63 protein-coding genes and 4 pseudogenes (1 of these 67 running past the window's edge) are annotated in these 49,033 nt (G+C 50.1%); 64 read left to right on the forward strand and 3 right to left on the reverse strand.

From position 1 onward, the window contains the following. From GCWU000341_RS11990 to GCWU000341_RS12290, 62 genes and pseudogenes are all read left to right on the forward strand, one after another. Positions 1 to 627, forward strand: partial view of an acyltransferase family protein gene (locus tag GCWU000341_RS11990; protein ID WP_009216329.1) — the 3' portion only. The gene continues 408 nt to the left of window position 1, outside the view; 627 of the gene's 1,035 nt are visible here — the last part of the coding sequence; its start codon lies off the left edge, out of view; its stop codon occupies positions 625 to 627. Positions 628 to 893: 266 nt separating this feature from the next. After that, positions 894 to 1,856, forward strand: coding sequence for a class I SAM-dependent methyltransferase (locus GCWU000341_RS11995; protein WP_040654450.1), 963 nt, complete (start codon positions 894 to 896; stop codon positions 1,854 to 1,856). Positions 1,857 to 2,023: 167 nt separating this feature from the next. Next, positions 2,024 to 3,229 (forward strand): N-acetylmuramoyl-L-alanine amidase family protein, encoded by a 1,206-nt coding sequence (locus tag GCWU000341_RS12000; RefSeq protein ID WP_009216331.1) that lies wholly within the window; start codon positions 2,024 to 2,026, stop codon positions 3,227 to 3,229. Positions 3,230 to 3,845: 616 nt separating this feature from the next. Continuing rightward, positions 3,846 to 4,163, forward strand: coding sequence for a 30S ribosomal protein S10 (gene rpsJ / locus GCWU000341_RS12005; protein ID WP_009216332.1), 318 nt, complete (start codon positions 3,846 to 3,848; stop codon positions 4,161 to 4,163). A 45-nt stretch (positions 4,164 to 4,208) separates the two neighbouring features. Next, a complete protein-coding gene (gene rplC / locus GCWU000341_RS12010; protein ID WP_009216333.1) occupies positions 4,209 to 4,838 on the forward strand; it encodes a 50S ribosomal protein L3 in 630 nt (209 codons plus the stop codon). Positions 4,839 to 4,859: 21 nt separating this feature from the next. After that, positions 4,860 to 5,480 carry a 50S ribosomal protein L4 gene (gene rplD, locus GCWU000341_RS12015; RefSeq protein ID WP_009216334.1) on the forward strand — a complete coding sequence of 207 codons (621 nt, stop codon included), beginning with the start codon at positions 4,860 to 4,862 and terminating at the stop codon, positions 5,478 to 5,480. Next, positions 5,480 to 5,779 (forward strand): 50S ribosomal protein L23, encoded by a 300-nt coding sequence (gene rplW, locus GCWU000341_RS12020; protein ID WP_009216335.1) that lies wholly within the window; start codon positions 5,480 to 5,482, stop codon positions 5,777 to 5,779. Before rplD ends, rplW begins: the two co-directional genes overlap by 1 nt. A 94-nt stretch (positions 5,780 to 5,873) precedes the next feature. Beyond that, a complete protein-coding gene (rplB, locus tag GCWU000341_RS12025) occupies positions 5,874 to 6,719 on the forward strand; it encodes a 50S ribosomal protein L2 (protein WP_009216336.1) in 846 nt (281 codons plus the stop codon). A gap of 20 nt (positions 6,720 to 6,739) precedes the next feature. After that, the gene (gene rpsS / locus GCWU000341_RS12030) at positions 6,740 to 7,018 is read left to right on the forward strand and encodes a 30S ribosomal protein S19 (RefSeq protein WP_009216337.1); all 279 of its coding nucleotides are present in this window, start codon (positions 6,740 to 6,742) and stop codon (positions 7,016 to 7,018) included. A gap of 24 nt (positions 7,019 to 7,042) precedes the next feature. Further along, on the forward strand, positions 7,043 to 7,432 hold the full coding sequence (gene rplV, locus GCWU000341_RS12035; protein ID WP_009216338.1) for a 50S ribosomal protein L22: 390 nt from the start codon (positions 7,043 to 7,045) through the stop codon (positions 7,430 to 7,432). Positions 7,433 to 7,443: 11 nt separating this feature from the next. After that, the gene (gene rpsC / locus GCWU000341_RS12040; protein WP_009216339.1) at positions 7,444 to 8,106 is read left to right on the forward strand and encodes a 30S ribosomal protein S3; all 663 of its coding nucleotides are present in this window, start codon (positions 7,444 to 7,446) and stop codon (positions 8,104 to 8,106) included. Between the two features lie 2 nt (positions 8,107 to 8,108). Continuing rightward, on the forward strand, positions 8,109 to 8,540 hold the full coding sequence (gene rplP, locus GCWU000341_RS12045; RefSeq protein ID WP_009216340.1) for a 50S ribosomal protein L16: 432 nt from the start codon (positions 8,109 to 8,111) through the stop codon (positions 8,538 to 8,540). Then, positions 8,537 to 8,740, forward strand: coding sequence for a 50S ribosomal protein L29 (rpmC, locus tag GCWU000341_RS12050; RefSeq protein WP_009216341.1), 204 nt, complete (start codon positions 8,537 to 8,539; stop codon positions 8,738 to 8,740). The genes rplP and rpmC overlap by 4 nt, the downstream gene beginning before the upstream one ends. A 17-nt stretch (positions 8,741 to 8,757) precedes the next feature. After that, a complete protein-coding gene (gene rpsQ, locus GCWU000341_RS12055; RefSeq protein WP_009216342.1) occupies positions 8,758 to 9,012 on the forward strand; it encodes a 30S ribosomal protein S17 in 255 nt (84 codons plus the stop codon). Positions 9,013 to 9,032: 20 nt separating this feature from the next. Beyond that, entirely contained in the window at positions 9,033 to 9,401 is a 369-nt protein-coding gene (gene rplN, locus GCWU000341_RS12060; protein WP_009216343.1) for a 50S ribosomal protein L14, read from the forward strand. Between the two features lie 12 nt (positions 9,402 to 9,413). Then, a complete protein-coding gene (rplX, locus tag GCWU000341_RS12065) occupies positions 9,414 to 9,719 on the forward strand; it encodes a 50S ribosomal protein L24 (protein WP_009216344.1) in 306 nt (101 codons plus the stop codon). A 20-nt stretch (positions 9,720 to 9,739) separates the two neighbouring features. Then, positions 9,740 to 10,279 (forward strand): 50S ribosomal protein L5, encoded by a 540-nt coding sequence (gene rplE / locus GCWU000341_RS12070; protein ID WP_009216345.1) that lies wholly within the window; start codon positions 9,740 to 9,742, stop codon positions 10,277 to 10,279. Between the two features lie 12 nt (positions 10,280 to 10,291). Next, positions 10,292 to 10,477: a type Z 30S ribosomal protein S14 gene (locus GCWU000341_RS12075; RefSeq protein WP_009216346.1), complete on the forward strand. Its 186-nt coding sequence runs from the start codon at positions 10,292 to 10,294 to the stop codon at positions 10,475 to 10,477. 113 nt (positions 10,478 to 10,590) lie between these two features. Continuing rightward, entirely contained in the window at positions 10,591 to 10,992 is a 402-nt protein-coding gene (gene rpsH / locus GCWU000341_RS12080) for a 30S ribosomal protein S8 (protein WP_009216347.1), read from the forward strand. Positions 10,993 to 11,128: 136 nt separating this feature from the next. Next, entirely contained in the window at positions 11,129 to 11,668 is a 540-nt protein-coding gene (gene rplF / locus GCWU000341_RS12085; RefSeq protein ID WP_009216348.1) for a 50S ribosomal protein L6, read from the forward strand. A gap of 18 nt (positions 11,669 to 11,686) precedes the next feature. Next, complete coding sequence (gene rplR, locus GCWU000341_RS12090; RefSeq protein ID WP_009216349.1) at positions 11,687 to 12,049, forward strand: 50S ribosomal protein L18; 363 nt, start codon at positions 11,687 to 11,689, stop codon at positions 12,047 to 12,049. Positions 12,050 to 12,070: 21 nt separating this feature from the next. Continuing rightward, positions 12,071 to 12,580 (forward strand): 30S ribosomal protein S5, encoded by a 510-nt coding sequence (rpsE, locus tag GCWU000341_RS12095; protein WP_009216350.1) that lies wholly within the window; start codon positions 12,071 to 12,073, stop codon positions 12,578 to 12,580. Between the two features lie 14 nt (positions 12,581 to 12,594). Next, positions 12,595 to 12,777 (forward strand): 50S ribosomal protein L30, encoded by a 183-nt coding sequence (gene rpmD, locus GCWU000341_RS12100; protein WP_009216351.1) that lies wholly within the window; start codon positions 12,595 to 12,597, stop codon positions 12,775 to 12,777. Positions 12,778 to 12,788: 11 nt separating this feature from the next. Then, positions 12,789 to 13,232, forward strand: a complete 444-nt coding sequence (gene rplO / locus GCWU000341_RS12105; RefSeq protein ID WP_009216352.1) for a 50S ribosomal protein L15 — start codon at positions 12,789 to 12,791, stop codon at positions 13,230 to 13,232. Continuing rightward, positions 13,232 to 14,572, forward strand: a complete 1,341-nt coding sequence (gene secY, locus GCWU000341_RS12110) for a preprotein translocase subunit SecY (protein WP_009216353.1) — start codon at positions 13,232 to 13,234, stop codon at positions 14,570 to 14,572. Before rplO ends, secY begins: the two co-directional genes overlap by 1 nt. Before the next feature lie 54 nt (positions 14,573 to 14,626). After that, complete coding sequence (locus GCWU000341_RS12115; RefSeq protein WP_009216354.1) at positions 14,627 to 15,274, forward strand: adenylate kinase; 648 nt, start codon at positions 14,627 to 14,629, stop codon at positions 15,272 to 15,274. Positions 15,275 to 15,363: 89 nt separating this feature from the next. After that, positions 15,364 to 16,119, forward strand: a complete 756-nt coding sequence (gene map / locus GCWU000341_RS12120; protein ID WP_040654454.1) for a type I methionyl aminopeptidase — start codon at positions 15,364 to 15,366, stop codon at positions 16,117 to 16,119. A gap of 9 nt (positions 16,120 to 16,128) precedes the next feature. After that, entirely contained in the window at positions 16,129 to 16,347 is a 219-nt protein-coding gene (infA, locus tag GCWU000341_RS12125; RefSeq protein ID WP_009216356.1) for a translation initiation factor IF-1, read from the forward strand. A gap of 82 nt (positions 16,348 to 16,429) precedes the next feature. After that, positions 16,430 to 16,543, forward strand: a complete 114-nt coding sequence (gene rpmJ / locus GCWU000341_RS13295; protein WP_005339020.1) for a 50S ribosomal protein L36 — start codon at positions 16,430 to 16,432, stop codon at positions 16,541 to 16,543. An 18-nt stretch (positions 16,544 to 16,561) separates the two neighbouring features. Further along, the gene (gene rpsM, locus GCWU000341_RS12130; protein ID WP_009216357.1) at positions 16,562 to 16,930 is read left to right on the forward strand and encodes a 30S ribosomal protein S13; all 369 of its coding nucleotides are present in this window, start codon (positions 16,562 to 16,564) and stop codon (positions 16,928 to 16,930) included. 67 nt (positions 16,931 to 16,997) lie between these two features. Beyond that, positions 16,998 to 17,393, forward strand: a complete 396-nt coding sequence (rpsK, locus tag GCWU000341_RS12135; protein ID WP_009216358.1) for a 30S ribosomal protein S11 — start codon at positions 16,998 to 17,000, stop codon at positions 17,391 to 17,393. A 110-nt stretch (positions 17,394 to 17,503) separates the two neighbouring features. Next, the gene (gene rpsD / locus GCWU000341_RS12140) at positions 17,504 to 18,097 is read left to right on the forward strand and encodes a 30S ribosomal protein S4 (protein WP_036600477.1); all 594 of its coding nucleotides are present in this window, start codon (positions 17,504 to 17,506) and stop codon (positions 18,095 to 18,097) included. 126 nt (positions 18,098 to 18,223) lie between these two features. Further along, positions 18,224 to 19,186, forward strand: a complete 963-nt coding sequence (locus GCWU000341_RS12145; protein WP_009216360.1) for a DNA-directed RNA polymerase subunit alpha — start codon at positions 18,224 to 18,226, stop codon at positions 19,184 to 19,186. 39 nt (positions 19,187 to 19,225) lie between these two features. After that, positions 19,226 to 19,753: a bL17 family ribosomal protein gene (locus tag GCWU000341_RS14410; RefSeq protein WP_009216361.1), complete on the forward strand. Its 528-nt coding sequence runs from the start codon at positions 19,226 to 19,228 to the stop codon at positions 19,751 to 19,753. 555 nt (positions 19,754 to 20,308) lie between these two features. Then, positions 20,309 to 21,595, forward strand: a complete 1,287-nt coding sequence (locus tag GCWU000341_RS12160; protein ID WP_009216363.1) for an N-acetylmuramoyl-L-alanine amidase family protein — start codon at positions 20,309 to 20,311, stop codon at positions 21,593 to 21,595. Next, the gene (locus GCWU000341_RS12165) at positions 21,592 to 23,445 is read left to right on the forward strand and encodes an energy-coupling factor transporter ATPase (RefSeq protein WP_009216364.1); all 1,854 of its coding nucleotides are present in this window, start codon (positions 21,592 to 21,594) and stop codon (positions 23,443 to 23,445) included. The genes GCWU000341_RS12160 and GCWU000341_RS12165 overlap by 4 nt, the downstream gene beginning before the upstream one ends. After that, positions 23,438 to 24,244 carry an energy-coupling factor transporter transmembrane component T family protein gene (locus tag GCWU000341_RS12170; protein WP_009216365.1) on the forward strand — a complete coding sequence of 269 codons (807 nt, stop codon included), beginning with the start codon at positions 23,438 to 23,440 and terminating at the stop codon, positions 24,242 to 24,244. The genes GCWU000341_RS12165 and GCWU000341_RS12170 overlap by 8 nt, the downstream gene beginning before the upstream one ends. Positions 24,245 to 24,288: 44 nt before the next feature. After that, complete coding sequence (gene truA, locus GCWU000341_RS12175) at positions 24,289 to 25,089, forward strand: tRNA pseudouridine(38-40) synthase TruA (protein ID WP_009216366.1); 801 nt, start codon at positions 24,289 to 24,291, stop codon at positions 25,087 to 25,089. Positions 25,090 to 25,694: 605 nt separating this feature from the next. Next, positions 25,695 to 26,123: a 50S ribosomal protein L13 gene (gene rplM / locus GCWU000341_RS12180; RefSeq protein WP_009216368.1), complete on the forward strand. Its 429-nt coding sequence runs from the start codon at positions 25,695 to 25,697 to the stop codon at positions 26,121 to 26,123. Between the two features lie 14 nt (positions 26,124 to 26,137). Continuing rightward, entirely contained in the window at positions 26,138 to 26,530 is a 393-nt protein-coding gene (gene rpsI, locus GCWU000341_RS12185; protein WP_009216369.1) for a 30S ribosomal protein S9, read from the forward strand. Positions 26,531 to 26,960: 430 nt separating this feature from the next. Beyond that, positions 26,961 to 28,004, forward strand: coding sequence for a DUF5688 family protein (locus tag GCWU000341_RS12190; RefSeq protein ID WP_009216371.1), 1,044 nt, complete (start codon positions 26,961 to 26,963; stop codon positions 28,002 to 28,004). Positions 28,005 to 28,023: 19 nt separating this feature from the next. Continuing rightward, on the forward strand, positions 28,024 to 28,209 hold the full coding sequence (locus tag GCWU000341_RS12195) for a hypothetical protein (RefSeq protein ID WP_009216372.1): 186 nt from the start codon (positions 28,024 to 28,026) through the stop codon (positions 28,207 to 28,209). Continuing rightward, on the forward strand, positions 28,190 to 28,864 hold the full coding sequence (locus GCWU000341_RS12200) for a helix-turn-helix domain-containing protein (RefSeq protein WP_009216373.1): 675 nt from the start codon (positions 28,190 to 28,192) through the stop codon (positions 28,862 to 28,864). Before GCWU000341_RS12195 ends, GCWU000341_RS12200 begins: the two co-directional genes overlap by 20 nt. Next, entirely contained in the window at positions 28,861 to 29,706 is an 846-nt protein-coding gene (locus GCWU000341_RS12205) for an ATP-binding protein (protein WP_009216374.1), read from the forward strand. Before GCWU000341_RS12200 ends, GCWU000341_RS12205 begins: the two co-directional genes overlap by 4 nt. Before the next feature lie 81 nt (positions 29,707 to 29,787). Next, positions 29,788 to 30,702: a ParB/RepB/Spo0J family partition protein gene (locus GCWU000341_RS12210; protein WP_009216375.1), complete on the forward strand. Its 915-nt coding sequence runs from the start codon at positions 29,788 to 29,790 to the stop codon at positions 30,700 to 30,702. A gap of 17 nt (positions 30,703 to 30,719) precedes the next feature. Continuing rightward, positions 30,720 to 31,253: a hypothetical protein gene (locus GCWU000341_RS12215; RefSeq protein ID WP_207635074.1), complete on the forward strand. Its 534-nt coding sequence runs from the start codon at positions 30,720 to 30,722 to the stop codon at positions 31,251 to 31,253. A gap of 9 nt (positions 31,254 to 31,262) precedes the next feature. After that, complete coding sequence (locus GCWU000341_RS12220; RefSeq protein WP_009216377.1) at positions 31,263 to 31,970, forward strand: DUF3846 domain-containing protein; 708 nt, start codon at positions 31,263 to 31,265, stop codon at positions 31,968 to 31,970. Between the two features lie 12 nt (positions 31,971 to 31,982). Then, positions 31,983 to 32,276 (forward strand): annotated as a pseudogene (locus GCWU000341_RS13300) (DUF4313 domain-containing protein); the annotation flags it as partial. Positions 32,277 to 32,309: 33 nt separating this feature from the next. After that, complete coding sequence (locus GCWU000341_RS12230) at positions 32,310 to 32,801, forward strand: PcfB family protein (protein WP_009216379.1); 492 nt, start codon at positions 32,310 to 32,312, stop codon at positions 32,799 to 32,801. After that, a pseudogene (locus tag GCWU000341_RS12235) lies at positions 32,798 to 33,094 on the forward strand (conjugal transfer protein TraG); the annotation flags it as partial. The gene GCWU000341_RS12230 and the pseudogene GCWU000341_RS12235, both read left to right, overlap by 4 nt. Positions 33,095 to 33,153: 59 nt before the next feature. After that, positions 33,154 to 34,992: a recombinase family protein gene (locus GCWU000341_RS12240; protein WP_009216381.1), complete on the forward strand. Its 1,839-nt coding sequence runs from the start codon at positions 33,154 to 33,156 to the stop codon at positions 34,990 to 34,992. A gap of 80 nt (positions 34,993 to 35,072) precedes the next feature. Then, positions 35,073 to 35,270, forward strand: a complete 198-nt coding sequence (locus tag GCWU000341_RS14055; protein WP_009216382.1) for a transposon-encoded TnpW family protein — start codon at positions 35,073 to 35,075, stop codon at positions 35,268 to 35,270. A gap of 72 nt (positions 35,271 to 35,342) precedes the next feature. Beyond that, positions 35,343 to 35,663 carry a DUF3847 domain-containing protein gene (locus GCWU000341_RS12250; RefSeq protein ID WP_009216383.1) on the forward strand — a complete coding sequence of 107 codons (321 nt, stop codon included), beginning with the start codon at positions 35,343 to 35,345 and terminating at the stop codon, positions 35,661 to 35,663. Between the two features lie 241 nt (positions 35,664 to 35,904). Continuing rightward, positions 35,905 to 37,384, forward strand: a pseudogene (gene mobQ, locus GCWU000341_RS12255) (MobQ family relaxase). Between the two features lie 66 nt (positions 37,385 to 37,450). Then, positions 37,451 to 38,236: an alpha/beta fold hydrolase gene (locus tag GCWU000341_RS12260; RefSeq protein ID WP_009216385.1), complete on the forward strand. Its 786-nt coding sequence runs from the start codon at positions 37,451 to 37,453 to the stop codon at positions 38,234 to 38,236. 62 nt (positions 38,237 to 38,298) lie between these two features. Further along, a complete protein-coding gene (msrA, locus tag GCWU000341_RS14495; protein WP_009216386.1) occupies positions 38,299 to 39,732 on the forward strand; it encodes a peptide-methionine (S)-S-oxide reductase MsrA in 1,434 nt (477 codons plus the stop codon). Between the two features lie 2 nt (positions 39,733 to 39,734). Further along, positions 39,735 to 40,088, forward strand: coding sequence for a cupin domain-containing protein (locus GCWU000341_RS12270; protein ID WP_007593636.1), 354 nt, complete (start codon positions 39,735 to 39,737; stop codon positions 40,086 to 40,088). A 151-nt stretch (positions 40,089 to 40,239) separates the two neighbouring features. Next, a pseudogene (locus GCWU000341_RS13305) lies at positions 40,240 to 40,923 on the forward strand (type IV secretory system conjugative DNA transfer family protein); the annotation flags it as partial. A gap of 82 nt (positions 40,924 to 41,005) precedes the next feature. Then, on the forward strand, positions 41,006 to 42,925 hold the full coding sequence (locus GCWU000341_RS12275; RefSeq protein WP_050762011.1) for a recombinase family protein: 1,920 nt from the start codon (positions 41,006 to 41,008) through the stop codon (positions 42,923 to 42,925). Between the two features lie 119 nt (positions 42,926 to 43,044). Then, complete coding sequence (locus tag GCWU000341_RS12280) at positions 43,045 to 43,251, forward strand: helix-turn-helix domain-containing protein (RefSeq protein WP_009216389.1); 207 nt, start codon at positions 43,045 to 43,047, stop codon at positions 43,249 to 43,251. A gap of 23 nt (positions 43,252 to 43,274) precedes the next feature. Continuing rightward, entirely contained in the window at positions 43,275 to 44,000 is a 726-nt protein-coding gene (locus GCWU000341_RS12285) for a PaeR7I family type II restriction endonuclease (RefSeq protein ID WP_009216390.1), read from the forward strand. Between the two features lie 13 nt (positions 44,001 to 44,013). Then, on the forward strand, positions 44,014 to 44,892 hold the full coding sequence (locus GCWU000341_RS12290; protein ID WP_009216391.1) for a DNA-methyltransferase: 879 nt from the start codon (positions 44,014 to 44,016) through the stop codon (positions 44,890 to 44,892). A gap of 540 nt (positions 44,893 to 45,432) precedes the next feature. Here GCWU000341_RS12290 and GCWU000341_RS12295 read toward each other — a convergent pair. Both GCWU000341_RS12295 and GCWU000341_RS12300 read right to left on the reverse strand, forming a co-directional pair. Then, positions 45,433 to 46,320 (reverse strand): IS3 family transposase, encoded by an 888-nt coding sequence (locus tag GCWU000341_RS12295; RefSeq protein WP_009216393.1) that lies wholly within the window; start codon positions 46,318 to 46,320, stop codon positions 45,433 to 45,435. Between the two features lie 29 nt (positions 46,321 to 46,349). After that, positions 46,350 to 46,688: a transposase gene (locus tag GCWU000341_RS12300; RefSeq protein ID WP_040654424.1), complete on the reverse strand. Its 339-nt coding sequence runs from the start codon at positions 46,686 to 46,688 to the stop codon at positions 46,350 to 46,352. A gap of 132 nt (positions 46,689 to 46,820) precedes the next feature. Here GCWU000341_RS12300 and GCWU000341_RS12305 point away from each other — a divergent pair, with 132 nt between their 5' ends. Beyond that, a complete protein-coding gene (locus tag GCWU000341_RS12305) occupies positions 46,821 to 48,071 on the forward strand; it encodes a hypothetical protein (protein ID WP_009216395.1) in 1,251 nt (416 codons plus the stop codon). A 72-nt stretch (positions 48,072 to 48,143) separates the two neighbouring features. Beyond that, positions 48,144 to 48,755 (forward strand): CHC2 zinc finger domain-containing protein, encoded by a 612-nt coding sequence (locus tag GCWU000341_RS12310; RefSeq protein WP_009216396.1) that lies wholly within the window; start codon positions 48,144 to 48,146, stop codon positions 48,753 to 48,755. Here the strand turns inward: GCWU000341_RS12310 and GCWU000341_RS13310 are convergent. After that, the coding region (locus tag GCWU000341_RS13310) for an integrase core domain-containing protein (protein ID WP_155812868.1) at positions 48,699 to 49,033 on the reverse strand (335 nt) is incomplete at its 5' end. The two genes, GCWU000341_RS12310 and GCWU000341_RS13310, sit on opposite strands and share 57 nt — an antisense overlap.

A 49,033-nucleotide genomic window follows, 5' to 3' on the forward strand; every position in this document is an offset into this window, starting at 1 on the left:
CCGGTCTTTTGGTATCTCTATCAGCTCATCCTGCTCACGGCGCTGGCGCCCCTTTTCTTTCTCTTTCTGAGAAAGCGCCTCCTCTCCTGCCTTATTTTGCCGCTTCCGCTCTTTTTGATTTTTCGGGGCATTGACCTTCCTCTTTTCAATGAAGATGCGCTCTTTTACTACCTGCTCGGCGGGGCTCTTTCCCGGAATCTCCCCTCCCTTTTCGAGGGAGGGGAGAGGGGGAGGCAGAGGTTTCTCGCCGCCTTCCTTTTGCTTTTTGCCGTCGTCCTTCGGATTCTCATAAGGAGAAGCGGCGAGGCGGGTTCTCTCTCGGAGATCCTGCTCTTTACGGTTTTGTTTCGGGCCGCTCTCCCGCTTTCCCTTTGGTTTTTCCTTCCCTCGCCGGGAGAGGGAGGAGCAGAGCACAGAGGGCTCGGATTTTTTCTCTATGCCTTTCACTATCCGGCGGCAAGACTCTATGCGGCTTTGATCCGGCGGCTCGGGATCTCGGGGGATTGGATCCTTCTCCTCCTCTTTTTCCTGCTTCCGCCGCTCTGCCTCCTTCTGGCCATGGCCTTGACCCGTTTTCTCCGGAGGAGGCTTCCGCGGGTTTGGGAGATTTTCTCCGGGGGGAGATAAGCTTTCTCTGAATTTATCTAGGGAAACACGGATTCAATCAGAAAAATTGCGTGCCAACGGGCGTGATGCCGCAAAAGCGTGCGGAACGCCGGCGCTTAATGAACATAAGTGCAATGAAGTGTGAACTTAGTACCGCTTCGTGGAGCCTTGAACGAGAGTGTCTTTTGAGTCACATGAGTCATGGATAAATCAGTATTTCCCTAAGAGCCTGAGATAGGGCTATATTCTGACAGCGGAATCGAATCATAGGAAGGGGGATGGATGAGATGTTTCTTTCGGATGGATGGAAGGACTATGAGCTGATCGACTGCGGATCGGGGGAGAAGCTTGAGCGCTGGGGGCGCTATCTTCTCCAGCGCCCGGACCCGCAGGTCATCTGGCAGACAGAGAGAGAGGATGAGAGATGGAGGAAGCCAAACGCCCGCTACCGAAGATCCTCAAGGGGCGGAGGGGACTGGGAGTTTTTTGATCTTCCGAAGCAGTGGAAGATTTCCTATACGCTTGGCTCCGGCACACACGGCGGGAAGGCGCTTCTTGCTCTTTCCGAGGAGGAGAGGAGACTCTCTTTTCAGCTTAAGCCCTTTGCCTTTAAGCATACCGGGCTTTTTCCGGAGCAGGCGGCAAACTGGGAATGGTTTTCCGAGCGGATCCTCCGGGAGAGAGAAAGACGGGAGAAAAGAGGGGACGGGAGAGAACTGGAGGTCCTGAACCTTTTCGCCTATACCGGGGGAGCGACACTTGCCGCCGCAAAGGCGGGCGCGCGCGTGACGCATGTCGACGCCGCAAAGGGCATGGTTCTCTGGGCGAAGGAGAATGCGGACTGCTCCGGCCTTAAGGACGCGGGCATCCGCTGGCTCGTCGATGACTGTCGGAAATTTGTCGAGCGGGAGATCCGACGGGGCAAGCGCTACGACGGCATCATCATGGATCCCCCCTCCTACGGGAGAGGACCGAAGGGGGAGATCTGGAAGCTGGAGGAGGCGATCTACTCTCTCATCGCGCTCTGCGCGAAGCTTCTGGATTCCCGCTCCGATTTCTTTCTCTTAAACAGCTATACCACGGGGCTTCAGCCCGCGGTCATGCAGTATATGCTCTCTCTTCTTCTGAAAAGGAAGCTTGGGGGGAGGGCGGAGGCCGATGAGATCGGACTTCCCGTCACAAGGAGCGGGCTCTCTCTCCCCTGCGGCTGCCGGGCGCTTTGGTACCGGGATGCGGAGGGCTCTCCGTAAGGGAATCGTCGTCTTGTATCGTTTCGAGAGGTATTGTATAGTATAGGGGCAGTGCGGGCGGCAGTTTCTGTCCGGAGGGCCTGAGGAGCAGAGGGAAATGCGGAGGCCGGGGCGGGAGTATCGAGGCTTTTCGAGGATTCCGGGCGTTCGGACAGTTGGAGGCAAATATGAGAAAGAGATGGGCGGATTTTCTGATTTTGGCGGCGGCATTGGCTTCCGTGGCGTCATTCTCCGCGTCTGCGGCGCAGTGGTCGACGAACAGCACGGGGCAGCAGATCTATGTCAATGACAACGGAAGCACAGTGACCAATTCCTGGATCAAGGCGGACAGCGACGGAGCGACGATCTGGTACTATGCGGGAGCCGATGGGACGCTTCGAAAAGACGGCTGGCAGAGAGTGGGGGAGGATTACTACTATTTCGATGCCAGCGGGAAGATGCAGACAGGATGGGTAGATAATTATATGTATTACTGCGATCCGCAGAGCGGGGCGATGAAAACCGGCTGGAGAGAGCTCCCGCTTCCGGATGCCCTGACGGCCGATGGCAAGGCGAAGGGGGGGAGCTACTGGTTTTACTTCAGCACGAAGGACGGCGAGAAGTTCCACGCGGGAAGCAGCGAGACGGTGACAAAGACGATCGACGGCGCGGTCTACGGCTTTGATGAGAACGGAGTGATGGTCACGGGCTGGGCGGAGACGGAGAGTACGTCTCCGGATATCGCCGGATATATGTACTTTTCGGAGAAGGCGACGGGCTCCCTCAAGCTCGGGCAGCGCATCGCCGGCACCTGGTATGCCGCTGTCGGTCCGAATAAGGAGGACGGAAGCGGAAATGTAGAGTGGTTCTACCTGAAGAGCAACGGGCATCCGGCGGCGGGGAGCGCGGATATCTACGATGTCCAGAGGATCAACGGGAAGCGCTACCTCTTTAACGACAAGGGAAATCCCGTCTACGGCATTCAGAGGGGGAAGAGCGCGGAGGACGGCCCGGACAGCTATTATTATTGCGGAAGCTCCAAAAACGACTGTTCCGTAAAGACCGGAAAGATGACGCTCACGCAGGACAATGGGGAGAGGATCTCCTGCTACTTCGAGAGCAGCGGAAAGGGGCTCACCGGAGTCAGGGACAATTCCCTCTATTATAACGGTAAGCTCCAGAAGGCCGAGAAGGACATCCGCTACCAGAAAGCCACGCTCCCCAATGGGAGCACCTATGTGGTCAATGAGAACGGGCGAATCATGAAGAACCGGAAAAATTATAAGGACGGAAACGGCATCAAGTGGACGAGCGATGCCTCGGGAAAGCTGGTTCAGGATGAGGGGCTCGAGGCGCTTGAGCTGAGCTCTCCGGAAATCACGGATCTAAGCTGAAAACGCGGATTCCGCAGAGAAGGGCATGCCGGTTTAAGTCTAAATGGGGAAACGCCGCTTTGCAGGAAGCAGGGGAGTCTCTCTGAGAGAGGGACTAAGATAAGAGAGGCCGCAGGCCGAAGGCGGATAGGCAGGCGGAATATCCGGGATCCTGCGGCTGAAAGATCTCCGCGGACCGCTCCTTCGGAGAGGGAAAGAGCGGGAAGGGAAAAGAAAGAGGAAAGATCGGGGGCGGAGCCAAAAGGCTCCGCCCTTTTCCCGGGAAAAGAGAGCTGTCAGCTCAGACACGCCCGATTTCGTGTAAATTGTTCAAAAAAAAGTGCAATCAGGGCGAGAAAGCGCTTGAAATCAAGCTTTCTCTATGGTATCGTAATATGCGCTGTGACAGGATAGCGTTGAAACGAGAGATTACTTTCCGGCGAAATCCGCATGGTATAAGCCGTGGAAGAGAACTCCGTGGAGCGAATGTCAAGTTAGAAAACTGACGGCAGGTCACTGTACTACAATTCAATCCGCCCTACAGCAGGCGGAGCTGTGTGTCTGAGCTATGACACGCACGGACACGTGTACAGTCACCGACTTATCGTCAAAATTTCGATAGGAGGCGACTTTTTTTATGGCAGGTCAGGTAATGAGAATCACCCTCAAGGCGTATGAGCACAGCCTTGTGGACGAGTCGGCGGCAAAGATTGTGGAGAGCTGCAGGAAGACCGGAGCACAGGTCTCCGGACCGGTACCCCTTCCCACGAGGAAGGAGGTCGTGACGATCCTCCGCGCGGTGCACAAGTACAAGGACTCCAGAGAGCAGTTTGAGCAGAGGACGCATAAGAGGCTGATCGATGTCATCAGCCCGAACCAGAAGACCATGGATGCGCTTCAGAGACTGGAGATGCCGGCCGGCGTATTTGTCAACATCAAGATGAAGGCAAAATGATTCTAGTATGAACCCTTCGGGGTTCCGCTGTAGAAAGGAGAAAAGATGAAGAAAGCGATCCTCGCAATTAAGGTGGGCATGACACAGATCTGGGATGAGAACGGTATTCTGATCCCTGTGACGGTGCTCCAGGCAGGACCCTGCGTGGTAACGCAGGTGAAGACGCTTGAGAATGACGGCTATAAGGCGGTTCAGGTGGGATTCCAGGACAAGAGAGAGAGGCTTGTAAATCGGCCGGAGAAGGGGCAGTTCGACAAGGCGGGTGTGCCCTGCAAGAGATTTGTCCGCGAGTTCCGCTTCGAGAATTCCGAGGAATATAAGCCAAAGGACGAGATCAAGGCGGATATCTTCGCCGCGGGAGACAAGGTCGATGTGACGGCGGTCTCCAAGGGAAAGGGCTTCCAGTCCGCGATCAGAAAGTACGGCCAGCACAGAGGACCGATGGCGCACGGCTCCAAGTTCCACCGCCACCAGGGCTCCAACGGAACCTCCGCGACACCGTCGAGAGTCCTTCCGGGGAAGGGGATGCCCTCTCACATGGGCGCGGTCAGAGTGACGACGCAGAACCTCAGCGTGGTGAGAGTGGATGCCGAGAACGGGCTGATCCTGATAAAGGGAGCGGTTCCGGGACCGAAGAAGGCGCTTGTTACCGTAAAAGAAGCGGTAAAGGCCTGAGACGGAAGGAGGAAGAGATAAATGGCTATCGTATCGGTTTTTGATATGCAGGGGAAGGAAGTCGGAAAGATGGAGTTAAATGACGCCGTCTTTGCCGCCCCCATCAATGAGCACCTTCTTCATCTGGCAGTGGTGGCACAGCTGGCCAACCGCCGTCAGGGGACCAAGAAGGCACTGACCCGGGCCGAGGTTTCCGGAGGCGGAAGAAAGCCCTGGAGGCAGAAGGGAACGGGCCACGCGAGACAGGGATCCATCCGCGCTCCGCAGTGGAAGGGCGGCGGAGTTGTCTTCGCCCCGACTCCGAGGGACTACAGGAAGGACCTGAACAAGAAAGAGAAGAGGGCGGCTCTCAAGGCGGCTCTCTCCAATGCCGTCGCGGATCAGAAGCTGGTCGTCGTGGACTCCATCCATTTCGATGAGATCAAGACGAAGAAGTTCCAGGCCATGCTGGATGCCCTGAAGCTCAAAAAGGCTTTCGTGCTTCTGGATCAGAATGATGAGAAGACGATTCTCTCCGCGAGAAATATCGAGGATGTGAAGACAGCACAGGTCAATGAGATCAATGTCTACGATGTCATGAAGTACGGCACGGTCCTCGCGACGAAAGCCGCGCTGGAAAAGCTTGAGGAGGTATACGCATAATGGCAGATCTGAAATATTACGACGTAATCCTTCGCCCGCTCGTGACGGAGAAGTCCATGTCTGAGATGGCGGATAAGAAGTATGCCTTCTATGTCAATCCGGACGCGAATAAGACGCAGGTCAAGGAAGCGGTGGAGAAGATGTTCGACGGCGTAAAGGTAAAGACCGTCAACACGATGAACCTGAAGGGCAAGAAGAAGAGAAGAGGCATGGTCATCGGAAGAACCTCCGCGAAGAAGAAGGCGATCGTCACGCTGACGAAGGACTCCAAGGAGATCGAGGTCTTCACCGGACTGTAAGCGTCCGCCGGCGAGGCGGGGATCGCTGATACATTGAGAGCCGCGTGAAAAAATTTCTCAGCTATACGCGGCACAGAATCAAAGGAGAAAAGTCATGGGTATCAAGACCTATAAAGCTTATACACCGTCCAGAAGGAACATGACCGGTTCTGATTTCTCGGAGATCACGAAGAAGAGTCCGGAGAGGTCTCTTCTCTCCAAGAAGAAGAAAAATGCCGGAAGAAACAATCAGGGCAAGATCACGGTCCGCCACCACGGGGGCGGAAACCGGCAGAAATACAGGATCATCGATTTCAAGCGGAATAAAAAGGACGGCGCCGTCGCGACGGTCATCGGGATCGAGTACGATCCGAACCGCTCCGCGAATATCGCGCTTTTGTCCTATGAGGACGGGACGAAGGCCTATATTCTCGCGCCGAACGGCCTCACAGACGGGATGAAGGTCATGTCCGGCCCGCAGGCAGAGGCGAAGGTCGGAAACTGTCTCCCGCTTTCCGCTGTCCCTGTCGGAGCTGAGATCCACGCGATTGAGCTTATCCCGGGAAGGGGGGCTCAGCTGGTCCGCTCCGCGGGCAATGCCGCGCAGCTCATGGCGAGAGAGGGCAAGTATGCGACGCTCCGCCTCCCCTCCGGAGAGATGAGGATGGTTCCCATCGAGTGCCGGGCGACCATCGGCGCCGTGGGGAACGGAGACCATAATCTCATCCACCTCGGAAAGGCCGGAAGAAAACGGCATATGGGCATCCGCCCCACCGTCCGCGGCTCCGTCATGAACCCGAACGATCACCCGCACGGAGGCGGAGAGGGAAGAGCGCCCATCGGAAGACCGGGCCCCTGCACTCCCTGGGGCAAGCCTGCTCTTGGCCTTAAGACCAGGAACCGGAAGAAGGCTTCCAACAAGCTGATCGTAAGAAGACGTGACGGCAGAGCTATCAAGTAATTGAGGAGGAGACAGAGAATATGGCACGTTCCATTAAAAAAGGACCCTTCGCGGACAAGAGCCTCCTGAAGGCAGTGGACGCGTTGAATGCGCAGAATCAGAAGACCGTCATCAAGACCTGGTCCCGCCGCTCCACGATCTTCCCGTCCTTTGTCGGCCACACCATCGCGGTTCACGATGGGAGAAAGCATGTCCCGGTGTACATCACGGAGGATATGGTCGGACATAAGCTCGGCGAATTCGTCGTCACCAGAACCTACCGCGGACACCACGGAAACGGCGACGAGCGAAAGGCCTGATGGGCTTGAAAGGAGGAGACACAGATGTCAAAGGGTCACAGATCTCAGATAAAGAGAGAGAGAAACGATAAGAAAGACAAAAGACCTTCCGCAACTCTTTCCTACGCAAGAGTGTCCGTTCAGAAGGCATGCTTTGTGCTCGACGCCATCCGGGGCAAGGACCTCGCTCAGGCGATCGGCATCGTCAGCTATAACCCGAGATACGCTTCCACTCTCGTGAAGAAGCTTCTGGAGTCCGCAGCGGCAAACGCGGAGAACAACTGCGAGCTGCAGAGGGATTCCCTCTATGTCGCGGAATGCTTCGCGAATACCGCTCCCACGATGAAGCGGATTCACCCGAGAGCGCAGGGCAGAGCTTACCGGATCTTAAAGAGAAGCTCGCACATCACCGTCATTTTGGACGAGAAAAAGTAAGGAGGCGTTGAATGGGACAGAAAGTTAATCCGCACGGCATGAGAGTCGGCGTCATCAAGGACTGGAATTCCAAGTGGTACGCTGACAAGAAGAGCTTTTCCACCATTCTCATCGAGGATCACCGGATCAGAAGCTTCCTGAAGAAGAGACTCTATTCCGCCAATGTCTCCAGGATCGACATCGAGAGAGCGGCTGAGGACAAGGTGCGTGTGATCATCTATACCGCAAAGCCCGGCTTCGTCATCGGAAAGGGCGGTGCGGAGATCGAGAAGCTGAGAAAGGATGTTCAGAAGCTCACGGGCAAGAGCATCTATATCGATATCAAGGAGATCAAGAGGCCGGACCGCGACGCGCAGCTTGTGGCGGAGTCCATCGCGCAGTCCCTGGAGAACCGGATTTCCTTCCGGAGAGCGTTAAAGCAGGCGATGTCCCGGACCATGAAGTCCGGCGCGCTCGGCATCAAGGCCGCTGTGGGCGGAAGGCTCGGCGGAGCGGATATCGCGAGAAGGGAGTTCTACAGCGAGGGCACGATCCCGCTCCAGACGCTGAGAGCGGACATCGATTACGGCTTCGCTGAGGCGGCTACCACCTATGGCAGACTGGGCGTCAAGGTTTGGATTTACAAGGGCGAGGTACTTCCTGCCAAAAAAAATAAGGAAGGGAGCGAGAGATAACTATGTTAATGCCTAAGAGAACGAAATTCCGCAAGCAGATGCGCGGCAGAATGACCGGAAAGGCTACAAGAGGAAATAAAGTCAGCCACGGTGAGTTCGGTATTGTCGCTCTGGAGCCCTGCTGGATCAAAGCAAATCAGATCGAGGCGGCCCGTGTGGCGCTGACCAGATATATCAAAAGAGGCGGACAGGTCTGGATCGACATCTTCCCGGACAAGCCGATTTCCGCGAAGCCCCTGGGAGTCCGTATGGGATCCGGAAAGGGCGCGGTGGAATTCTGGGTGGCGGTCGTGAAGCCGGGCAGAGTCCTCTTCGAGATCGCCGGAGTCCCGGAGGAACTGGCGAGAGAGGCCCTGAGGCTCGCATCCCACAAGCTTCCCTGCAACTGCAAGATCGTTGCGAAGGCAGATCTGGAAGGCGGTGATAAGGAATGAAGAAGAATACATACTTAGAGGAGCTGAAGGCAAAGAGCGCCGAGCAGCTGAATGCGGAGCTTGTGTCTGCCAAGAAGGAGCTTTTTAAGCTGAGATTCCAGAACGCCACGAATCAGCTCAGCGATACGGCAAAGATCACGGAGGTTCGCAGAAACATCGCAAGAATCCAGACCGTTATCACCGAGAAGGCGAAAGCGTGAGAAGGGAGAGCGAAAGAATGGAGAGAAATCTGAGAAAGACCCGCACCGGCAAGGTTGTCAGTGCCAGGATGGACAAGACCATTGTCATCGCCATCGAAGATCACATGAAGCACCCCCTGATCGGAAAGATCGTGAAGCGGACCGTGAAGATCTACGCCCACGACGAGAAGAACGAGGCCGGAGAGGGAGATACGGTGAAGGTTATGGCCACAAGACCCCTTTCCAAGACCAAGAGATGGAGACTGGTCTCTGTGCTTGAGAAAGCGAAGTAAGGAGCAGGGAGGGAGCAGATATGATTCAGCAGGAAACAAGACTCAGGGTTGCTGACAACACAGGTGCCAGAGAGCTTCTCTGCATTCGCGTCATGGGCGGATCGACCAGAAGATACGCCGCTGTCGGAGATACCGTAGTCGCTTCCGTAAAGGACGCGATCCCCGGAGGACAGGTGAAGAGAGGCGATGTCGTGAAGGCTGTGGTTGTCCGCACCGTGGACGCCATCCGCAGGAAGGACGGCAGCTATATCCGCTTCGATGAGAATGCGGCGGTCATCCTGAAGGAGGACAACACACCGAAGGGAACCCGTATCTTTGGACCGGTGGCAAGAGAGCTTCGCGATCACGGCTACATGAAGATCGTCTCCCTCGCTCCGGAAGTATTATAAGGAGGTCGCCGGATGCGAAGAATCAGAAAAGACGATATGGTGAAGATCATCGCCGGAAAGGACAGCGGCAGGCAGGGCAAGGTGCTCTCCTTCGATCCGGAGTCCAATAAGGTAGTGGTAGAGGGCTGCAACATGGTGACAAAGCACCAGAAGCCGGGCGCAAACAATGCGCAGGGCGGTATCGTGAAGAAGGAAGCCGCTCTGGACGCTTCGAACGTCATGCTCCTTGTGGACGGCCAGCCGACCAGAGTGGGCTTCCGCATCGAGAACGGCCGGAAGGTCAGAGTGGCGAAGCGGACCGGGAAGGTCATAGACTAAGGGGAAGGAGGAAGGAAAGCGTGTCCAGATTAAAAGAGATTTACAATACAGAGATCAAAGAAGCTCTCAGGAAGAAGTTCAACTACGGAAACGTGAATGAGATCCCGAAGCTCGAGAAGATCGTCATCAATATGGGCGTCGGAGAGGCGAAGGAGAACTCCAAGGTCCTGGACAGCGCGGTGAGAGATCTGGAGATCATCACCGGACAGCACGCCGTCACCACGAAGGCGAAGAAGTCCGTCGCGAACTTCAAGATCAGAGAGGGACAGGCCATCGGATGCAAGGTCACTCTCCGCGGTGAGAGGATGTATGAGTTTGCGGACCGCCTGATCAATCTCGCTCTCCCCCGTGTCAGAGACTTCCGCGGTGTCAATCCGAACGCCTTTGACGGCAGAGGAAATTACGCCCTCGGGATCAAGGAGCAGATCATCTTTCCGGAGATCGAGTTCGATAAGGTGGACAAGGTGAGAGGAATGGATGTCATCTTCGTCACAAGCGCAAGATCCGACGAGGAGGCCAGAGAGCTCCTGACACTGTTCAATATGCCGTTTGCGAAGTAATCGGAGGGGAATATGGCGAAATTATCCATGAAGTTAAAGCAGCAGAGACCGGCTAAGTTTTCTTCCCGGGAGTACAGCAGATGCAAGATCTGCGGAAGACCGCATTCCGTGCTGAGAAAGTACGGGATCTGCCGTGTCTGCTTCCGCGAGCTGGCCTATAAGGGAGAGATCCCCGGCGTGAGGAAGGCCTCCTGGTAATACGGAAGAGGGACAAGAACAGGGGGAACGGGACGCCCGCTTATATTTCGGGAGTCCGGAAAAGATCGAATCAGAGAGACTAAGTCAGAGAAAGAGAAAGGATATCCGTAATCATGAGTATGAGTGATCCAATCGCAGATATGCTTACAAGAATCCGCAATGCAAATACCGCGAAGCATGATACCGTCAATATCCCCTCCTCCAGGATGAAGCTTTCCATCGCAGAGATCCTGAAGAACGAGGGATATATCCGGGACTATGAGCTGGTGGCGAACGGAAAATTTCAGGACATCAAAATCAGCCTGAAGTACGGCGCCAACAAGAATGAGAAGATCATCGGCGGGATCAAGAAGATCTCCAAGCCGGGTCTTCGGGTCTATGCCGGGAAGGAGAACATGCCCAGGGTGCTCGGAGGACTTGGCATCGCCATCGTCTCTACGAATCAGGGCGTGATGACTGATAGAGAAGCCAGAAAGAGGGGCGTCGGCGGGGAAGTACTGGCATTTGTCTGGTAAGCGACGATCTCACCCCCGGATCTTCGGGGGAGTCCCGCGGCCGGGGATTTCGCGGAAGCACTGTCTTTCGCCGGTCCCGGGCTGCGGATTTCTGAAAACAGTTTGCGAACTGAGAATTTAAGAGAGGAGACAGGATATGTCACGTATCGGAAAATTACCGGTAGCGATCCCGGCAGGCGTCACTGTTGAGATCAAGGACAATTATGTAAAGGTGAAGGGGCCGAAGGGGACGCTGGAGCGGACATTCGCCCCGGAGATCGGCATAAAGGAAGAGGACGGGCACCTCGTGGTGAGCCGTCCGAATGATAATAAAAAGGAGAAGTCTCTCCACGGCCTGAGCCGTGCTCTGCTCTTCAACATGGTTGAGGGAGTGCACAAGGGCTATGAGAAGAAGCTCGAGATCAACGGCGTCGGCTACAGGGCCGCAAAGCAGGGGAAGGTTTTGACCCTCACGCTCGGCTATTCCCACCCGGTGACGATGGAGGATCCGGAGGGGATCGAGACTGCCCTTGAGGGGAGCAATATCGTATACGTCCGGGGCATCGACAAGGAAAAGGTCGGACAGTACGCCGCGGAGATCCGCTCTAAGAGAGCGCCGGAGCCCTATAAGGGCAAGGGCATCAAGTATGCTGAGGAGACGATTCGCCGCAAGGTCGGAAAGACCGGAAAGAAATAATCACAGGAGGAAAGTAGAATGGTTAGCAAGAAGAATAAAGCTGAGCTTCGGCGGAAGAAGCACGCAAGGATCAGAAACCGTTTCTCCGGTACTCCTGAGAGACCCCGTCTTGCGGTTTTCCGCTCTGATAAGCACATGTACGCGCAGATCATCGATGATGCCGTGGGCAATACCCTCTGCGCCGCCTCTACGCTGGACAAGGATGCGAAGCTTGCGAAGACCGACAATGTCGAAGCCGCAAAATATGTGGGCAAGGCGATCGCCGAGAAGGCAAAGTCAAAGGGAATCAGCGAGGTGGTCTTTGACCGCGGAGGCTTCCTGTATCACGGAAAGGTCCAGGCGCTTGCGGATGCCGCAAGAGAGGCCGGACTGGTATTCTAAGCGAGAGGAGAAGACAGCAAGATGAAGCGTGAGAAAATTGATGCGAATCAGTTGGAATTAAACGATAATGTCGTCGCCATCAAGCGCGTCGCCAAGACCGTCAAGGGCGGCCGCACCATGAGATTTTCTGCTCTCGTAGTGGTGGGGGACGGAAACGGACATGTCGGCTGCGGAAAGGGAAAGGCGACGGAGGTGCCTGAGGCGATCCGGAAGGCCAGAGAGGCCGCTGTGAAGAGCCTCGTCGAGATTCCGGTCAATGATGAGAAATCCGTGCCGCACGACTACACCGGAAAGTTCGGCGCCTCCACCGTCCTTCTGAAGAAGGCTCCGGAGGGAACCGGAATTATCGCCGGAGGTCCGGCCCGCATGGTCTGCGAGCTCGCGGGGATCCGCAACATCCGTACCAAGTCTCTGGGCTCCAACAACAAGACCAATGTGGTTCTTGCGACCCTTCAGGGGCTGACATCCATGAAGACTCCGGAGCAGTTTGCCGCTCTCCGCGGCAAGACTGTGGCTGAGATCACGGGCTGAGAAGGAGGCAGAATATGGCAGATAAGTTAAAGATTACATTGGTGAAGTCTCCGATCGGTGCGATCCCGAAGCAGCGCGCTACGGTCAAGGCTCTGGGCCTTCGGAAGATCCGTCAGTCCGTGGAGCTCCCGAACAACGGCGCCACAAAGGGCATGATTCAGAGAGTCAACCACCTCGTGAAGGTGGAAGAGATTTAAGGAGGCATAGAATGGACTTAGCGAATTTAAAGCCCGCGAAGGGTTCCAGACATTCCGACAACTTCCGCCGGGGCCGCGGACACGGCTCCGGAAACGGAAAGACGGCGGGTAAGGGGCACAAGGGGCAGAAGGCGCGTTCCGGCGCACCGAGACTCGGCTTTGAGGGCGGTCAGATGCCTCTTTTCCGGCGCATCCCGAAGAGGGGCTTCACCGATCCCAACTCGAAGAAGATCGTCGGAATCAATCTCAGCGTGCTGGAAGAGAAGTTTGAGAGCGGAGACGAGGTCAATGAGGAGATTCTCCTCGCAAAGCGCATCGTGCGAAAGCTCGAGGACGGCGTGAAGATTCTCGGAAACGGAGAGCTCACAAAGAAGCTGAACGTCAGGGTGAGTGCCTTCTCCCAGTCAGCGAAGGAAAAGATTGAGGCCGCGGGCGGAACCTGTGAGGTGATCTGATGCTTCAGACGATACGAAACGTATTTACGGTAAAAGATCTGAGAAAGCGCCTTCTCTTCATCTTCCTGATGCTCGTAGTCATCCGTTTCGGCTCGAATCTCCCGATACCGGGGGTCAATCCGGCATATTTCCGGGAGCTTTTCTCGAAGATGTCGAACAACGATGCCTTCAGCTGGTTCAATACCATGACCGGCGGTTCCTTTGAACAGCTGAGCATCTTTGCCCTCTCCATTACGCCCTACATCACAAGCTCCATCATCATCCAGCTTCTCACAGTGGCGATCCCTTCCCTGGAGGAGCTGCAGAAGGACGGAGAGGAGGGCAGGAAGAAGCTGACGGAGTATACCCGTTATGTCACGATCGGTCTCTCTCTGCTCGAGTCCACCGCCATGGCGGTCGGCTTCGGCGGAAGCGGACTTCTGATCGGCTTCGTCTCGGCGAGCCTTGCGAGGAAGGTGGCGGGTGTCGCCCTCTGCGTGATTGCCATGACGGCCGGCTCCGCGCTTCTTATGTGGATCGGAGAGCAGATCACGGACAAGGGGATCGGAAACGGAATCTCCCTGGTCCTGCTTTTCAATATCCTCTCCTCCGTGCCCCAGGATTTCATCACGCTCTATGAGCGCTTTATCCAGGGGAAGAATACGGCGACGAAGGTGGTCGCTGTGATCCTCATCGCGGCGGTGCTTCTCGCTATGGTGGCCTTCGCGGTGGTACTGCAGGACGCGGAGCGCCGCATCCCGGTGCAGTATTCGAGAAGGATACAGGGAAGGGCGACGGCGGGGGGACAGCAGTCCATGATCCCCCTGAAGGTCAATACGGCGAACGTCATGCCGGTTATCTTCGCCTCCTCTCTGATGACCATGCCGGTCGTCCTCGGACAGATCCTGAAGGTGGATTACGGCACGCCGCTCGGAAAGGTCCTGATGACTTTGAACTCGGGGAGCTGGTGCAAGCCGGAGGCCCCGATCTATTCCATCGGCCTCGTCATCTATATCCTTCTTCTCTATTTCTTCGCCTACTTCTACACCTCGATTTCCTTTAATCCTCTGGAGGTGGCGAACAATATGAAGAAGCAGGGAGGCACGATCCCGGCGGTCCGCCCGGGAAAGCCAACCAGCGATTATCTGGAAAATATCCTGACCTATATCATATTTATCGGCGCAACGGGTCTCACTATTGTGGCGATCATCCCGATCTTTGCCTCCGGCATGCTGAACGTCAGCCGGATCTCCTTTTCCGGGACCTCCCTCATCATCATCGTGGGTGTCGTTCTGGAGACGCTGAAGGCGATCGATTCTCAGATGGTCGTGAGAAACTACAAGGGATTTCTGGACAGCTGATGACCGCAGCCTCCCGGGTCTCCGGGGGGCTGGACTTGCAAAGTGGGGAAAGCTATGAAAATTATCATGCTGGGGGCGCCGGGGGCCGGAAAGGGAACGCAGGCCATCCGCATCGCGGAGCGCTATCGGATTCCGCATGTTTCTACAGGGGACATCTTCCGCTCGAACATAAAGGGCGGCACAGAGCTCGGAAAAAAAGCAAAGGACTATATCGACAAGGGACAGCTGGTGCCGGATGAGCTGACGATCGGGATGCTTCTGGACCGCATCTCTCAGCCTGACTGTGAGGGGGGCTATGTCCTGGACGGCTTCCCCCGCACCATACCGCAGGCGGAGAGCCTGAAGGAGGCGCTGGAGAAGAGAGGGGAGAGGATCGACCTCGCTCTGGACATCGAGGTCCCGGACGCACATATCGTTCGCCGTATGGGCGGGAGGCGCGCCTGCCCGAAGTGCGGTGCGACCTATCATCTGGAGTTCGCACCGCCGGAGAGAGAGGGCCTCTGCGACCGCTGCGGATCGGAGCTCATCACCCGCTCGGATGACAAGGCAGAGACGGTACAGGGAAGACTGGATGTCTATCACCGCCAGACCTATCCCCTGATCTCCTATTACCGGGAGGAGGGAATACTCCGCGAGATCGACGGCACGAAGACACCGGACGAGGTATTTTCGGCTCTGGAGGCACTTCTCTCTGAAGTATAGGGAGGATGCCTGGGGCTTTCGTCGATGAAAGAGGGAGCGGCGGCGAGGCTGCCGCTCTCCGGAATACAGCGGAGAGAAAGGGCAGGGAAATGATCGAAATTAAATCAAAGAGAGAGATCGAGCTCATGCGGGAGGCCGGAAAGGTCCTCGCCGAGGTTCATGAGAAGCTGGGAGAGAAGGTGGCGCCGGGGCTGAGCACGGGGGAGCTCAACGATTATGCGGAGGGCATCATCCGAAAGGCAGGCTGTACGCCCAGCTTTCTGCATCTCTACGATTTTCCCGCGGCCTGCTGCATTTCCGTCAACGAGGAGGTCATCCACGGAATTCCGGACAGACACCGGATCCTGAAGGAGGGAGACATCGTATCCTTCGACATCGGGACCTGCTATCATGGCTACCACTCCGACGCTGCCCGCACCTGGCCGGTGGGGCAGTGCACGGAGGAGGCGAAGAGGCTTCTCAAGGTCTGTGAGGAGAGCTTCTGGAAGGGGATAGAGAATGCAGTTCCCGGCAATCATCTAAACGATATCTGCGGGGCGATCGGCGACTATGCAAACTCCATGGGCTTCGGCGTTCTCGAGGATTATGTGGGACATGGAATCGGGCATGAGGTCCACATGGATCCGGAGGTCCCGAACTTCCGCATGAAGAGAAAGGGACCGCGGCTCCAGGCGGGGATGACACTCGCCGTCGAGCCCATGATCACAGAGGGGACAAAGGAGGTCAGAGTTTTGGACAATGACTGGACCGTGGTGACTCTGGACGGAAAGCTCTCCGCACACTATGAGAATACGATATTGATCACGGACAACGGGCCGGAGGTCCTGAGTCTGAGAAAAGGATAAGGAGAAGGGATGTCAAAATCGGATGTGATCGAGATTACGGGAAAGGTCATTGAAAAGCTTCCGAATGCCATGTTTCAGGTGGAGCTTGAAAACGGGCATCAGGTGCTGGCCCATATCTCCGGCAAGCTTCGGATGAATTATATCCGGATCCTCCCGGGGGACAGGGTCACGATTGAGCTTTCTCCCTACGACCTCTCCAAGGGAAGGATCATCTGGAGAGATAAATAAAATTCCTTTACTTTGAGAGGGGCGTCTGCTAAAATTATACGGCGACTCTGTTCAAAAATGAAAAAAGAAAGGGGGATGGCTCATGAAGGTGAGATCATCGGTAAAGCCGATCTGCGAGAAATGCAAGGTGATTAAGCGGAAAGGTTCGGTCAGGATCATCTGCGAGAACCCTAAGCACAAGCAGAGACAAGGTTGATAATCAGGAGGAAGAAAGATGGCTCGTATTGCAGGTGTTGACTTACCCAGAGAGAAGCGCATCGAGATCGGTCTGACCTATATCTATGGGATCGGCAGATCCTCTGCGGACAAGATTCTCCGGGAGAGCAAGGTCAATCCGGACACCCGTGTCAAGGACCTCACGGACGATGAGGTCAAGGCGATCGCGAACTATATCGCGGAGAACCAGATGGTAGAGGGAGATCTCAGGAGAGAGACAGCTCTCAATATCAAGAGACTGCAGGAGATCGGCTGCTACCGGGGGATTCGCCACAGAAAGGGACTTCCGGTCAGAGGTCAGAAGACAAAGACCAATGCCAGAACCAGAAAGGGTCCGAGGAAGACCGTGGCGAACAAGAAGAAGTAATTCAGTTTAAATGCGGTGATCTTCATGTTTTAATTACAGGAAGAGAAAAGGAAAGTAGGTTAGTTTAATGGCGAAGTCAACTACGAAGAGAGTGACAAAAAAGCGCGTAAAGAAAAACGTTGAACGCGGGCAGGCACATATCCAGTCGTCCTTCAACAATACGATTGTGACGCTGACGGATGCGCAGGGGAATGCTCTTTCCTGGGCGAGTGCCGGTGGGCTCGGATTCAGAGGTTCAAGGAAATCTACTCCGTATGCAGCGCAGATGGCTGCTGAAACTGCTGTAAAGGCAGCTTTGGTGCACGGCCTTAAGTATGTGGATGTCATGGTCAAGGGTCCCGGATCCGGGAGAGAGGCGGCGATCCGCGCTCTGCAGGCCAACGGACTTGAGGTCACTTCCATCAAGGATGTGACGCCCGTCCCCCACAACGGATGCCGTCCGCCGAAGCGGAGAAGGGTATAAGGCTTTTTTCTTTATACCCGGCAGATTGACGACCCGGTTCTCCGGGTCCGCCCGATGAAGCAGGATTGCGTAAAGGGCGTATCACGAACTATGATATTCAGGAGGAAAATATGGCAGTAGATAAGGTTCCTGTACTTAAAAGATGCAGGTCGCTGGGACTGGATCCGGTATTTCTCGGTGTGGACAAAAAGTCCACAAGGCAGCTTCGGAACCAGAGGAGAAAGATGAGCGAATACGGACTTCAGCTCCGCGAGAAGCAGAAGGCGAAGTTCATCTACGGCGTTCTGGAGAAGCCCTTCCGGAATTATTATGCGAAGGCGGAGCGCATGAGCGGCCAGACCGGTGAGAATCTCATGATTCTCCTGGAGTCCAGGCTGGACAGCGTCATCTTCCGCATGGGACTTGCCCGCACGAGAAGAGAGGCGAGGCAGGTGGTCGGCCACAGGCATGTCACGGTGAACGGGAAGCTTGTGAATATCCCGTCCTACCTAGTTTCCGCGGGAGATGTCATCGCGATCAAGGAGTCCATGAAGAGCGCGCAGCGCTATAAGGACATCCTCGAGGTGACGGCGGGCAGGATGGTTCCGGCCTGGCTCGAGGTCGATCAGGAGAAGCTCAGCGCGACGGTGAAGCAGCTCCCGCACAGAGAGGAGATCGATGTCCCGGTCAACGAGATGCTGATCGTCGAGCTCTACTCCAAGTAAGGATCCATGCCGAAATGACCGGCATTATGACAAGAAGTATAAGTCCTGCGCGTCACTTTGCTGCGGTCGCAGCTTTTGTGCCGCTGACAGGTTAGAAAGCGAAGCCGCATAAAGGAGGCGTCATTCATGTTTGATTTTGAAAAACCAAACATAAGGGTGGTGGAGATATCGGAGGACGAGAGATTCGGCAGATTCGTCTGCGAGCCTCTGGAGAGAGGCTACGGAACGACCCTCGGAAACTCCCTGAAGAGGATCATGCTCTCCGCGCTCCCGGGCTCCGCGCTCTCCGCGGCGAAAATCGAGGGCGCAGATTTCCAAAGCGGCAGTGTCCCCGGCGTAAAGGAAAGCCTCTCAGAGCTCATCATGAACTTAAAGAGCCTCGCCATCCGGGATCTGTCGGATTCTGAGGATGCAAAGCGGCTGATCCTGACGGCGGAGGGAAGCGGGGTCGTAAGGGCCTCCTCCATTCAGGCGGAAACGGCGGACACGGAATTTGTGATCGCCAACGAGGAGCAGTCGATCGCGACTCTCACAGGGGAAGAAGCGCTCCGGATCGAGCTTTTGCTCAGCCGGGGCAGGGGATATGTCAGTGCGGAGGAGCAGGAGGAGCTTCCCGAGGGGATGTTCGCCCTGGACTCCAGCTATACGCCGGTGGAGCGGGTCAATATGTCCGTCGAGAATACCCGTGTCGGAAATATGACAGACTACGATAAGCTCACCGTGGATGTATTTACAGACGGGACCCTGCCTCCGGATGATGCTCTCTCCCTCTCCGCGAGACTTCTCTCCACGGAGCTCTGCCTCTTCGTGGATCTTTCCGCGAATGCGGCGGCAGCCGAGGTGATGGTGGAGAAGACCGACGATGAGAAGGGCAAGGCCCTGGAAATGAATATCGATGAGCTCGAGCTCAGTGTCCGCTCCTACAACTGCCTGAAGCGGGCCGGCATCAATACGGTGCAGGAGCTTTGCTCCAAGACTCCCGAGGATATGATGAAGGTCAGAAATCTGGGGAGGAAATCTCTGGAGGAGGTTCTCGCGAAGCTGAAGGAGCTGAACCTGAGCCTGACGGAGAAGGAAGAGCAGCAATAAAACCGATAAGACTAAAAAGCACGGAAGGAAAGAAACAGTATGGGAATGTACAGAAAGTTAGGGAGAAACAGCAGCCAGAGAAAGGCCCTTCTCCGCGCACAGACCACCGCGGTTCTTGAGCACGGCCGGATTTTCACGACCGAGGCGAGAGCGAAGGAGGTCCGGAGGAAGATTGAAAGGCTGATTACCCTTGGCATCCGGGAGAGAGATAATTTCGAGGAGGTCAGCATCCAGGCGAAGGTTCCGAGGAAGGACGCGTCCGGGAAGAGAGTCAAGGAGCTTGTGGACGGAAAGAGGCGCACGGTCTACGATACCGTAGAGAAGACGATCAAAAAGGATAAGCCCTCCCGTCTGGCTGCCCGGAGGAAGATCCTTGCGGAGACCTATGTTCCGGTGGTGATCGAGGGCCGGAGGAAAAAGGACGCGAAGAAGGTGGATCTTCCGAAGAAGCTCTTCGAGGAATACGGCCCGAAGTACGCGGACAGGAAGGGCGGCTATACCAGAATCGTAAAGGTCGGACTCCGGAAGGGAGATGCCGCGATGGAGGTCCTGCTGGAGCTGGTCTGATGCATCAAGGCCGTTTCCCCTCCGGATCGGATCGGGAGCGCTGAAGGATAAAAGATAAAAGAAAGAAATGGCCGATCGGGCCGAAGCGGATGCCTCGTCATTTATGCAAAGCGGGAGCGTCCTCTGGGAAGTGAACGGACAAGATTTGTCAAAAGACGGATCCTGTCCGTTTTTCATGAAATATCGGCGCTTCGAGAAAGCCCTATATTTCGGCTTCCATTTGGGCTATACTGTAGGAGTGTCATTATCCTTCGCGCTGGACCTGCTGACCGGCCGCTCCAACACAGGACGCTCTCGCTCCGACTGCCGCATCCAGCGGCGCATAAGCGATTTAAAAGGCCAAATCGCTAAACGCCGGGGCGGCAGACGGCCTGCTTATGGAGCGACCGGTCGGCAGAGAGGTTGGCTGAAGCCACCCGGGCGAAGCCGAGTCCTTCGCTTTGAAGAAGCGAAGCGGAGCGTAGAAGTCTGCCATCAGGCAGACTCGGAGCAGCGGGATAGGTATTGTGGTGAGGAAATTTCTGCATGGCTGTTTACCGTAAGAGGAGGCGGAATATGAAAAGGTGTTTTGGGATCCTGCTTTTTCTCCTTCTTTTCCTGATGGGAGGGACCATGCTTCTTGCGGCGGACCGCTACAGTACCATCGGAACGATCCGCATCGACGTAAATTCGGAGCTTGGGAACTTGAGTCCGGGAGAAAAGCTGCCGGAGCTTCGGGAGTCGGATTTTACGCCGGGAGACAGCGGAAAATACAGTGTGGCCGCCGTGAGGTGGCAGGATGGAAATATTGCCTCCGCTCCTCTTTCTGTGGGGAGCGCTCCGGAGCTTATCCTCACGCTGTCCGCACAGACGAGAGAGAAGCAGGACGGCTATGAGCTGATCTATCGCTTCGGCGGTTCCTACAGCTCATCCAATGTGCATGTGAAGAATGCGGAATTTGTCAGTGTCAGGGCGCTGAGCTCGGATCGCCTGGAGCTCTGCCTCAGGCTTCGGCCAGTCTCCGGAAAATATGGGGAGGCGGAGGGGCTTGCCTGGAGCGGGGATGTGATGGGGCTTGCGGCCTGGAACGCTCCGAAAAATGACTCCTCTTACTATGAACTGACATTGCTGAAGGACGGAAGAGAGCTTGTGACAATTACGACGGACAGGAGAAAGCAGAATCTTTACCCCTGGATGACGGAAGCGGGGGAATACCGTTTCCGTGTCGTGACGATTCCCTATACGGAGGAGCAGAAGAGGATCGGAAAAAGCTCGGGCGCCGCGGAATCCCCCTCCCTGAGCATTACGGAGGCCAGTGTATCGAATGGAAACGGAAAGTATGGGACGATGCAGGTACAGGGGGAGAGCGGGAGAGAGAAGCAAGAGGATCTGAGCAGCCGGGTCGGCTGGTACCAAAGCGGGGGAAGGTGGTACTTCCGCTATCCGAATTCTCAGCCGGCCGTCTCCTCCTGGCTTCGCTGGAATGGGAAATGGTACCGTTTCAACGAAAGGGGGGAGATGCTGAGCGGCTGGTTTAAAAACAGCGCGGGATACTGGTTCTATCTGGATCCCGGGGACGGAAAAATGATGACCGGCTGGCTGCAGTCCGACGGGCAGTGGTATTATCTTGAGCCCGCGGAGGGGGAGAGCCAGGGGGCGATGCTCCGGGATACGCTTCGCAAGATCGGGGGAAGCAGCTATTTCTTTGATCCGAGCGGACGCATGAGGACCGGCTGGCAGGAGTGGAAGGACGGCTCCGGACAGACTGTCTATTCCTACTTCTATGCGGACGGCAGGATGGCGAGGAACACAAGGATCGATGGCTTTCTTTTGAACAGCGAGGGAAAGTGGAGCAGAGAATGAAGATCATAGACGTAAGAAATCTGTCCTATGATTATGTGCGCCGGGATGAAAACGACAAGGTTGTGGAGAAAAGCCGCGCCCTTTCCGACCTCAATTTGACGATCGAGGAGGGGAGCTTCGTGTGCATCCTCGGCCACAATGGATCGGGGAAGTCCACCTTTGCGAAGCTTCTGGACGGTCTGGAGCTCCCGGCGGAGGGGACGGTCCTCGTCAGCGGGCGTGATACCAGGGAGGAGGAGGCTCTCTGGGAGATCCGGAAGGAGACCGGAATGGTCTTCCAGAATCCGGATAACCAGATCATCGCCTCCGTCGTAGAGGAGGATGTCGGTTTCGGACCGGAGAATATCGGAGTTCCGACTCCGGAGATCTGGAAAAGGGTGGACAGGGCGCTGGAGACAGTGCAGATGACGGCCTATCGCCTGAAGTCTCCCAACCGGCTCTCCGGAGGGCAGAAGCAAAGGGTGGCGATCGCGGGCACCATGGCCATGCTCCCCCGCTGCATCGTCCTGGACGAACCGACGGCGATGCTGGACCCAAGCGGAAGGGCAGAGGTCCTCAGGACGATACAGGACCTAAACCGCAGGGAAAAGGTCAGTATTATCCTGATTACCCATTATATGGAAGAGACCGTAAATGCGGATCGCATCCTCGTGATCGACGAGGGCAGACTCGTCATGGACGGAAGTCCCCGGGAGGTCTTCCGGGAGATTGAGCGTCTGAAAAGCTACCGGATGGATGTGCCGGAGCTCACAGAGCTCGCCTGGCGGCTGAAGAGGAGAGGGATGCCCCTCCCGGATGGAATCCTGACGAGGGAGGAGCTGCTCCGCGAGCTGAAACACTGCCTTCCCGCCGGGAGGGCTGAGGACCCCCCGCTCCCGGAGCACCGGGAGATCACGGACCCGATCCTCCGAATCTCCCATCTCTCCCACGTCTACCAAAAGGGAACCGCGATGGAGAGCTACGCGCTTCGAGACCTGAACTGCGAGATTCAGAGGGGATCGATCACAGCGATTATCGGACATACGGGCTCCGGGAAATCGACTTTTGTGCAGCATCTTAATGGCCTGCTCGAGGCCTCCGAGGGAGAGATCCTTGTGAACTTCAGGGAGAAGCTTCCTCTTCTTCCCGAAGAGAAGCGCTTCCTCTTTTTTCGCCTCCGGAGAGAGAGAAAGAGACCGGAGGGGGAGGAGATCAGCATTGAAACGGAGGGCTTCGATCGAAAGGCCCTCCGCTTCAAGGTAGGGCTTGTCTTTCAGTACCCGGAATATCAGCTCTTTGAGACAGATGTCCTTAGGGATGTCATGTTCGGGCCGAAAAATGAGGGCTTTTCCGACGAAGAGGCGGAGGAAATGGCGAAGGAGGCGCTCCGGAGAGTGGGGCTTCCCGAGGAAATCTGGGAGAAGTCGCCCTTTGAGATCTCCGGCGGGCAGAAGAGAAGAGCTGCGATCGCCGGTGTCCTCGCCATGCGCCCCGAGGTCCTGATCCTGGATGAACCGACGGCGGGGCTGGACCCCGCGGGGAGGGAGGATCTCTTCCGACAGATCGACGAGCTCCACAGAGTGGAGGGGATGACGATCCTTCTCGTCTCCCATTCCATGGACGATGTCGCCCGCTACGCGGAGCAGGTGCTTGTCCTCTCCGGAGGAGAGCTCAAAATGAGCGGAAGCCCGGAGGAGATCTTTTCTCATATTGAGGCACTGGAGGAGATGGGGCTCGGCGCACCGCAGATGAGCTATTTGATCCGCGACATGAGGAGGGCGGGCTATGCGCTCCCCGGAAGGCCGGATACCGTAGAGGAAGCGGCAGAGGCGATACTTTCCGCTTATCGGGAGGGAGAGCGAAATGCTTAGAGAAGTGACGCTAGGACAGTATTATCCCGTAGATTCCGTCATCCACCGGCTGGACCCCAGGGTAAAGCTTCTCTCCACTCTCCTGTATATGCTCTCCCTCTTTCTCGTTAAAAGCTGGAGCGCTTATCTCCTCGCCGTGCTGCTCCTCGCCGCGCTGATCCGCCTGTCCAAGGTCCCCTTTCGCTTTATGACGAAGGGACTTCGCGGCATGCTGTTCCTCCTCCTCCTTTCTGTGAGCTTCAACCTCTTTTTAACGCCGGGAGAGGTGATCTGGCATTTTTACTTTCTGAAGCTCACGAGAGAGGGAGTTCGAATCGCGGCCATGATGGCGTCCCGGCTCATCCTCCTTGTGCTCGGGAGCTCTCTCATGACGCTCACGACGACACCGAATCAGCTCACGGACGGACTGGAGAAGGGGCTGTCCATCCTGAAGCTCCTGCATGTCCCGGTCCATGAGATCGCGATGATGATGTCAATCGCCCTCCGCTTCATTCCCATCCTCGTAGAGGAGACGGACAAGATCATGAAGGCGCAGATGGCGAGAGGGGCGGACTTTGAGAGCGGAGGGATGTTCCAGAGAGCGAAGGCCATGGTTCCGATCCTGGTCCCGCTCTTTGTGAGTGCCTTTCGAAGGGCGAATGAGCTCGCAACGGCGATGGAGGCCCGGTGCTACCGCGGGGGAGAGGGGAGAACGAAGATGAAGCCCCTTCGCTACGAAAAAAGAGATTTTCTGGCCTATGGCTTTATGCTTTTCTATCTTCTGCTCTGCGTCGGAAGCCGCTTTCTGCCGCTTCCGTAGGGTGCAGGATCTGCCCCGCTCATTTCGGAGAAGGAGAAGCTGAAATGCGAAGGATTCGTCTGGATATCGCCTATGACGGCACGAATTACCACGGCTGGCAGTATCAGGAGGGACAGAGCACGATAGAGGGAGAGCTTCGCCGCGCTCTCTCTGAGCTTCTCCCGGGGGAGGAAATTGGACTTACGGGCGCAAGCCGCACGGATGCCGGTGTCCACGCAAGACAAAATACCGCCTGCTTTGATACAAAGAGCCGCATCCCGGGAGCGAATTTTTCGATGGCGCTGAACTGCCGTCTCCCGGAGGACATCCGTATCCTCCGCTCTATGGAGGCGGGGGAAGACTTCCATCCCCGCTTCAGCCCGCATAAAAAGGTCTATGAGTACCGGATCGGCCGATCCCGGATTCCGGATCCCCTGAAAAGGCTCTACTGCTTTCCCTTTTCCTTTCCGCTCTCTCTTTCGGAGATGCGTCTCGCCGCGGAGGAGCTTGTCGGAGAGCATGACTTTCGGAGCTTTGCCAATCCCGACTCCCAGGTCCTTATGCACGGGGGGGCCGCTGTCCGGACGCTCTACGAGCTTTCCCTTAGGGAGGAAGGGGAGGAATTGATCCTCCACTTCGAGGGAAGCGGCTTTCTTTACCACATGATCCGTATCCTGACGGGAACGCTTCTTGAGATCGGCTCCGGAAGGAGAAGGGCAGCGGAGATTCCGGAGATCCTCGCGGCGAGGGACCGCAGGCGGGCCGGCTTCACCGCTCCCGCAAAGGGGCTCTGCCTCCTGGCGCTTTGCTACGAGGGAGATTCCCCTTTGCCGGAGGGAAATCTCAGCGGGGCAGAGCGAAAATAAAGGGCAGCGCGGAAATGAGCTGCCGCGCGCGGAACTCTCATGCTGAAGTCTTTGGCAGCGGCAAAGAGATCCGTCACAGGGACTGCTTCGCAGTTTGCCATCCACATCCATAACAGGGATTCGCATTTCATCCGCCGCCTTGCACGTCCGTACAAGCAATGGTGCCCGTTCTGCCGCTGGCTAGGACCTATGCCGGAAAGTCCTGTTGACAGGGAAGAGGGCATTACGTATAATAATAAAGCTGTCTGCCCGCAGACAGCAAACGCCCATGCCATATTCTGGCATCATCATGAAGATAAGTCTCTTGTGATTTTCCGCTTTCCGCTGTGCTCAGGGCCCGGATCGCCCGGAAGGCAGCAGCCGAGCTCCTTTTTGGGAGGAGCTTCACTCCGGGAGGCAGTCACAGCTGCTCCGAAAGATTCTTTCGGCGGATCGCCTGTACGCGGCAGTCGGAATGGGAGCGCCCTATGGTGGAGCAAACCGATCGCTCGGCCGGGGAAGAGGGGACTTATACAGCAAGCAGGGCGAGAGCCCGGGCTACATTAAATACTGAAATCAGTCCAAGGGCTGGACCAGAGTAAGTAGCCTGCATACAGGAGGTTGTTATGAATTCTTATGTAGCAAAAGCTTCTACTATTGAGAGGAAGTGGTATCTGGTAGATGCAGACGGCAAGACGCTTGGGCGCCTTGCGTCAGAGATCGCTTCCGTTCTTCGCGGAAAGAAGAAGCCGACGTTCACCCCGTTTCTTGACTGTGGCGACTATGTCATCGTCATCAATGCGGAGAAGATCCATGTGACAGGAAAGAAGCTGGATCAGAAGCTCTACCGCACGCATTCCCGCTATGTCGGTTCCATGAAGGAGACCACACTTCGGGATATGAAGGCGAAGAAGCCGGAGCAGGTGATTGAGCTGGCAGTCAAGGGTATGCTTCCCAAGGGACCGCTGGGCAGACAGATGTACAAGAAGCTGTTCGTTTATGCCGGACCGGAGCACAAGCATCAGGCGCAGCAGCCGGTTGCGCTTTCTATTTAAGGGGGGATATCTAAATGGCGACTAACAGAAATTACGGCACGGGCAGAAGGAAGAGTTCTGTAGCCAGAGTTTATATCATGCCGGGCAGCGGAAAGGTCACGATCAACAAGAGAACTCTCGATGAGTACTTCGGTCTGGAGACCCTGAAGACCATCGTGAAGCAGCCTCTCGTCCTGACGCAGAACGAGGGCAAGCTGGACATCCTCGTCAACGTAAGAGGAGGCGGTTACACCGGGCAGGCCGGAGCGATTCGCCACGGGATCTCCCGCGCGCTCTGCGAGATGGATGTAGAGTTCAGACCGGTTCTGAAAAAGGCCGGCTTCCTGACGAGAGATTCCAGGATGAAGGAGAGAAAGAAATACGGTCTCAAGGCCGCCCGTCGTGCTCCGCAGTTCAGCAAGCGATAATCGACTTTTCAGATTATACCAAGATGGTTCACCGCCCCCGGAAAATCAAGGTTTTCCGGGGTTTTTTCATGCCCAAAAGTTCTGGTATCGTTTATCCCAATTTGGCATTTTTTGATGTAAAAAATGGCGTGAGCAAGTGGTCCAACAGCTATTTTTGACCCAAAAATGTGAGCAGAGTGGTCCAAATCGTAGGTGATCCAGAGTTAAAATTCAATAGGATTTCAAACTTCAGAGTTTGATTTTGGGGAGAACTTTTACATCCGATTTAACTTTGTCACAGTTTGTCCTAATACGATATCTGTTTGAAATAAATATGAACTTACATAGAGCGTCAGCTCATTCTTTAAAGTTGAAGAATGAGTTGGCGCTCTTTTTTGTTTCCGGAAAAGGAACGGAAACAAATGAAATTCAAAAACAGGAGGTTAATTAAATGATGGATTTCAATGAGTTCACAGAAAAGTTGGAGCATAACTTGAAAGTTGCACTGGAGGACGGTCCGCCGGGTGCTCATGTGCAGAAGCAGGAAGTGGAAAAGATGCAGGGGCAGTCCTATACGGCACTGACTGTGACGCCGGCAGACAGAAATGTTGGAATGAACATCAATGCAAATGCCCTGTATGAACAGATGCAGTACGGAGCCAGTTACCAGAACGTACTCTCCCATGCATTGAATCAAGCCACGGCATTTGTACAGGATTCTCCTCAGTTTGATGTGCATACCATCACAAATTATGAGCAGACAAAAACGAAGCTGTTTGTAGAGGTGGTGGGGGCGGAGAGAAATGCAGCCATGCTGGAAAAACTTCCCCATGTACAAATGGAAGACATGGCAATGGTGTATAGCATTCAGGTTGCAGAGAAAGATGGAGCGATTGCCAGCACACTGATTTCCAATCAGCTGATGGCTGCCATGGGAGTCACGGCAGAGAAGCTGTATCAGGATGCGATTGCTAATTCTGTCAATATGCGACCGGCAAAGGTACAGAAGCTTTCAGAAGTTCTTGCTGAAATGATGGATGTACCTGTAAAAACGGTGGAAAAGTCTGCGCCGCCATTATTGGTTGTAACAACGGAAGATAAAATCAAAGGGGCTTGTGCAATGTTTTATCCGGAGATGATGGATCAGCTTGCTAAAGAAACAGGTGGCAATTTCTTTATTCTTCCTTCATCCGTTCACGAAGTTTTAGTGATGCCGGATAAGGGAGAGATGAGTGCCGAGGAACTTAAGGATATGGTCACAGCCATCAATGGCGATGTAGTCGATCCTGCGGATGTGCTTACCGATCAGGTCTGTCACTATGATGCGAAGGAACGAATCTTTGAGCGTGGGGATAAGTTTGAAGCAAGACAGGCAGATAAAGAGAGAGAAGGAGATAGATCTTCTGTACTCAAAGATTTAAAGGATAAGCAGAAAGATATTCAGTTTGTTACAAGGGGATCTGATTTAAAGAGTAAAGCTGATATGGAGCTGTAAGAAAGTTGAGGTGAGGAGAATGAAATATTTTATGACAGGTCGTTTGGCAGCCTATGAACGTATGATGCAGGATAACGGTGAGAGGTATGGCGGCAGAAATGCAGATGGTGCAAAGATAGGAAAAGATCAAGCTGTCCAGAAAGACAGGGCTGCTCATCGCGATGCAGTAAAGGCCGGTGATATCTATGCCCGTCATCAGAGTTGAAAAGAATAAGGATTTCACCACCATCTGCAACATTCCATTGAAAGATAGCACATTGAGCCTTCGGGCTAAGGGACTTCTTGCCATGTGTATCAGTTTTCCGGACAGCTGGAATTACAGCGTGAATGGTCTTGCAGCCATTTGTGTAGAGGGTCGAGATGCCATTATGACGATACTTCGTGAACTGGAAGAACATGGGTATCTTACTCGAACCAGAGAGAGGCTTCCGTCAGGGCAGCTGGGTACAGTGGAATATGTGATCCATGAAGTCCCGCCTAAGTCGGATTCTCCTACTGTGGTAAAGCCAACACAGGAAGCTCCAATATTGGCTGAGCCTGCGTTGGAGGACGCGACACAATTAAGTACTAATGAATTAAAGAAAGAAGAGATAAAAGAAACAAAGAATAAAGAGATACGCCACAAACATGGTGTGTATGGAAATGTGCTGCTATCGGAGGAAGAGCTTGGCAGGCTTCAATCGGAATTTCCCTATGACTATGAAGAACGTATCGAGCGTCTTTCGGAGTATATGGCTTCTACAGGTAAATCTTATAAAAATCATCTGGCCACTATTCGTAACTGGGCAAGAAGAGAGAAACCGCAAAAGCAGACATATAGTCCCTCAATGTATGAATTTAAGGAGGGTGAAAGCCTATGAGTGAAAAAGTAGGAGATTTCATTGATTCATTTATATCCAAGATGAATGACCGGAGAGAGGTTAAAGAGAACGAGTATCTTGGAGAAAATGGATTGATTCATTGCAACAAGTGTCATACGCCCTTGCAGTGCCGTATCAGTCTTAATGGAAAAGATACGATTGTCAGTTGTATCTGTAAATGTAGGCAGGGGGAAATGGAAAGGGAGAAGAAAAGGCAGGAAGAGGAGGAGCGTCTTCGCAGAATCCAGAAACTTAAAGCGAATGGTATTCAAGAAAAGCATCTTTTAGAATGGCGATTTGATGTTGCAGAGAATAGCAAGGATATCCAGATAGGAAAACGCTATGTGAAAAATTGGAAGAAGGTCAGGGGAGACAACCTTGGCCTTTTGTTATGGGGAGAAGTAGGAAGCGGGAAGTCATTTCTTGCTGCCTGTATCGCCAATGCACTATTGGAACAGGGGATCCCCGTACTGATGACTAATTTTTCAAAAATATTGAATCAGATGGGAGCAATGTATTCGGAGGAAAGATACCAGTATATTGCTTCCTTTTCTAATTTTCCGCTTCTTATCATTGATGACTTGGGGATTGAACGCAGTACGGAATATGCACTGGAACAAGTATATGCAGTGATTGATGAGCGTTATAAATCAGGACTTCCTCTTATTATCACAACGAATCTAACGATTGCAGAGATGAGAAACCCATCTGATGTTCCTCATGCTCGTATTTACAGTCGCATTTTAGAGATGTGTACGCCATTGAATATCAGTGGAGGAGACCGCAGAAAGGGAATCAGCCGTTCAAAGACAGACACGATAAAGGAGGTACTGGAGCTGTGAAGCGTAAACATAAGCATACTTGCAGGTTTTGGGAAGATGAAAACGACATTTATAGACATAGGGAGGAGGTGAAGAAGAGGTATGGCAAAAACAAAAGCTACAGAAAGTCAAAAAAATGGATCAGTCGAAGACGCTGCGGTTAATATTGAACACCTGGACTTAAAGCTGTCAGAATTACATCCCTTTGAAGGGCACCTGTTTAAGGTATTGGATGACGAGTTGATGGAACAGACAGTGGAGAGTATCAAGCAGATCGGGATACTTGAACCGCTGGTTGTAAGACCTGATACGGATGGCGGATATGAAGTGATTTCCGGTCACAGACGACTTCGGGCTGCGTACCTTGCAGGACTTGAGACTGTGCTGGTGCAAGTAAGGAATATGGACGATGATCAAGCTGTGATATTCATGGTGGATTCCAACATCCAGAGAGAGACAATTCTTCCCAGTGAAAGGGCATATGCTTACAAGATGAAGCTGGAGGCGATGAATCATCAAGGGGAGAGGCGAGACTTAACTTATTCCCAACTTGGGAACAAGTTAGATGGAAAAAAATCTAGTGAAATTATGGCAGAGGAAATAGGGACAAGTAAGAACCAGATTTTTCGATATATCCGTCTTACCAATTTGATTCCAGAAATCTTAGACCAGGTGGATGAGGGGAAAATCAAGTTCAATCCGGCTGTGGAATTGTCTTATCTGAAACCGGATGAACAGAAAGAATTTCTGGAAGCGATGGATTATGCCCAGACAACGCCATCGCTGTCACAGGCTCAGCGCATAAAGAATATGAGCCAGGAAGGTATCTGCAATTTGGAGACCATGTGCGATGTAATGAATGAAATCAAGAAGGATGATATGACAAAGGTTACTTTGGATCATGCGACAATCCGAAAATATTTTCCGAAGTCCTATACACCGAAGCAGATGCAGGACACAATCATTCGTCTGCTTGATCAGTGGCAGAAGAAGCGGCAACGAGATATAGAACGATAAAAATGGAGGAACTGAGAATGCAGAAAAAGATGAATATGGGTAACACTTTTGAGAAATGTGGAACATGTAATTGTGAGAAAAATACTCTTACTGCTGAGGATAATGCGATGAAAGTGATTGAGAAAAGTGAAGACCTTATCAGAAGTGTTTTGGTGGATCTGCTTGACGCTTCTCGCTTGCTTGTACTTGAAAAAATTGAGAAAACAGCGTTTGAAGAAAAAATTGCAGTCATGATCGTCATGGATAGGGAGGGTGATTTCTTGGTTATTACAGAAGATGAAGTGGAAGAAAAATATCCGGATAAGGAGTTTTCTGAAGTTGCAGTAATTTCTGACGGACAGCTGATTGCAGCCTTTGATCCGGATGATGTAGTCACTCTTGGGGATGCAGATTATTTGATCGGACCGATGCTGATTTATGAAATTGATGAGAATGGAAACGACGTGGATATTGATAAAGACACCATTGGCTGTGCAGTTGATTATGCGTTTTGTAATGAGGTGGAGATTTGCGTGGATGATCAGAATATCCCGGCATTTCGTCTGATATAAGGAGGAGCCATGAAGGAATATGATGTGATGATTAAAGAAACACTTCAGAGAAAAGTAACCGTGGAGGCGAAGTCGCGGTATGAAGCAGAACAGATGGTGACGGATGCCTGGAATCATCAGGATTATGTTCTTGGGGCAGAGGATTTTACCGAAGTTTCTTTTGATACGGTGGAGGAACGGGAGTGTTCTATGCCAAAAGAGAAAATCAAGGTGCTGCTTATACGACCGAATGCATATCCGGAAAAGATTTCGATTGGTACAGAGCTGGAAGATTTGCAGAAGGCAGTAGGCGGATATATTGAGGTCACTTATCCATTTTCGGAAGAGGTTGGACTTGTTATGAATGAGGAAGGAAAGCTGAATGGATTGTCACTTAACCGTGCGCTCCGCAGCGAAGATGGGGATGTGTACGATGTAATTGCAGGAGACTTTCTTGTTGTGGGTCTGACGGACGAAAACTTTGGTTCTTTGACACCAGAGCAGATGGATAAATTTGAGGCTATGTTTCATCAACCGGAGATGTTTGTAAAAATGGGGCGTAGCGTGATGGCCATTCCACTTACGGATGATCAGGTGGAACAGCCGTCTGATTCATCGGTACAGGAAGAAGTGAAGAAAGTCCCATTGAATTGGGAGTTTGGGGAAGAAACGGTATCTCTAAATGTGGCAGATTATGCCTACGGCGGTGGACTCCATATTGGCATCACCAGCTATTGAGAAGACGGTCCTGAGCCGTTTGCAGATATGACGGTGAATCTTCCGGCTTATACGCTTAAACCCAATGAAGCTTTTATTTCCGGTGATATGAGCAGAGATCTTCTGAACTTCATCCAGGAAAATAAGCTGGGTGAAATCCTTTCATTTGAAGGAAAGTCAGGCTATGGCAGTTATAAGGCAGTGGCTTTTGATATGGAGAAGCTTAAAGAATTTGATCCAAAAGGAGTATCCAAATTCATGAAGGATCATGGAATGCCTGAAAAGACCGAACCGGCAAAGAAGAAAAACAAAGATATGGAGCGATAAGCGCCACTAATTGAATACGGAAGGAGGGTACAGATGCAGGAAGAAATTGAAAACAGAACCGTCCATTTGGTAGTCAGTACAACAAAGCTATCTGCGAGAACGATCATTCGTGGCTTCCAGCTGTGGAAGGCTCACCATGAAAAGGCAAAAGCAAAGAACGCTGCTGTCAAAGACCTGCCAGCACATGGCAAACAGAGCATTAAGGAACTAATCGGTCAGAACCAGGGAGTGACTAATATTGACATCTCCAAGACGGATTTAAAAGGCTTTGAACAGGTGGCTCGTAAATATGGTGTGGACTATGCCATTACGAAAGATAAGGGAGTGATTCCGCCAAAGTATATGGTGTTTTTTAAAGCTAGAGATGCAGATGCTCTTACCGCCGCATTTACAGAGTTTAGTAATCAGAAAATGAAAAGGCTGGAGAAACCGAGCGTACTCAAGCAGCTTGCGAAGCTGAAAGAAATGGTGGCAGCCATTATGCCGGATAAGATTCGTTATAAGAGTCAGGAGCGTGATCTATGAGCAATAAGACGAGAAAGCTTTTGATTCTGAGTCTGCCATATATCTTGTTAAGCCTATTTGCTACGAATTTGGCAGAAGCGTGGAGAATTGCTGAGGGGATGAATATGTCAGCCAGGATACTTTCTTTTATGACAATGATTGGCATAGCATTCCAAAATCCCTTACCGAGTATCTATCCTACAGATTTGCTGTTTGGGTTACTGTGTGGTGCGGCTATTCGAATTGCCGTTTATCTGAAAGGCAAAAATGCTAAGAAGTATCGTCACAATGTAGAGTATGGTTCTGCTCGCTGGGTTGCATAATATTAACTGAACAGGAGTGATATATAGACACAAAAAAGGAGGATAACGCCATGATGGAATATGCAACCAAAATCACTGCGCTATACTCCCGCCTTTCAGTTGGTGATGAGGATAGGGACGGCGGCGAAAGCAACAGTATTGTAAATCAAAAGGCATTTTTAGAGCGATATGCAAGACAGCATAAGCTTATGAATATTCATCACTATATCGACGATGATGAAAGCGGTAGGTTCTTTGACCGCTCCGCCTATACACAGATGATAAGCGATGTGGAAAACGGTAAAATCGGCATTGTCATTATGAAAGATATGACAAGATGGGGACGAGATTATCTCCAAGTAGGAAATGCGATGGAGATATTCCGTAGAAACAATGTACGCTTTATTGCCATCAACAACGGTATCGACAGTAAAGACCAAAATACATTGGAATTTGCCCCATTTATCAATATCATGTCAGAGTGGTATGCAAGAGACATCAGCAAGAAAGTAACAACAGGCATTAAGACCAAAGGAGCAAGCGGAAAGCCAGTTGCAACAGAAGCCCCTTACGGCTATATAAAAGACCCTAACAACAAAGATTTTTGGATAGTCGATAAAGAAGCTGCCGAAGTCGTAAAACTCATTTTTAGACTGTTTATGGATGGGAAAAACAGAAATCAGATAGCCGTTTACTTGAAAGATAAAGAAATACTAACCCCGACCTTTTATATGAAACAGCAAGACAGAGGAACGGCGAAAAACAGAAAGCTGAATGAAGAAAACCGCTATAACTGGAACAAAGCAACCTTAACACGCATACTGAAAAGACAGGAGTATTGTGGCGATGTAGTCAACTTCAAAACTGAAAAGCATTATAAAGATAAGCGAAACCATTATGTAGATAAAGACAAGTGGCAAATAATCCCTGATGTACACGAACCAATCATAGATAGAAGTACCTATGAAAATGTACAACGGATATTAAAAAATGCACCGGTAAAAAGACCAAACGGAGATGGAGAAATCTACCCATTATCGGGACTGATGTACTGTAAAGATTGCGGTACAAAAATGCACATACGCACCATACACAAGAACAATAAGGTACAGCATGTAACCTATTGCAGTGAATATGCCAAAGGAAAAGCTAAGCACCCTAAATGCCATTCTCCACATCGCATTGATGTCGATGATGTGATGGAAAATCTAACAGAGGTTTTGCGAAAGATAGCAAAGTATTCATTAGCAAATAAAGGAGAATTTGAGGTATTGGTAAAAAGCAGTCTTGCAAAAGAACAGACCGAAGAAGTAGTGAAACAGAAAAAGCGTATCCCGCAAATTACAGACCGAATGGAACAGATAGAAAGAGTTATGAATAAGCTGTATGAGGACAATGCACTGGGCAATATCGAAAGGGAACGCTATGAATTACTATCAAGGAAGTATGCAGAAGAATATTACAGCTTAAAAGCAGAACAAGAGAAAATAGAGGAACACTTATCTGAATTTGAAAATGCCAACCAAAGAGCAAAGAACTTTATCAAACTTGCAGAAAGCTATTCAGACTTTGAAGAACTTACCTCTACCGCCATCAATGAATTTATCAGTAAAATTGTAGTGCATGAGCGAGATGTTAAAAGAGCAAAATATGCGGTTCAGCGAATAGAAGTGTATTTCAACTATATCGGAAAATTTGAAAATGAACTCACAAAAGATATAGAGCCGACAGAACAGGAAATGATACAGATGAGAGAAGAAATAGAAGAAGCCAAGAAAGAAAAATCAAGAGCATATCATAGGGCATATTCCAAAGATTATAGAGCTAAAAATATTGAAAAATTCAGAGAGTATGAACGGATAAAAGCACGAGAATACAGGGCAAGAAAGAAGCTACAAGCGACAACCTAAAATTAAATATCAATCAAAATGAAAAGAGGTTTCTTAATTGCAGGAAATCTTTTTTTGTGCAAGTAAAAAGGAGGAATTGAATGACAGAAAAACAAGAAGCACAGAACGATAAAATACAGACAGTAAAAGAACAGACCATACCCCAGAAGCCGAACAATATCATGATAAAAAAGATTAGAGGAAAAACTTTTGTAACAGAGATATATTTTGACCCAAACAGTAAGGATACATTTCAAGATAAGCTGTTAAAGGTAGTGAAATCGGAGCGGAAAGAATAGACAAAATGAGATCAGTAAATCAAATCGGTTTACTGTTTTTTCTTTACTAAAAATCAGAAAGGAGAACAGAAAATGAAAAATATAGATGAAAAAATCTTAATGGCAGAAGAGGAAATTAAGCAGTTACAAAACAAAAGAAAAAAACTCATCAGTCAGCAGAAACAGGAAGAACGAAAGAAAAGAGATAAAAGGCTTTATGAAAAAGGAGCAGTTTTTGAAAGTATCTTTAACGAAAGCAAGGATTTTACCAAAGATGAATTTTATCAGCTAATTACATTCCCAAATATCAAAGAAGCGATAAATGAAAAAATCCTAAAAATCATGGAGAAAAGAGAAAAAACGGAAGAAGAAAACATAGAAAAACAAGAGAAAGTAACGGAAACAGAGCAGTAGTCCCTTGTTTACAAGGGCGCACATATACACCTTAACAGGTGCGTGCGTTCTCCGAAGGCTCTTAGCAGAGGGCATATCAGCTAACGCTGATACAGGGGAGCTACACTCCCCTACGGAAATAAATTTCCTACCCCTTGTGTACTTCCCAAAAGAAATCGGATAAAAAGCTATCCGATTTCTTTAGGAAGTCTTATTCATCGCCACACCAAAGTATCAGAGAAACGAAAGGAGGTGTTCCCTTATGGCGATATATCATCTCAGTATCAAAATTATCTCAAGAGGCAAAGGCAAGAGTGCAGTTGCGTGCAGTTGCAGCTTCCGCCTATCGAAGTGGCGAAAAGATAAAAAATGAATATGACGGCATAGTCCACGACTTTACAAGAAAAGGCGGAATAGCCCATACTGAAATTCTATTACCACAAAATGCACCACAGGAATTTTCAGACAGAGGAACATTATGGAACAGTGTCGAGAAAATAGAAAAAAGTAAAAACTCACAGCTTGCAAGAGAAATTGAAGTTGCTCTACCTAAAGAATTAGACCGAGAAAAACAAATAAATCTTGTAAGAGAATATGTAAAAGAAAATTTTGTAGAAGTCGGTATGTGTGCCGATATTGCATTACACGATAAAAATGACGGAAATCCACATGCACATATCCTACTAACCATGCGACCACTAAACGAAGATACAACATGGGGAGCAAAATCAAAAAAGGAATATATCCTTGATGAAAACGGAGAAAAAGTAAAACTAAAAAATGGAAATTTCAAAACAAGAAAAATAGATACAGTCGATTGGAACAAGCAAGACAAGGCAGAGCATTGGCGAAAAGCATGGGCAGACATTACAAATAAATATCTTGAAGAAAACAGCATATATGATAAAGTTGACCATCGTTCTTATCAAAGACAGGGCATAGAACAAATACCGACCATTCATTTAGGAGTATCAGCAAGTCAAATGGAAAAGAAAGGCATAGCCACAGACAGAGGAAATAGAGGAAATATCAACCGAGAAATCAAACATCAAAATGCGATTTTAAGAGAAATCTCAAGAAGAATAAAAGCATTACTAAATTGGATAAGAGGAATAGGCAAAGAAGAAAAAACAGAAAACGAAAATATAAAGTCCACCTTCACACCCAAAGAAAATCTGTTATCAGTTTTTGAAAATCTTATCCGTAAAAATGCAGATAAGAATAATGCAGGCTTAGAAAAATATATTGAGAGTTATCAGCTACTCAAAGAGAAAAATATCACTTCCGTATCTGAACTGAAAGAAAGCATGGTTACTTTAAGAGATAAGAATTACAAGACCACAAGAACTATTAAAGATACCGAAAAGAAGATTGATGAAAAAACACAACTTATCGACCAAGCAGAGAAATATTTGAAGCATAAGGACATCTACAAAGCCTATACCAAACTAAAGAAAAATAAACAGGATACTTTCTACAATGAACATACCGCAGAGATTATTTTATTTGAAAGTGCAAGGAAGTATTTGAAAGAACATTTAGGCGAAAGCAAATCCTTAAATATATCCAAATTGAAATTGGAAGTAACAGCCTTGAAGAAAGAAAAAGATAGTCTGTATTCTCAAATCATAGACCTACGGAAAGAAGTGGAACAAGCTGAAAGTGTTAGAAGCTGTATAGAGAATTTGCAACAAGAAAACAGAGAAATAACACAGGCAAAGAAACAAGAATTAGAGCTATAAAACTAAGTAAAAATATGATAAAATATTCAAGATATTAAGTGAAACAAATTGGAAGTTGTGTAGGTGATGAATATGATATTTCATGAATTTGGTGATAAAAATTTTCCACATATATTATTGATACATGGCGGAGGTAATTCCTGGTGGAATTATCTTCGGCAGGCTCAAATGTTATCCGATAAATACCATGTAATTTTACCAACACTTAATGGTCATGGAGAAGAATATCAAAAAGATTACATTTCAACTGAAGATTCTGCACTGCAAATTATGGATTATATAAAGAATAATTGTGATGGGAAATTGTTTGCTGTGGGTGGCGTTTCTCTGGGCGGTCAAATTGCAATTGAGTTATTGTCATTAGATAGTGATATAGCTCATAAAGCAATAATAGATGGGAGTATTTGTATTCCTCAACCCAAATTAGCAAGAATTAATATAGTTATTGTAAAGTTATTTGGAAAACTTATGTTTAGCAAAGTAGCATGCAAAATCCAGTTGAGTTTAATGAAAAAAATGTATCCCAATATGGCTTATCCAGAAGAAATAGAAAATTACTATATGGAGGATATGCCAAGGATTCCCATTAAAACATTAGTTACTATGTACCAAACATATATGGGAAGATATACACTTAAAAATGCTATTACAGAAAGTAAAGCACAGGTTTTATATATTTATGGTGAAAAAGAAATGAGTTGCGTTAAGGAGTCGGCTAAGCTATTTAAGGAAATGCATCCCAATTGTACTCTGTATGAAGCTAAAGGTTATAATCATGGATATTTATCAGCTTATCTACCTTTAGAGTGGATGGCTCTGGTTAATCCATTTTTGAAAAACAATATTTATTAATAAAACCTAAACCTAAATTATAAAGTTATATGACAAATTTGAATTTACCGAGGTAACATAGAATGAAAAAGATGAGAGCAATAGTGGAAAAAGGGCGCTCAGGTGTTCCAAGACCGTTGTTTTTGATTTTGATGACCATTTTTCTTCTGACTGGTTGTTTGGTAAATACTGCCGGTTCAGTGCAAGAGGTCGAGAGCTATCATCAGATCGATCAAGATATGGCAAAGCAGATGATGACCCGGGATGACGGGCATGTGATTGTAGATGCCCGCAGGCAAGATGAATACGATGCAGGCCATATTCCTGGCGCAATTCTAATTCCAAATGAGAGCATTGAAGCGGAGCGGCCGGAAGAACTCCCGGATCTGGATCAGATCATCCTGATTTACTGCCGAAGCGGGAACAGATCCAAGCAAGCAGCGCAAAAGCTTGCGGACATGGGATATACCAACATCTACGAATTCGGCGGGATCAACACCTGGTCCGGAGAGATCGTGACAGGAGAAACTACTATGGAGATACCGGAGAATATAAAAACAATCTATCTTGCAGGCGGCTGCTTCTGGGGAACGCAGAAGTTCTTTGATCAGTTTGTCGGCGTAATCCGAACAGAAGCAGGTTATGCAAACGGACCTGACGAAGCTCCGACCTATCAGGACGTCTGTAACAGCAGCGGGCATGCCGAGACAGTGCGGGTCGACTATGACCCTGCTGTAATTTCTCTGACTGATTTGCTGAATTACTATTTCATGGTGATCGATCCGCTCTCTGTAAACAAACAGGGCAATGATCGAGGCATCCAGTACCGGACGGGGATCTATTATACGGAAGAAGACCAGCTTCCGGAAATCGAAGCGGTTTATCGGGCGGAGGAAGAGAAAGCCGGAGCCAGGCTTGCTGTTGAACTGCTTCCGTTGGAAAACTTCTTCCCCGCAGAAGAGTATCACCAGAAGTATCTGGACAAGAATCCCGGCGGCTACTGCCATATCCCGCGCAGTTACTTTGATCTTCAGCAAAACAGCGCAGAAGAATCTGCAGATGAACTTCGGGTGCGGATCGGCGATTTGGCCTTTGAGGTCACACAGCACGCCGCCACGGAGTACGCCTTCACCGGCGAGTATGACGACTTCTTTGAAAAGGGCCTTTATGTCGACATTGTCAGCGGCGAACCGCTCTTTACATCCATGGACAAGTATAGTATAATTCCGGGTGTGGCTGGCCGGCGTTCACCAGGCCGATCGCGGAAGATGCTGTCACTGAGGCCGTGGACACTTCACATGGTATGGTCCGGACGGAAGTGCGCAGCAGCGGCGCGGATTCCCATCTGGGTCACGTGTTCAACGATGGTCCCCGCGAGTCCGGCGGGCTGCGTTATTGCATCAACTCGGCAGCTCTTAGATTCATTCCCTACGATGAACTGGAAGAACAAGGGTATGGGGAGTATCGGAAGCTCTTTGAGTAAGAATAATCAAAAATCAATACAAGGAGGCATATAGCAATGGAAGAAAAAAGAATCTATGAAATGGACATGGTAAAACAAGAAGACAAAAAAGCTGCAAAGAAAACACCTTTTTACCAAACAGAATCTACAGGAGGGTCGGTGTGGGTGATTAAACCGGGACAAACCTTGCAGAAGCACCGTCACCACAATTCTGATGATATCTGGATCATTTTACAGGGAGAAGGAATATTCTATCCCGAACCGGATAAAGAGATTCCCTTAAAAAAAGGACAGGTTATCGTTTCTCCTAAAGGTGCATGTCACGGCGCAATGAACACAGGAACAGAGGATATAGTTTTTGTGAGTATCGTTGCACCGGTTCCGGCAGATTATGATCCTATAGGCGAATGAAATACATTTTTTTGAATGTGTTTTGATAAATTCCAGTTTGTCTAATTGAATAGAACAATTTTAGAAACAGTAAATCACAAAGGTTTGCTGTTTTTTCTTATTTATTTTTTCAAAATAAAAGCGTCAATAAATCAAAAAAGGTACTTGACAAAACGCTCTCTGGGGAACGGCAAAAGACATTGAACCATTTATAGATCCTGAATTTAAAAACAATGTGATATTGACACAGACAGAGCGGCTGATGATGGGGAACAGGCCGAAGAATCCGGCGAATGCACGAAATAAAAATGTATTGATTATCGGTGGATCTGGTTCCGGAAAGACGCGATTTTGGCTTAAGCCGAATCTGTTGCAGGGACACAGTTCTTATGTAATTACCGATCCCAAAGGGGATATCGTTATTGATTGCGGACACTTTCTCTTGAAAAAAGGATATGATGTTCGCATTTTTAATACCATCAATTTCAGAAAATCAATGCATTACAATCCGTTCTCATATATCCACAGTGAAAAGGACATTCTGAAACTAACTACCACGCTGATTTCCAATACCAAAGGGGATGGAAAAGCCGGAGATGAGTTTTGGACGAAAGCAGAGACACTGCTTTATTGTGCTTTGATTGGATATATTCATTACGAAGCACCGCAGGATGAACAAAACTTTGCAACGTTGATCGAGTTTTTGAATGCAATGGAAGTTCGTGAAGATGATGAAAATTTCCAAAATCCAGTAGATCAGATGTTTGAAGCGCTGAAACAGAAAAAACCAAATCACTTTGCGGTAAGACAGTATGCAAAGTTTAAATTAACTGCCGGTGTAATAACCTCTAAGAGTAGTTTTAACACAAGAGACAACAAAGTCCGTGTTGAGGCTGTTTTTAGAGGTTTTTACATAATCGAGAAAGGAGGACGTTGCTATGCAGAAAGGCAACATCACAGCGCTGTACGAACGTCTGTCCCGGGACGACGAGCTTCAGGGCGAATCAAACAGTATCAGCAACCAGAAAAGAATGCTCATGGACTTTGCGAAGGCCAACGACCTGCCTTGTCCGGTGCATTTTACTGACGACGGGATTTCTGGCACCCGCTTCGACCGTCCGGGATTCATGGAAATGATGGATGAGGTTAATAAAGGAAATGTAGGAATAATTTGCATCAAGGACATGAGCAGAATGGGCCGCGACTATCTGAAAGTCGGCCAGATCATGGAGATGCTCCGACAGAAAGGGGTACGTCTGATCGCTATCAATGACGGTGTAGACACCTTCAAGGGCGACGATGACTTTACTCCCTTCCGGAACATCATGAACGAATGGTACGCAAGGGATACGTCCAAGAAGATCAAGTCCGTGTTCAGGGCCAAGGGCAACTCCGGCAAACACGTCGCAAGCACCTGCCCCTATGGATATCTTAAAGATGAAAACGATGGGAATCACTGGATCGTAGACGAGGAAGCTGCCGAAGTGGTCCGCAGGATCTTCAGACTGACTATCGAGGGATATGGGCCATACCAGATCACTCAGATCCTGAAGAATGATAAGGTCGAGATCCCCGCCGTCCATATGGCGAGGTTCGGTCAGGGCCTGAACAAGAGCAAGACCTTCAAGGATCCTTATAATTGGTCCTCTTCGACCGTTGTAAGCATTCTCCGGAAGCCGGAATATCTGGGACATACGGTCAACTTCAAGACCGCGAAGCATTTCAAGGACAAGAAGAGCCATTATGTTTCTCAGGACAACTGGGTGATCTTCGAGAATACGCAGGAGCCGATCATCGACCAGCTCACCTTTGATCTGGTCCAAAAGATCCGCAGTAATGTCCGGCGATATCCTGACGGCTGGGGTGAAGTCCATCTGCTGACAGGCCTGATGTACTGCGCTGACTGCGGCGCGAAGATGTACGTCCACAGGGTCAACAATGGTAAGCGCGAGGCCCAGTACACCTGCTCCGCTTATTCCAAGGTCCCGGTCGGAACGCTCTGCCCGACACAGCACAGGATCTCAGAGGAAAACGTGTTGATCCTTATAAAGGACCTGCTCAAGGCGATAGCCGAGTATTCCAAGATCGATCGTGAAGCGTTTACCAGAACCGTCATCGAGGCACAGGACAAGAAATACTCTGCCGATATCGTGAAAATGAAGCAGACCATCGATGCTGATAACCGCCGTTTGGATGAACTGGAAAAGCTGATCTGCCGCATCTATGAGGATAATATCCTTGGCAAGCTCCCTGATGAACGCTATATGTTCCTGTCCACATCCTATGAGGCTGAGCGTAAGAAGTTGGTCGAGGAAGTCCGTATCTGTGAGCAGTCAGTTCAGGAGTACAACAAGAATGCCCACAATGCTGAGCGGTTCATCACACTGATCGACAAGTACGCGAACTTTGAGGAGCTTACGAACCAGATGCTTCTGGAACTGATCGACAAGATCCTTGTCCATGAACGCGATGTGAAGGGGTCCATCAACTGTTCACAGGAAATAGAGATCTACTTCAATTTCATTGGCAGATATCTCCCACCGGATTTCGTGAAAGAGCCGACGGCTGAAGAACTTGAAGCTATGGAGATCGAGCGCAAGAAGAAAGCGAAGGCCCATGCCGCCTATCTGCGCCGCAAGGAAAGCGGATGGCAGAAAGCCTATGAAGCAAGGATTAAAGCCGAGAAGAAGGCCAAGATCGAAGCCATGAAGGAAGAGATCCGGCAGGAAGATAAGGAGAACGGGATCTTCTATATGGTTGCCGATTGCCCTGAAGGAGAACCAACAGTTGTCCATGTCGGTGAGACTTATGATGGCCACAACTATTTGCTTCCGACTGGAACGTTGGGAAACAATTAAAAATTGATATGTTACTGATTCGCTTGCGAAAACCTCCCATGTGTGGTATGATGGTCAAGAAATTCAGCAAAAGCTGAATTAAATTCAGCAAACAGAGAGTTCTATTATGAGAGGTCTGTATGTCTGTCAGTTATAAAAAGCTTTGGAAGATGCTTATAGACAAAGATATGAAAAAGAAGGATTTGTGTGTTGCTGCGGGCATCAGTCATGCTTCTATGGCAAAGCTGGGAAAGAACGAAAACGTCACTACAGATATTTTAGTCAAGATTTGTGAAGCACTGCGTTGTGATATAAGCGACATTATGGAAATCACAGAAAACAAGTGAAACAAGCTCATCGGAGGTCGAAAATGAGATTACCAAATGATTTTGAAGAAAGAATCGGAAGTGCTATCCAGTTTTTCTGGGCTACTCGTACAGGTCAAATATCTCGACAGAATGCATCTGGAGTTCATGATCAAGGAAATCGAGGTGCTGTGACAGGAGGGAAACAGCTGGATGGATTTGTTGATCTTATCCGAGATATCCTTCTAATAAACGGAGTTCCGAGAGAATGCATTTTTACAAGTTCAGATGTGGAGCTTCCCGGGTATTATAGGCCTAATAAGAAATGGGATTTGCTTGTCGTTGATAATAATGAACTTGTAATTGCCATTGAGTTTAAAAGTCAAGTTGGGCCTTCCTTTGGAAACAATTTCAATAACCGAACAGAGGAAGCTATGGGAGGCGCTCTTGATATTTGGACCGCCTACAGAGAAGGAGTTTTTGGAGTTCAAAAAGCTCCGTGGTTGGGTTATTTCTTGGTTCTTGAAGATTGCGCAAGGTCTAATGAACCGGTGAGGGTGAGATCGCCACATTTTCCTGTTTTGCAAGAATTTGTGGATGCTTCATATAAAGAGCGTTATGAAATCTTCTGTAGTAAGCTGTTATTAGAACGACAGTATAGTGGCGCATGCTTTACCACGACAGGAGTTCAGGAAGGGCGGATTTTTTATAGCTTTCCACGGGAAGAATTATCATGTATGGAATTCATTCGTTCGATGATTGGGGCAGTTGTGTCACATTTTGGCAATTAAGGGAGGAACTCGAATGACGCAGAATGTATTATTTCATGCGGATTCGCGAGACCTTAGTTTTATTAAAGATGGGAGCGTTCATCTAATTCTTACTTCGCCACCATACTTTAATTTAAAAGAGTATCGCAGAGGAGATAATCAGCTGGGGATAATCAATGATTACCAGCAGTTTGTCGATGAGTTAGAAAAGGTTTGGAAGGAATGTTATCGCGTTCTTGTTCCTGGAGGAAGAATCGTTTGTGTCGTAGGTGATGTATGTCTCTCAAGAAGAAAGTATGGAAGGCATGTAGTAATGCCTCTGCACTCAGACATAGCAGTCTCATGCCGTAGAATTGGTTTCGATAATTTGAATCCCATCTTATGGCATAAGATTTCAAATGCGGCATTCGAAGCGAATACTAACAGTTCTATACTAGGAAAGCCATATGAACCAAATGCGATTATAAAGAATGACATGGAATATATCCTTATGGAAAGAAAGCCTGGAGGATATAGAAAGCCAACAGAACAACAAAGGGAAAAAAGTAAAATAGATAAAGAGGATTTCCAAAGCTGGTTCACTCAAATATGGGAGATGCCGGGAGCTTCTACAAGAAATGGTCATCCTGCTCCATTTCCGCTTGAACTTGCAACAAGGCTTGTAAAGATGTTCTCTTTTGTCGATGATGTTGTCTTAGACCCTTTCTGTGGGAGTGGCACAACGATGCTAGCAGCAATCAATGAAGGTCGATCTGCTGTTGGCGTAGAAGCTGAGGAGTATTATTGTAGGTATACTCTGGATAGGATTGAGAAGGAAAAGACATTGTTTCACATTTACGACGTTCATTATTACGACATTAGCAAGGAACCGGATAGTTACGAATCAAGAAAAAAGGACGTCGTTAATTCTTGAACTAAATATTTTTGCCATAGATTCTTAAACTTAGGCTCTCAACCGTGAAAAGTTGAGGGCTTTTGTTTTATCTATTGAACAGGATCAGTCGCATGGCGATCCTGTGAAAACCGAATATGACCAAGACCAAGGCCCCGACCTGGTCGGTCAGATGAGGAAGCCGTTGAGCTTCGCTCCTACCGTTCATTTGCGGATGGCAGCGAAACACTCAGCGGCTATTTTTTGTGGGACCGTCCAGTGAACGGTTCCGCAAAAAACCGGAAGGACTGAAACGAGCCGCCGGGCAAACGGCGAGATTCAGCACTGCCGGAGCAAGGGGGCAAGGGGAACGCGGTTCCCTTTGGCAGAGTTAAGAGGCGGCAGTCTCTTATCTGGGTGCTGGGGCGAAGCGTCCGGCGCGGGTCGAGGGCAAGGCCCCGCCCAGTTAAGTGTTGGGAACCGACACTTAATACTGGGTATTACCTGCCGACACGTGATCCGTTTTCCGGGGTTTGATATTGTCAATAATGGTTGACAGATTTTCCTCAAGGATTTGCAACCCTAAGCTGCTTCCTGTAAAGATGAATAGTATTGTTGTCTCTTGACCATGGGTGGAAGGCCATCATTTGCGGAACAATTTGCGGAACAGATTCGACGGTTATTCCAGTAGCTCATGTAGTAACGCCAGATGAGCTCTTTTAGCTCAGTTACAGTCATCTTCTCGGTGTCATAGCGATCATATAAGAGTTCAGATTTCATTCTCGCCCACATGCTCTCACAACGAGCATTATCATGGCAACGGCCACCATCACTGTTCATGCTCTGTGTTATATGGCAGTCCTGTACGGCTCTACGGTAGCAATCACTGGTGTACTGTACTCCGCGATCACTATGGCAGATCGCACCTTCGATCCCCGGGTAAGCCTTATGAGCATTCCTCAGGGTTCGGGCACACAGCGGAGCCTTCATGTTGGTAGCCATTGCCAGTCCTAAGACAGCCAGATCGAAGCAGTCAAACATAGCAGAAACATAGAGTTTCCCATCACTCGCCTTGATTTCGGTTATGTCCGTAACACATTTTGTCAGTGGCTCTGTTGACCTGAAATCCCGCTTGAGCAGATCATCCGATTTACGAGCAGCCTTGTCGGCTTTCGTTATTCCATTTGGCTTACGCTTTGGACGATGACTGATGCCGATTTCTTCCATTACTCGATAGACGGTCCGCTCACTCGGGATATCGACATCCTTCGGCTTCTTCTGCAGAAGAGCATCACGCATCCTGGAACGACCATAGGTATCATTACATTCATCTTCCTTTAGGATATCCCGCATAGCATCGGCCAGCTTCTGATATTTCCAAGGCCGATCCTTACGTTGCAGGTATTTATAGAATGCCTGGCGGCTCACATGAAGCATCCGACAGTAGAATGTAAGTTTCCCTTTCATCATGCCGCCTTCTATCTTAACAGCGATATATTTCAGCCTTTCATTTTTGCTGACTTCAGACGGCTTGCGGCGAAAAAAGCGCCGGCTTCCTCCAGGAACTCGTTTTCTTCTTTAAGACGACGAATTTCCTTATCCTGATCTTTGACCTGCTTCCGTAAGGTGATCAGCTCCTCATTCAGGGTCATAGCACTTTTGGGGGTCTGGGATCCCGCTCCAAGATCCAGATTTCCGAGCCTATTAGCGCGTATCCATGTATAGAGCGTGTTTTTGGGGATGCCGAGTTCACGTGCAGCTTTTGCCTGGCCAATCTCTTTTGCCAGCTTAACTGCCTGGATTTTGTACTCCTGATCGTACTGTCTGTTAGTTGCCACCGTAAACGCCTCCTTATTTTCTTGATTATAATGAAATCCTTGAGAATAAGATGTCAACTTTATTTATACAGCATCAGTTTTATGAGGCAGGGGTAAAGCATGATTTTCAAAAACGAGGAGGAATAGTAATCGATGAAAATGACAAGACACAATGGCAGGTCCGGCAAGCATGGGACTTACAATCCGAAGCACAATGACCGCCGCTTCGACATCGGGAACAGTGACCACATCGATCAGGAAAGGGCAAAGCAGAATGTGTACTGGGACTGTTATCAGGGATTTCACTTTCCCACCGATCAGGAACAGGAAGACAAGATCGTTTATTCCTTCGAGCAGATCGAGCGTGCTTATTATCATGAGCATTACGGCGAGTACTGCAACGGTCAGCATGAGCGAAACAGGCAGAGCGGACATTCGAGCAGAGACAGATCGCCGGACGATCTCTGGAAGGATAAAAAGACCTGCCCGGAAGAATCCGTGATCCAGATCGGCACGATGGAGCATTCCGTCCCGCCGGAGGTTTTGGCAGAGATCGCGGCAGAGTTCTTTGAGGAATTCAAGAAACGGTTCGGAGATCACATCCACATCTTGGACTGGTCACTGCATCTGGACGAAGCGACACCGCACATCCATGAGCGGCACGTCTTCGATTGTGAAAACCGTTATGGCGAGATCGCGCCTCAACAGGAAAAAGCACTCGAAGCTCTGGGGTTCGACCTTCCGAATCCTGATCAGAAACCCGGCAAGCTGAACAACAGAAAAATGACTTTCGATGCTGCCTGCCGTGCCATGCTTTTCGATATCTGCGAGAAGCACGGACTTCATCTGGATCATGAGCCGGAATATGGTGGTCGGAAGTATTTGGAGAAGCAGGACTACATCCTGATGAAGCAAAAGGAAAAGATCGCGGTTCAGGACCAGACGATTTCCGCAAAGGAAGCCGAACTTAAATCTATCACGGTCCGCATCAAGGACACTGAAGCTTTTGTTGAAGAAGTTTCCGAGGTGGCCTATGAGAAAGCGGTTGAAGTGGTGACTGAGAAGGTGGTCGAGGAAACCCATAACGCTGATTTCGATCTGGTCATGCATCATGGGAAAAAGGTGGTCAGTGATCCGGCACTCTCCCCGGAAAAGAAAAAGTTCGCCAACCAGATCTTCGGAAATCTTTTGCAGACATTCTCCGGCATGACACAGGCGATCAGCGCGAAGCTGAAGCAGATCTTCCGGGAACCGGAAAGCAAGAACGAAGCTAAGGAGCCGATCCGGAGATCCATCCGGGAGCTGCTTGCAAGAAACCGCGCCGTGGCCGATGCCGCCAATGCCGCAAGAAGGACCGAACAGAATCCGGCCCGGAAGAAGAAACAACAGAATATCGAGCGTTGAGAAGTGTCTGTTTTTGATCAGGTTTACCGATGAAGACAGGCGCTTTTTCATGCCCGGCAAAGAAAGAAGGTGATGTATTTGGGATTCTATTCGCAGGTGAAAAAGCAGGTCAGCACCCGAGAGGCTGCTGAGCATTACGGCTTTAAGGTCGGCCGGAACGGCATGATGAAGTGTCCGTTTCACGATGACAGGAATCCGAGCATGAAGGTCGATCAGAATTTCATCTGCTTCGGCTGTCAGGAAAAGGGCGACGTGATCCGTTTTGTATCGAAGCTGTTTGACCTACCGCCCTACGATGCCGCTGTGAAACTCACCGAAGATATGGGCCTCACGGTGACTGCGGAAAACAGGCCGGGCGTTCAGCCTGGCATTCGTAAGAAAGCCAAGCGTGAACGGACGGAGCGACAGCAATTTGAGCAGTCAGTGGACCGTGTGTACGGTGTCTACTGCGACTATTTCCGTCTCCTGAACCAGTGGGCAGAGGAATACGCGCCTCGTTCTCCGACAGAGGATCTGCATCCCCTGTTCGTCGAGGCCATGCACCAGAGGGAATATGTAGAGTACCTTCTGGACCTTCTACTTTACGGTTCAAGTGTAGTGGTCAAGCTTTTTTGTAACACGTATGGCTTAATAATTCGATATTCCAGTCCTTGCCTCAAATGGTGTCTTATATCCATTGTATGAATGAGGTCGCACATGGTTGTACCATACATATGCAAATTCATCGATGGACGAGTATAGCACCTCCTCAGATGAATACTCGTGTAGATATAAGAGCTCATTTTTCAAGGTGTTGAAATACCGCTCCATAGGAGCATTGTCATAAGGATAACCAGCTTTATTCATGCTCTGGGTTATGCCGGCAGAGGCACAATAATCCGTGAATTCTTTAGATGTATATTGTGATCCCTGATCCGAATGTAAGATAAGGCTGCCGCTGATGGATTTCTGGTTTTCCAGGG

Source organism: Oribacterium sp. oral taxon 078 str. F0262 (assembly GCF_000160135.1).
GTDB lineage: Bacteria > Bacillota > Clostridia > Lachnospirales > Lachnospiraceae > Oribacterium.

Bases quoted from the DNA above. Each gene is read 5' to 3' on its own strand.
- GCWU000341_RS11995 (WP_040654450.1), top strand. From the start codon at position 894: ATGTTTCTTTCGGATGGATGGAAGGACTATGAGCTGATCGACTGCGGA.
- GCWU000341_RS12000 (WP_009216331.1), top strand. From the start codon at position 2,024: ATGAGAAAGAGATGGGCGGATTTTCTGATTTTGGCGGCGGCATTGGCT.
- rpsJ (WP_009216332.1), top strand. From the start codon at position 3,846: ATGGCAGGTCAGGTAATGAGAATCACCCTCAAGGCGTATGAGCACAGC.
- rplC (WP_009216333.1), top strand. From the start codon at position 4,209: ATGAAGAAAGCGATCCTCGCAATTAAGGTGGGCATGACACAGATCTGG.
- rplD (WP_009216334.1), top strand. From the start codon at position 4,860: ATGGCTATCGTATCGGTTTTTGATATGCAGGGGAAGGAAGTCGGAAAG.
- rplW (WP_009216335.1), top strand. From the start codon at position 5,480: ATGGCAGATCTGAAATATTACGACGTAATCCTTCGCCCGCTCGTGACG.
- rplB (WP_009216336.1), top strand. From the start codon at position 5,874: ATGGGTATCAAGACCTATAAAGCTTATACACCGTCCAGAAGGAACATG.
- rpsS (WP_009216337.1), top strand. From the start codon at position 6,740: ATGGCACGTTCCATTAAAAAAGGACCCTTCGCGGACAAGAGCCTCCTG.
- rplV (WP_009216338.1), top strand. From the start codon at position 7,043: ATGTCAAAGGGTCACAGATCTCAGATAAAGAGAGAGAGAAACGATAAG.
- rpsC (WP_009216339.1), top strand. From the start codon at position 7,444: ATGGGACAGAAAGTTAATCCGCACGGCATGAGAGTCGGCGTCATCAAG.
- rplP (WP_009216340.1), top strand. From the start codon at position 8,109: ATGTTAATGCCTAAGAGAACGAAATTCCGCAAGCAGATGCGCGGCAGA.
- rpmC (WP_009216341.1), top strand. From the start codon at position 8,537: ATGAAGAAGAATACATACTTAGAGGAGCTGAAGGCAAAGAGCGCCGAG.
- rpsQ (WP_009216342.1), top strand. From the start codon at position 8,758: ATGGAGAGAAATCTGAGAAAGACCCGCACCGGCAAGGTTGTCAGTGCC.
- rplN (WP_009216343.1), top strand. From the start codon at position 9,033: ATGATTCAGCAGGAAACAAGACTCAGGGTTGCTGACAACACAGGTGCC.
- rplX (WP_009216344.1), top strand. From the start codon at position 9,414: ATGCGAAGAATCAGAAAAGACGATATGGTGAAGATCATCGCCGGAAAG.
- GCWU000341_RS12075 (WP_009216346.1), top strand. From the start codon at position 10,292: ATGGCGAAATTATCCATGAAGTTAAAGCAGCAGAGACCGGCTAAGTTT.
- rpsH (WP_009216347.1), top strand. From the start codon at position 10,591: ATGAGTATGAGTGATCCAATCGCAGATATGCTTACAAGAATCCGCAAT.
- rplF (WP_009216348.1), top strand. From the start codon at position 11,129: ATGTCACGTATCGGAAAATTACCGGTAGCGATCCCGGCAGGCGTCACT.
- rplR (WP_009216349.1), top strand. From the start codon at position 11,687: ATGGTTAGCAAGAAGAATAAAGCTGAGCTTCGGCGGAAGAAGCACGCA.
- rpsE (WP_009216350.1), top strand. From the start codon at position 12,071: ATGAAGCGTGAGAAAATTGATGCGAATCAGTTGGAATTAAACGATAAT.
- rpmD (WP_009216351.1), top strand. From the start codon at position 12,595: ATGGCAGATAAGTTAAAGATTACATTGGTGAAGTCTCCGATCGGTGCG.
- rplO (WP_009216352.1), top strand. From the start codon at position 12,789: ATGGACTTAGCGAATTTAAAGCCCGCGAAGGGTTCCAGACATTCCGAC.
- secY (WP_009216353.1), top strand. From the start codon at position 13,232: ATGCTTCAGACGATACGAAACGTATTTACGGTAAAAGATCTGAGAAAG.
- GCWU000341_RS12115 (WP_009216354.1), top strand. From the start codon at position 14,627: ATGAAAATTATCATGCTGGGGGCGCCGGGGGCCGGAAAGGGAACGCAG.
- map (WP_040654454.1), top strand. From the start codon at position 15,364: ATGATCGAAATTAAATCAAAGAGAGAGATCGAGCTCATGCGGGAGGCC.
- infA (WP_009216356.1), top strand. From the start codon at position 16,129: ATGTCAAAATCGGATGTGATCGAGATTACGGGAAAGGTCATTGAAAAG.
- rpmJ (WP_005339020.1), top strand. From the start codon at position 16,430: ATGAAGGTGAGATCATCGGTAAAGCCGATCTGCGAGAAATGCAAGGTG.
- rpsM (WP_009216357.1), top strand. From the start codon at position 16,562: ATGGCTCGTATTGCAGGTGTTGACTTACCCAGAGAGAAGCGCATCGAG.
- rpsK (WP_009216358.1), top strand. From the start codon at position 16,998: ATGGCGAAGTCAACTACGAAGAGAGTGACAAAAAAGCGCGTAAAGAAA.
- rpsD (WP_036600477.1), top strand. From the start codon at position 17,504: ATGGCAGTAGATAAGGTTCCTGTACTTAAAAGATGCAGGTCGCTGGGA.
- GCWU000341_RS12145 (WP_009216360.1), top strand. From the start codon at position 18,224: ATGTTTGATTTTGAAAAACCAAACATAAGGGTGGTGGAGATATCGGAG.
- GCWU000341_RS14410 (WP_009216361.1), top strand. From the start codon at position 19,226: ATGGGAATGTACAGAAAGTTAGGGAGAAACAGCAGCCAGAGAAAGGCC.
- GCWU000341_RS12160 (WP_009216363.1), top strand. From the start codon at position 20,309: ATGAAAAGGTGTTTTGGGATCCTGCTTTTTCTCCTTCTTTTCCTGATG.
- GCWU000341_RS12165 (WP_009216364.1), top strand. From the start codon at position 21,592: ATGAAGATCATAGACGTAAGAAATCTGTCCTATGATTATGTGCGCCGG.
- GCWU000341_RS12170 (WP_009216365.1), top strand. From the start codon at position 23,438: ATGCTTAGAGAAGTGACGCTAGGACAGTATTATCCCGTAGATTCCGTC.
- truA (WP_009216366.1), top strand. From the start codon at position 24,289: ATGCGAAGGATTCGTCTGGATATCGCCTATGACGGCACGAATTACCAC.
- rplM (WP_009216368.1), top strand. From the start codon at position 25,695: ATGAATTCTTATGTAGCAAAAGCTTCTACTATTGAGAGGAAGTGGTAT.
- rpsI (WP_009216369.1), top strand. From the start codon at position 26,138: ATGGCGACTAACAGAAATTACGGCACGGGCAGAAGGAAGAGTTCTGTA.
- GCWU000341_RS12190 (WP_009216371.1), top strand. From the start codon at position 26,961: ATGATGGATTTCAATGAGTTCACAGAAAAGTTGGAGCATAACTTGAAA.
- GCWU000341_RS12195 (WP_009216372.1), top strand. From the start codon at position 28,024: ATGAAATATTTTATGACAGGTCGTTTGGCAGCCTATGAACGTATGATG.
- GCWU000341_RS12200 (WP_009216373.1), top strand. From the start codon at position 28,190: ATGCCCGTCATCAGAGTTGAAAAGAATAAGGATTTCACCACCATCTGC.
- GCWU000341_RS12205 (WP_009216374.1), top strand. From the start codon at position 28,861: ATGAGTGAAAAAGTAGGAGATTTCATTGATTCATTTATATCCAAGATG.
- GCWU000341_RS12210 (WP_009216375.1), top strand. From the start codon at position 29,788: ATGGCAAAAACAAAAGCTACAGAAAGTCAAAAAAATGGATCAGTCGAA.
- GCWU000341_RS12215 (WP_207635074.1), top strand. From the start codon at position 30,720: ATGCAGAAAAAGATGAATATGGGTAACACTTTTGAGAAATGTGGAACA.
- GCWU000341_RS12220 (WP_009216377.1), top strand. From the start codon at position 31,263: ATGAAGGAATATGATGTGATGATTAAAGAAACACTTCAGAGAAAAGTA.
- GCWU000341_RS12230 (WP_009216379.1), top strand. From the start codon at position 32,310: ATGCAGGAAGAAATTGAAAACAGAACCGTCCATTTGGTAGTCAGTACA.
- GCWU000341_RS12240 (WP_009216381.1), top strand. From the start codon at position 33,154: ATGATGGAATATGCAACCAAAATCACTGCGCTATACTCCCGCCTTTCA.
- GCWU000341_RS14055 (WP_009216382.1), top strand. From the start codon at position 35,073: ATGACAGAAAAACAAGAAGCACAGAACGATAAAATACAGACAGTAAAA.
- GCWU000341_RS12250 (WP_009216383.1), top strand. From the start codon at position 35,343: ATGAAAAATATAGATGAAAAAATCTTAATGGCAGAAGAGGAAATTAAG.
- GCWU000341_RS12260 (WP_009216385.1), top strand. From the start codon at position 37,451: ATGAATATGATATTTCATGAATTTGGTGATAAAAATTTTCCACATATA.
- msrA (WP_009216386.1), top strand. From the start codon at position 38,299: ATGAAAAAGATGAGAGCAATAGTGGAAAAAGGGCGCTCAGGTGTTCCA.
- GCWU000341_RS12270 (WP_007593636.1), top strand. From the start codon at position 39,735: ATGGAAGAAAAAAGAATCTATGAAATGGACATGGTAAAACAAGAAGAC.
- GCWU000341_RS12275 (WP_050762011.1), top strand. From the start codon at position 41,006: ATGCAGAAAGGCAACATCACAGCGCTGTACGAACGTCTGTCCCGGGAC.
- GCWU000341_RS12280 (WP_009216389.1), top strand. From the start codon at position 43,045: ATGTCTGTCAGTTATAAAAAGCTTTGGAAGATGCTTATAGACAAAGAT.
- GCWU000341_RS12285 (WP_009216390.1), top strand. From the start codon at position 43,275: ATGAGATTACCAAATGATTTTGAAGAAAGAATCGGAAGTGCTATCCAG.
- GCWU000341_RS12290 (WP_009216391.1), top strand. From the start codon at position 44,014: ATGACGCAGAATGTATTATTTCATGCGGATTCGCGAGACCTTAGTTTT.
- GCWU000341_RS12295 (WP_009216393.1), bottom strand. From the start codon at position 46,320: ATGATGAAAGGGAAACTTACATTCTACTGTCGGATGCTTCATGTGAGC.
- GCWU000341_RS12305 (WP_009216395.1), top strand. From the start codon at position 46,821: ATGAAAATGACAAGACACAATGGCAGGTCCGGCAAGCATGGGACTTAC.
- GCWU000341_RS12310 (WP_009216396.1), top strand. From the start codon at position 48,144: ATGTATTTGGGATTCTATTCGCAGGTGAAAAAGCAGGTCAGCACCCGA.